Source organism: Mesorhizobium sp. CA4 (assembly GCF_020165075.1).
In the GTDB taxonomy this organism is placed as follows: Bacteria; Pseudomonadota; Alphaproteobacteria; order Rhizobiales; family Rhizobiaceae; genus Mesorhizobium.
Genome location: NZ_JAIUHK010000006.1, coordinates 56,089 through 113,357, shown reverse-complemented (window position 1 = coordinate 113,357; position 57,269 = coordinate 56,089). Strand labels below are relative to the sequence as shown.

The 57,269-nt window shown below is 64.7% G+C and carries 49 protein-coding genes and 1 pseudogene (1 of these 50 running past the window's edge); 19 read left to right on the top strand and 31 right to left on the bottom strand.

All coding sequences use genetic code 11. The features are described 5' to 3' along the window. Positions 1–39 precede the first annotated feature (39 nt). From LB528_RS07235 to LB528_RS07225, 3 genes are read left to right on the top strand one after another with little or no spacing between them, the layout of a single operon-like run. Positions 40–570, top strand: coding sequence for an SspB family protein (locus tag LB528_RS07235; protein ID WP_224714349.1), 531 nt, complete (start codon positions 40–42; stop codon positions 568–570). 8 nt (positions 571–578) lie between these two features. Beyond that, the gene (locus tag LB528_RS07230) at positions 579–776 is read left to right on the top strand and encodes a DUF4169 family protein (protein ID WP_224714348.1); all 198 of its coding nucleotides are present in this window, start codon (positions 579–581) and stop codon (positions 774–776) included. An 8-nt stretch (positions 777–784) separates the two neighbouring features. Beyond that, complete coding sequence (locus LB528_RS07225; RefSeq protein WP_095764762.1) at positions 785–1,012, top strand: ribbon-helix-helix domain-containing protein; 228 nt, start codon at positions 785–787, stop codon at positions 1,010–1,012. On the opposite strand, the gene LB528_RS07220 is transcribed toward LB528_RS07225, so the two are convergent. Further along, complete coding sequence (locus LB528_RS07220; RefSeq protein WP_224714347.1) at positions 1,009–2,814, bottom strand: chloride channel protein; 1,806 nt, start codon at positions 2,812–2,814, stop codon at positions 1,009–1,011. The genes LB528_RS07225 and LB528_RS07220 overlap by 4 nt on opposite strands. Positions 2,815–2,984: 170 nt before the next feature. Here LB528_RS07220 and LB528_RS07215 point away from each other — a divergent pair, with 170 nt between their 5' ends. Continuing rightward, entirely contained in the window at positions 2,985–3,413 is a 429-nt protein-coding gene (locus LB528_RS07215; RefSeq protein ID WP_224516360.1) for a MarR family winged helix-turn-helix transcriptional regulator, read from the top strand. Between the two features lie 36 nt (positions 3,414–3,449). On the opposite strand, the gene LB528_RS07210 is transcribed toward LB528_RS07215, so the two are convergent. Together LB528_RS07210 and LB528_RS07205 are read right to left on the bottom strand one after the other, a co-directional pair. Then, a complete protein-coding gene (locus LB528_RS07210; RefSeq protein WP_224714346.1) occupies positions 3,450–7,367 on the bottom strand; it encodes an AsmA family protein in 3,918 nt (1,305 codons plus the stop codon). Between the two features lie 250 nt (positions 7,368–7,617). Further along, complete coding sequence (locus tag LB528_RS07205; protein ID WP_224714345.1) at positions 7,618–9,033, bottom strand: FAD-binding oxidoreductase; 1,416 nt, start codon at positions 9,031–9,033, stop codon at positions 7,618–7,620. A gap of 153 nt (positions 9,034–9,186) precedes the next feature. On the opposite strand from LB528_RS07205, the gene LB528_RS07200 reads away from it, so the two are divergent. Together LB528_RS07200 and LB528_RS07195 are read left to right on the top strand one after the other, a co-directional pair. Next, positions 9,187–9,672, top strand: a complete 486-nt coding sequence (locus LB528_RS07200) for a thioesterase family protein (RefSeq protein WP_224714344.1) — start codon at positions 9,187–9,189, stop codon at positions 9,670–9,672. Positions 9,673–9,815: 143 nt separating this feature from the next. Further along, positions 9,816–10,013, top strand: coding sequence for a hypothetical protein (locus LB528_RS07195; RefSeq protein ID WP_224516364.1), 198 nt, complete (start codon positions 9,816–9,818; stop codon positions 10,011–10,013). 5 nt (positions 10,014–10,018) lie between these two features. Here LB528_RS07195 and LB528_RS07190 read toward each other — a convergent pair whose 3' ends face one another. Further along, positions 10,019–10,495 carry an Lrp/AsnC family transcriptional regulator gene (locus LB528_RS07190; RefSeq protein WP_224714343.1) on the bottom strand — a complete coding sequence of 159 codons (477 nt, stop codon included), beginning with the start codon at positions 10,493–10,495 and terminating at the stop codon, positions 10,019–10,021. Between the two features lie 88 nt (positions 10,496–10,583). On the opposite strand from LB528_RS07190, the gene LB528_RS07185 reads away from it, so the two are divergent. Continuing rightward, a complete protein-coding gene (locus LB528_RS07185; RefSeq protein WP_224714342.1) occupies positions 10,584–11,513 on the top strand; it encodes an EamA family transporter in 930 nt (309 codons plus the stop codon). 61 nt (positions 11,514–11,574) lie between these two features. Here the strand turns inward: LB528_RS07185 and LB528_RS07180 are convergent, their stop codons facing one another. Further along, complete coding sequence (locus tag LB528_RS07180) at positions 11,575–12,477, bottom strand: dienelactone hydrolase family protein (RefSeq protein WP_224714341.1); 903 nt, start codon at positions 12,475–12,477, stop codon at positions 11,575–11,577. A gap of 335 nt (positions 12,478–12,812) precedes the next feature. Here LB528_RS07180 and LB528_RS07175 point away from each other — a divergent pair, with 335 nt between their 5' ends. Continuing rightward, a complete protein-coding gene (locus LB528_RS07175; RefSeq protein WP_224714340.1) occupies positions 12,813–13,247 on the top strand; it encodes a hypothetical protein in 435 nt (144 codons plus the stop codon). A gap of 19 nt (positions 13,248–13,266) precedes the next feature. Here the strand turns inward: LB528_RS07175 and LB528_RS07170 are convergent, their stop codons facing one another. Then, positions 13,267–15,579 (bottom strand): glucose/quinate/shikimate family membrane-bound PQQ-dependent dehydrogenase, encoded by a 2,313-nt coding sequence (locus LB528_RS07170; protein WP_224714339.1) that lies wholly within the window; start codon positions 15,577–15,579, stop codon positions 13,267–13,269. Between LB528_RS07170 and LB528_RS07165 the strand changes: the two genes are divergently transcribed. The 3 genes from LB528_RS07165 (at position 15,566) to LB528_RS07155 (ending at position 21,661) form a co-directional block, all read left to right on the top strand. Continuing rightward, positions 15,566–17,458, top strand: coding sequence for a helix-turn-helix transcriptional regulator (locus LB528_RS07165; RefSeq protein ID WP_224714338.1), 1,893 nt, complete (start codon positions 15,566–15,568; stop codon positions 17,456–17,458). The two genes, LB528_RS07170 and LB528_RS07165, sit on opposite strands and share 14 nt — an antisense overlap. 140 nt (positions 17,459–17,598) lie before the next feature. After that, the gene (locus LB528_RS07160; RefSeq protein WP_224714337.1) at positions 17,599–18,966 is read left to right on the top strand and encodes a flavin-containing monooxygenase; all 1,368 of its coding nucleotides are present in this window, start codon (positions 17,599–17,601) and stop codon (positions 18,964–18,966) included. A 55-nt stretch (positions 18,967–19,021) separates the two neighbouring features. After that, a complete protein-coding gene (locus LB528_RS07155) occupies positions 19,022–21,661 on the top strand; it encodes an ATP-dependent helicase (RefSeq protein ID WP_224714336.1) in 2,640 nt (879 codons plus the stop codon). 5 nt (positions 21,662–21,666) lie between these two features. On the opposite strand, the gene LB528_RS07150 is transcribed toward LB528_RS07155, so the two are convergent. The 5 genes from LB528_RS07150 to LB528_RS07130 form a co-directional block, all read right to left on the bottom strand. Then, the gene (locus LB528_RS07150) at positions 21,667–22,725 is read right to left on the bottom strand and encodes an ABC transporter permease (protein WP_224516474.1); all 1,059 of its coding nucleotides are present in this window, start codon (positions 22,723–22,725) and stop codon (positions 21,667–21,669) included. Continuing rightward, entirely contained in the window at positions 22,722–23,513 is a 792-nt protein-coding gene (locus LB528_RS07145) for an ATP-binding cassette domain-containing protein (RefSeq protein WP_224714335.1), read from the bottom strand. The genes LB528_RS07150 and LB528_RS07145 overlap by 4 nt, the downstream gene beginning before the upstream one ends. A gap of 76 nt (positions 23,514–23,589) precedes the next feature. After that, entirely contained in the window at positions 23,590–24,603 is a 1,014-nt protein-coding gene (locus LB528_RS07140; RefSeq protein WP_224714334.1) for a substrate-binding domain-containing protein, read from the bottom strand. A gap of 104 nt (positions 24,604–24,707) precedes the next feature. After that, entirely contained in the window at positions 24,708–25,616 is a 909-nt protein-coding gene (locus tag LB528_RS07135) for a sugar phosphate isomerase/epimerase family protein (RefSeq protein ID WP_224714333.1), read from the bottom strand. A gap of 8 nt (positions 25,617–25,624) precedes the next feature. After that, positions 25,625–26,644: a Gfo/Idh/MocA family protein gene (locus LB528_RS07130; RefSeq protein ID WP_224714332.1), complete on the bottom strand. Its 1,020-nt coding sequence runs from the start codon at positions 26,642–26,644 to the stop codon at positions 25,625–25,627. A gap of 196 nt (positions 26,645–26,840) precedes the next feature. On the opposite strand from LB528_RS07130, the gene LB528_RS07125 reads away from it, so the two are divergent. The 3 genes and pseudogenes from LB528_RS07125 to LB528_RS07115 all read left to right on the top strand — a co-directional run bounded on the left by LB528_RS07125 (position 26,841) and on the right by LB528_RS07115 (position 31,213). Continuing rightward, positions 26,841–27,866: a LacI family DNA-binding transcriptional regulator gene (locus LB528_RS07125; RefSeq protein ID WP_224516469.1), complete on the top strand. Its 1,026-nt coding sequence runs from the start codon at positions 26,841–26,843 to the stop codon at positions 27,864–27,866. Positions 27,867–28,197: 331 nt separating this feature from the next. Beyond that, positions 28,198–29,621, top strand: a pseudogene (locus tag LB528_RS07120) (esterase-like activity of phytase family protein). A 119-nt stretch (positions 29,622–29,740) separates the two neighbouring features. After that, on the top strand, positions 29,741–31,213 hold the full coding sequence (locus LB528_RS07115) for an MATE family efflux transporter (RefSeq protein WP_224714331.1): 1,473 nt from the start codon (positions 29,741–29,743) through the stop codon (positions 31,211–31,213). 17 nt (positions 31,214–31,230) lie between these two features. On the opposite strand, the gene LB528_RS07110 is transcribed toward LB528_RS07115, so the two are convergent. Beyond that, on the bottom strand, positions 31,231–32,439 hold the full coding sequence (locus tag LB528_RS07110; protein ID WP_224714330.1) for an MFS transporter: 1,209 nt from the start codon (positions 32,437–32,439) through the stop codon (positions 31,231–31,233). Positions 32,440–32,574: 135 nt separating this feature from the next. Between LB528_RS07110 and LB528_RS07105 the strand changes: the two genes are divergently transcribed. Further along, entirely contained in the window at positions 32,575–33,150 is a 576-nt protein-coding gene (locus tag LB528_RS07105) for a TMEM175 family protein (RefSeq protein ID WP_224516466.1), read from the top strand. Positions 33,151–33,153: 3 nt separating this feature from the next. Here the strand turns inward: LB528_RS07105 and LB528_RS07100 are convergent, their stop codons facing one another. Further along, positions 33,154–33,435 carry a hypothetical protein gene (locus tag LB528_RS07100; RefSeq protein ID WP_224516465.1) on the bottom strand — a complete coding sequence of 94 codons (282 nt, stop codon included), beginning with the start codon at positions 33,433–33,435 and terminating at the stop codon, positions 33,154–33,156. A gap of 165 nt (positions 33,436–33,600) precedes the next feature. Between LB528_RS07100 and LB528_RS07095 the strand changes: the two genes are divergently transcribed. Next, positions 33,601–34,467, top strand: coding sequence for an SDR family NAD(P)-dependent oxidoreductase (locus tag LB528_RS07095; RefSeq protein WP_224714329.1), 867 nt, complete (start codon positions 33,601–33,603; stop codon positions 34,465–34,467). Positions 34,468–34,475: 8 nt separating this feature from the next. Here the strand turns inward: LB528_RS07095 and LB528_RS07090 are convergent, their stop codons facing one another. From LB528_RS07090 to LB528_RS07080, 3 genes are all read right to left on the bottom strand, one after another. Further along, positions 34,476–34,970: a low affinity iron permease family protein gene (locus LB528_RS07090; RefSeq protein WP_224714328.1), complete on the bottom strand. Its 495-nt coding sequence runs from the start codon at positions 34,968–34,970 to the stop codon at positions 34,476–34,478. A 298-nt stretch (positions 34,971–35,268) separates the two neighbouring features. Further along, positions 35,269–35,937: a DapH/DapD/GlmU-related protein gene (locus LB528_RS07085; protein WP_224516462.1), complete on the bottom strand. Its 669-nt coding sequence runs from the start codon at positions 35,935–35,937 to the stop codon at positions 35,269–35,271. A gap of 67 nt (positions 35,938–36,004) precedes the next feature. After that, positions 36,005–36,490 (bottom strand): CreA family protein, encoded by a 486-nt coding sequence (locus LB528_RS07080; RefSeq protein ID WP_224516461.1) that lies wholly within the window; start codon positions 36,488–36,490, stop codon positions 36,005–36,007. A gap of 179 nt (positions 36,491–36,669) precedes the next feature. Here LB528_RS07080 and LB528_RS07075 point away from each other — a divergent pair, with 179 nt between their 5' ends. From LB528_RS07075 to LB528_RS07065, 3 genes are all read left to right on the top strand, one after another. Next, complete coding sequence (locus tag LB528_RS07075; protein WP_318012279.1) at positions 36,670–37,254, top strand: SCO family protein; 585 nt, start codon at positions 36,670–36,672, stop codon at positions 37,252–37,254. A gap of 79 nt (positions 37,255–37,333) precedes the next feature. After that, complete coding sequence (locus tag LB528_RS07070) at positions 37,334–38,206, top strand: 50S ribosomal protein L11 methyltransferase (RefSeq protein WP_224714327.1); 873 nt, start codon at positions 37,334–37,336, stop codon at positions 38,204–38,206. Positions 38,207–38,306: 100 nt separating this feature from the next. Then, complete coding sequence (locus LB528_RS07065) at positions 38,307–40,151, top strand: aminopeptidase P family protein (RefSeq protein WP_224714326.1); 1,845 nt, start codon at positions 38,307–38,309, stop codon at positions 40,149–40,151. A gap of 69 nt (positions 40,152–40,220) precedes the next feature. Here the strand turns inward: LB528_RS07065 and LB528_RS07060 are convergent, their stop codons facing one another. The 15 genes from LB528_RS07060 to ftsW form a co-directional block, all read right to left on the bottom strand. Next, positions 40,221–40,517, bottom strand: coding sequence for an AzlD family protein (locus LB528_RS07060; protein ID WP_224714325.1), 297 nt, complete (start codon positions 40,515–40,517; stop codon positions 40,221–40,223). Then, positions 40,514–41,242 (bottom strand): AzlC family ABC transporter permease, encoded by a 729-nt coding sequence (locus LB528_RS07055; RefSeq protein ID WP_224714418.1) that lies wholly within the window; start codon positions 41,240–41,242, stop codon positions 40,514–40,516. Before LB528_RS07055 ends, LB528_RS07060 begins: the two co-directional genes overlap by 4 nt. A 95-nt stretch (positions 41,243–41,337) precedes the next feature. Further along, positions 41,338–42,030, bottom strand: coding sequence for a DUF2461 domain-containing protein (locus LB528_RS07050; protein ID WP_224714324.1), 693 nt, complete (start codon positions 42,028–42,030; stop codon positions 41,338–41,340). Next, a complete protein-coding gene (gene ligA, locus LB528_RS07045) occupies positions 42,030–44,237 on the bottom strand; it encodes an NAD-dependent DNA ligase LigA (protein WP_224516455.1) in 2,208 nt (735 codons plus the stop codon). The genes LB528_RS07050 and ligA overlap by 1 nt, the downstream gene beginning before the upstream one ends. 134 nt (positions 44,238–44,371) lie before the next feature. Beyond that, positions 44,372–46,045, bottom strand: coding sequence for a DNA repair protein RecN (gene recN / locus LB528_RS07040; protein ID WP_224714323.1), 1,674 nt, complete (start codon positions 46,043–46,045; stop codon positions 44,372–44,374). An 8-nt stretch (positions 46,046–46,053) separates the two neighbouring features. Further along, a complete protein-coding gene (locus LB528_RS07035) occupies positions 46,054–46,923 on the bottom strand; it encodes an outer membrane protein assembly factor BamD (RefSeq protein ID WP_224516453.1) in 870 nt (289 codons plus the stop codon). A 201-nt stretch (positions 46,924–47,124) separates the two neighbouring features. After that, positions 47,125–48,072: a UDP-3-O-acyl-N-acetylglucosamine deacetylase gene (gene lpxC, locus LB528_RS07030; RefSeq protein ID WP_224516452.1), complete on the bottom strand. Its 948-nt coding sequence runs from the start codon at positions 48,070–48,072 to the stop codon at positions 47,125–47,127. Between the two features lie 355 nt (positions 48,073–48,427). Beyond that, on the bottom strand, positions 48,428–50,086 hold the full coding sequence (gene ftsZ / locus LB528_RS07025) for a cell division protein FtsZ (protein ID WP_224714322.1): 1,659 nt from the start codon (positions 50,084–50,086) through the stop codon (positions 48,428–48,430). Between the two features lie 67 nt (positions 50,087–50,153). Then, complete coding sequence (gene ftsA / locus LB528_RS07020) at positions 50,154–51,461, bottom strand: cell division protein FtsA (RefSeq protein ID WP_224516450.1); 1,308 nt, start codon at positions 51,459–51,461, stop codon at positions 50,154–50,156. After that, positions 51,458–52,402 carry a cell division protein FtsQ/DivIB gene (locus LB528_RS07015; RefSeq protein ID WP_224714321.1) on the bottom strand — a complete coding sequence of 315 codons (945 nt, stop codon included), beginning with the start codon at positions 52,400–52,402 and terminating at the stop codon, positions 51,458–51,460. Before LB528_RS07015 ends, ftsA begins: the two co-directional genes overlap by 4 nt. Further along, positions 52,390–53,316 carry a D-alanine--D-alanine ligase gene (locus LB528_RS07010; RefSeq protein ID WP_224714320.1) on the bottom strand — a complete coding sequence of 309 codons (927 nt, stop codon included), beginning with the start codon at positions 53,314–53,316 and terminating at the stop codon, positions 52,390–52,392. Before LB528_RS07010 ends, LB528_RS07015 begins: the two co-directional genes overlap by 13 nt. A 312-nt stretch (positions 53,317–53,628) precedes the next feature. Beyond that, positions 53,629–54,594: a UDP-N-acetylmuramate dehydrogenase gene (gene murB, locus LB528_RS07005; protein WP_224714319.1), complete on the bottom strand. Its 966-nt coding sequence runs from the start codon at positions 54,592–54,594 to the stop codon at positions 53,629–53,631. Then, the gene (murC, locus tag LB528_RS07000) at positions 54,591–55,997 is read right to left on the bottom strand and encodes a UDP-N-acetylmuramate--L-alanine ligase (protein WP_224714318.1); all 1,407 of its coding nucleotides are present in this window, start codon (positions 55,995–55,997) and stop codon (positions 54,591–54,593) included. The genes murB and murC overlap by 4 nt, the downstream gene beginning before the upstream one ends. Then, positions 55,994–57,118 carry an undecaprenyldiphospho-muramoylpentapeptide beta-N-acetylglucosaminyltransferase gene (gene murG, locus LB528_RS06995; RefSeq protein WP_224714317.1) on the bottom strand — a complete coding sequence of 375 codons (1,125 nt, stop codon included), beginning with the start codon at positions 57,116–57,118 and terminating at the stop codon, positions 55,994–55,996. Before murG ends, murC begins: the two co-directional genes overlap by 4 nt. Positions 57,119–57,124: 6 nt before the next feature. Continuing rightward, positions 57,125–57,269, bottom strand: partial view of a putative lipid II flippase FtsW gene (ftsW, locus tag LB528_RS06990; protein WP_224581480.1) — the 3' portion only. 1,007 nt of this gene lie beyond the right edge of the window; only the last 145 of its 1,152 coding nucleotides appear in the window; its start codon lies beyond the right edge, outside the window; the stop codon is at positions 57,125–57,127.

Below are 57,269 nucleotides of genomic sequence, written 5' to 3'. Positions count from 1 at the left end.
TACAGCTATGCGGACGATTCAACGGAACCCGACCATCACATGGCCGACGACCACATCCGCTACGACATTCTGGCCCAGGAGGCTCTGCGCGGCGTCATGCGCAAGGTCCTGGCCGAAGTCGCGCGCACCGGCCTTCCGGGCAATCATCATTTCTTCATCACCTTCCTGACCGGCGCGCCGGGCGTGCGCATCTCGTCGAGGCTGCGCGAGCGCTATCCGGAGCAGATGACCATCGTCATCCAGTTCCAGTATTGGGACCTCAAGGTGACGGATGCCGGCTTCGAGGTCGGGCTTTCCTTCTCCGACGTGCCGGAAAAGCTCGAAATCCCCTTCTCGGCCGTGCGCGGCTTCTATGATCCGTCAGTGAATTTCGAGCTCGAATTCGACGTCAAGACGGAGGGCGCCGAAGACGAGGCCGCCGCTCCGGCGCCCGAACCGGTCGCCGTCGTTCCGGAGAAGAAGGCGGAAACGAAGAAGAAGGCCGCCGAGGCCGAAAAGAAGCCGGCGGTCGCCGAGACCGGCGGCAAGGGCGCCGACGTTGTTTCGCTCGACGCCTTCCGCAAGAAGTAGCCAGCGCCATGGGCGAGGTCGTCAATCTCCGCCAGGCCCGCAAGCAGAAAGCGCGCACCGAGAAGGAACGCCAGGCAAGCGAGAACCGGACCCTGTACGGCCGCTCGAAGCCAGAGCGCGAGCGTGACCGGCTGACGTCGGAGAAGGCCGAGAAATTCGTGGCCGGCCATCGCCGGGAAAAACCCGACGACCCTGGCAAGCGCTGAGTCCTGCAATGGCCGCGGTCGAAAAACGTTCGGTAACGATCCGCGGTCACCGCACCAGCTTTTCCTTGGAGCAGCCCTTCTACGAAGACCTCATCGCCATCGCCGCGCAGCGTTCGCTGTCGCTCGCGGCTCTGGTCGCTGAGATCGACGAGACGCGCACGCGGGACGCCAACCTGTCATCCGCGCTGAGGCTCTATGTGCTGGCCTGGGCAAAACGCGGCGGCGCCGCGACCTAGGCCGCGCTATCGCTGACGTTTTGTTGCGCCTTGCGCTTCGCGCCGAAGCTCAGCAATGCAGAGCGGTCGCGCTCCTCCGCCTGCTTTTTCGACCTTACCCGCATCATGTCTTTCCAGCCGATATAGCCGATGAGCCGTTCATCCTCGCGTGAGACGACCGGCAGATGCGAGACGTTGGCGGTGAGCAGCTTGTCGGAAAGCGCCTCCAGATATTCGTCCGGATAGGCCAGTGTGATTTTGCTGCCGGCAAGCAGCTCGCCGAGCGTCGCCTTGCGGTGCTTGCCGTTACGGCGCCAGCGCAGGATCGCCGGCGGATCGATGACGCCGAGCACATGCCCCGCTTCATCGATCACCGGGAAGCTCGGATGCCGCGTGTCCGGAGCGGTCAGGAAGGTTGCCGCGCCATGCAGCGTCGTCGTCGCCGGCACGCTCTCGACCTTGGTCGTCATTACTTCCTTGACCCTGGTCAGGGCGAAAGGATCGACGCGGTATTCGCGCACGAGATGGTGCCCGCGCCGCGCCACTTTCTCGGTCAGGATCGAGCGCTTCATCAACAGCACGGTGACCGCATGCGCGGTGGCGCAAGCCGCGATAAGCGGCACCAGCACATGCGTGTTGCCGGTGAGTTCGGTGGCAAAGAAGGTCGCGGTCAGCGGCGCGCGCATGGTGCCGCCCATCGTCGCCGCCATCGCCAGCAGCGGCCAGAAGCCGGGGCTTGCCTCGGGCAGGATACCCGAGAGCACCGCTCCCATCGCGCCGCCCATGATGAGCAGTGGCGCCAGCACGCCGCCCGAGGTTCCGGAACCCAGCGCCACCGACCAGATGACGGCCTTCACCACCAGAAGCAGCAGCGCGGCGGTGGCGACCGTGCGGCCGTCGAGCATGTTGGCGATGTTGTCGTAGCCGACGCCGAGCGCGTGCGGCTCGATCAAGCCGCCGATACCGACCACCAGGCCGCCGATCATCGGCCACCACATCCAGTGTATCGGCAGCTTCAGGAAGGCGTCCTCGCAGGCATAGACCAATTGCGTCAGCAGCCCCGAAAGCAGCCCGGCGGCGATGCCGACCAGCACCCATCCGCCCAGCCCGGCGACCGATGCCTCCATGGTTCCGGAGAACGGGAAGATCGGGCCCGGCAGGTGCAGCAGAGTGCGCTCGACTTCCGCGACGATCGCGGCGACGGCGACCGGGATGAAGCTGCGCGGCGTCCATTCGAACAGGAGCAGCTCGACGGCAAGCATGATGGCGGCGATCGGCGTGCCGAACACCGTCGTCATGCCGGCCGCGGCACCCGCCACCAGCAACGTTTTGCGCTCATTGTCGCTGACCGGCAGCATCTGCGCGATCAGCGAGCCGATGGCGCCCCCGGTCATGATGATCGGGCCTTCGGCGCCGAACGGTCCGCCCGAGCCGATCGAAATCGCCGACGACAGCGGCTTCAGCACCGCGACCTTGGCATCGAGCCGCGAGCGCCCGAGCAGGATCGCCTCGATGGCCTCGGGAATGCCGTGGCCGCGGATCTTCTCGCTGCCGAAGCGCGCCATCAGTCCGATGATCAACGCGCCGATCACCGGCACGAGCACCGCGGCAAGCCCAAGCGGCGTATCCTCGAGCTTGAGGTCGGCCAGCGAGAACTGGCCGAAATAGGCGATGTTGGTGGCAAGACGGATGAGCTGCAGGAGCACGATGCCGGCGAAGAGCCCGGCGGTCGCCACCACCACGGCGATGGCCGCGATGAGCAGCACGCGCGGATCGGTCGTGAAGTCGCGAAGATGGCCGTTGCCGGCGTGAGCGGATTTCATTTTGGGAGCCTGAACTTTCTGGCGGCGCGAAGACCGTCCGGTTTCAGGCGGCCACATATCGTAACACGATATAAATCTTCAAGTGGTTTTCGATTCCTGCTCCGCGTCATTTTGGACAAGGAACGTGGCGGCCTGTTGAGCTTTTACGGGAAAGGACCATAAGTCGGAGAATGACGCCGCCGAAACCACGTCCCGCAATCAGCCAGGCCGACTACCAACGGCTGTCGCAGTTCCGCTATCTGATCCGCCGCTTTCTCGAATTCAGCCAGGTCCAGGCCAATGAGGCGGGCCTAACGCCGCGCCAGCACCAGGCGCTGCTGGCGATCAAGGGGTTTCCAGGCGGCGGACCGGTGGCGGTGGGCGATCTTGCCGAGCGGCTGCGCATCCGCCATCACAGCGCCGTGGAACTGGTGAACCGCCTTGCCGAGGCAGGCCTAGTGATACGCGATCAGGACAAGAGCGATCACCGCCGCGTCTTGCTGCAGCTCACCCCTTTGGCCGACGATCGCCTTGCCGACTTGTCGGCCACGCATCTCGACGAGCTTTCGCGCATCGAGCCGATGCTGCGGCGTCTGCTCTCGCGCCAGGAAGAGTCCTAGGCGCAGTGGCTGATTTCGCTACGTGTGACGTGAAGCTCAACCGCCGTCGAGCGACTTCAACAGATTGTCGATCGTGAACGGGTTGGCCTTTGGCTTCGCCGGCACCGGCGCCGGACCGTCATTGACGCCGGGCAGCGACCGATCGGCCTTCGGCGTTTGCTCGGCCGCCTTACGTGCTGCTTCCAGCTTCGCCTGCTCCGCCTTCTTGCGATCGGCCTCGGCCTGCGCCTTGGCCGCCTCGTCCGCGGCCCGCTGCTCGGCCTCGGCCTTCGCCGCATCGGCCTGCGCCTTGGCGTCGGCTTCCGCTTTCGCCCTCGCCTCTTCGTCGGCCCTGGCTTTTGCCTCGGCTTCCGCCTGTGCCTGCGCTTCAGCCTCGGCTTTTGCCTTGGCTTCCGCCTCTGCCTTCTGCCGCGCCTCTTCCTCTTGCCGGCGCAGCTCCTCGGCCGCCTTGTCGCGCTCCGTCTGAAGCGCCGCATAATAGCGCGCCTCGCGCCGCAGCCGCTGCTTTTCGAGCAGCGCCGCCTGCATCGCCTCGACCCGCTGCTGTTCCTTCTCCAGCGCGCGCTGTGTCAGGAATTGCGCCAGCGGACCACTGTCGAATTGGGGCGCGGTCGCCCCGAGCGGGCCGGCCAGGCTGAAATTGACGGCCGGTTCGGAACCGACCAGCGCCTCGTCACCGGGGCGGTAGGTCAACGTCCCCTTTGCCGTGACGGTGCTCGTGTTGAGATCGGCCGTCAGGTCGGCGGATAAGGTCGCTCGTGGATTGTCGAGACTGATCGGCGGCGCCCGCAACGTGCCGTTGGCGACGGTGAAGGCCACATCCGTGTCACCGGCGGCAAAGCTGCCGTCGCTTGCGATCTGCGGCGCGAACTCCGCCGTCTTGGCCGTGTCGATATCGCGTCCGATCGCGTCGGCCTTGGCGAGGATAGCGGCAAAGCCGTCCGGATTGATGCCGTCCACCTTCAATCCCTTCAGCGCCGCGGTGCCGGATCCGGAGAGGGCCGCAATCATGGCATCGACCGATTTGCCGCTGGTCGACAATGCCGCTGAAAGGTCGCCGCTGCCGCCGATGCCGGCGCCGGGCAGGACCGCGGAAAGATCGCTACCGGCGAGCCTCATCTGGCCGGAGAACAGGCCGGTGCCCTCCGTGTTCTTCAGGTCGAACAGGCCGGTCAAATCGCCGCCGTAAAGCTTCGCCTTGAGGTCCCAGACGTGGATGCCTTCGCGATCGAGCTTCAGCGAGAAGGAAGCGTCATGCGCCGTGGCGAAGGACCCGACGGCGAGCGCCGATGTGTTGAGGTCGAGATCTGCGTTGAACGGCAAGGTCGACTTCTGGCTGAACGGCGTCGTCGGCCATCCGCCCTTGGCGGGCGCGAAGGACTGGTCGCCGAACAGCGAGACCGCCAGCGGATCGAGGTCGAGCTCGTCGAGCGCCAGCGCTCCCGCAAGATGCGGCAGCCCGTCCTTGGCGTCGATGTTGATGTCGCCGGACACCGCCGCCTTGTTGATCGAACCGGTGAGGCCGCTCAGCACCAGCAGCCCATTGGCGAAATCGGCATCGGCCGCCAGCGACGTCGATGTCCCCGTTCCCATGCCGGGCAAGCCTACCCCCGTCGTCATCAGCCACGGCTCGATATCGGCGGCACTAAGATTGACCTTGCCCTTGGCGGTGGCGCTTTGCGCCGTCTCGGCGACGGTTCCGTCGAAGCTTGCCCTGAAATCGTCGGCCGTCAGGTTGAAGCTGGTCGCGAGACCGCCGGCGACCGAGCCCTTCGCCGAGACCTCGGTGTTGGCGTGGCCGAGCATCCCGAGGGGAAGCGCCGGCAGGCCGTAAAGCGCAAGCAGCGTGGCGGCATTGTCGTTGCGGGCGTTGAAGGTGATCGATACCGGCGCCTCGGAGAGCTTGTCCGCGGTTCCCTTGCCGGAAAGCGAGGCCGAGAAGGCCGAGCCGCCGGTCTTGCCCTGGGCTGAGAGCGCCAGGCCGGTGGTGCCGTCGCCATTGTCGGCGGCGCTGGTCAAGAGATCGATGCGCGCGTCCTGGAACAGTTCGGGATAGGCCGCCGCACGGCTGGCCAGGCCTTTGAGCACGCCATTGCCGGGATAGTGCTGGGCTGCGACATCGATCAGCGGCTTGAGGTCCACCGCCACCACGGAAGCGTTGAGCTTGCCTGTCGGACTCTGCGGAAAATCCTTGATCCGACCCGTGGCGCTGATCGAGGCGCCGGCCAGGCCGCCGATCGAAAGCCGGTCGATCTCGAGCAGGCCCTCGCGCAGCCGCAGCGCCGTATCGACACTATCGGCGCTGAACCCGCCGGCGCTGACCGGACCCGCCTTGATCTGGAAATCGAGATCGCGATCCGAAAAGCGATTGGCGCCCTTGTCGCTGATGAAGATCGAGGCGAAGGCCGCGAGCCCGTCCAGGTCCATCTCGCCGCCCGCCAGCCGCATCAGCACCGATGGCCTGGCGCCGTCCGGCTGGCTGGACTCGATGCTGCCCGCAAATTTCGCCTTGCCGAGGATGAGTTCGAGATCGCTGAAGGACTGCCGGTTCTCGCTGAGATCGACCTTGGCCTTGAAGCCTGCCGCGGGCAGCCTGCGAATGGCCTCGTCGACATCCTTCGACAGCCAGGCGGCAAAGCCGGAAGGCTGTCCGACGGCCAGCAGCAACGAGCCGGTGAAGCCGAAATGGTCTTCGACGCTCAACATACCGTCGGCTTCAAGCGTCGTGCGACCCGGCAGCGTCGCGGCAAGCGACTTGACCGACCAGCCGCCTTCGGCCGGCTCGGCCGATAGCCGCACGTCGCGCACCGTCGTGTCGCCCGCCACCACCGCCGGCAGCCTGACCTCGACCGTGCCCGGTATCGTCGGCTTCGGCATGTGTTGCAGCGTCTGTTCCAATGCCGCGATGCGCTGGTCAAGCGTAAAGCCTGAGCCGGTGGCTCCGCCGACAGCTTCGTCGAACTGCACCTGCGCCCCGCTGGCCTCGACCGAGAAATGCGGCTTCAGGCCGAGATCGACCGAGGCTTTGCCGTCGGCGGTATAGGGGTTGTCGAGCGGCCCGGTCTCGAAGCGGAACTCGTCGACATCGAGCTTCTGGTGATCGAGCGCGAACTTGCCGTTCAGCCGGAAACCCGGATCGGGTTTGCCGGTGCCGATCTTGACCGGCTCGCCATCTTTGCCGCGCAGCTCGACCGAATTCCTGTCGACGTCGTTTTTGTCCGCGCCCGAGATCTTGAACTGGCCGGAATAGACCGCGGCGCCCTTGACGATGCCGGCATTGCCGTCGGCCTCGATGATCAGCGGATACGCATCGGGATCGGCTTTCAGCCTGAGCCGCATCTGGCCGTCCGGTTCCACCTTGCCGGTTGAAGCCGAGACGTCGGTGCGCAGGCCGTCGACGCGCAGCGTTCCGTCCATGCGCCATGGACCGGTAAGCGCCTTAGCCGAAATGGTCGAGTTGATCTCCGAGATCAGGTGGCTGCGCCCGCCGGCGGCGTGGCGGAGTTCAATCTGCCCCTCGGTTACCGACAGCTTCTCGATGGCGATCTGGCCGGGGTTGAAGGGCGTCGATGGCCGGATCGCCCAGTCGACGGTGCCGTCGCCGGCGACATTGATGATGGCTTTCGGGTGTACCAGCCGCATGTCGAAGATCAGCACTTCGCCGCGCAGGAATGGCGCGAGCTCCGCATCCATGGAAAAGGTCTCGACCGTCATCGCCGGCTTGCCTTCCGGCCCGCCCGCGACCTCGACATTCGAGAAGGTCACCGACGGAAACGGCAGCAGCCGCGCGGTGGCATCGCCCTTCACCGTCACCTTGCGGCCGAGGACGGCGCTGGCCTCACGCTCGAAATCGCCCCGGTAACCGGTCCAGTCGATGAAATACGGCACCACCAGCGCCGCGCACAGCACCAGCACGAACAGGCCACCGAAGATCACGAACAGGCGGGCGAGCATCTGTTTCCCGGGTTGAAAGCCAGCCGCACTCTACCCGCATCCGCGTGTCGATAAAGAGGCAATTCAGCGCCTGGCGCCGCCAATCTCTCCGGTTGCGCGACCGATCGCGCTCGCGATATCTCTTTTGCGGATTCCCGCCCCTCCGGTCACGTCCTCCACCCCGCATACCGGCACGACCCTCTTCGCGCCGACACGGCCGATTCTGCAGAAGCTGGCGGAAGGCGTGGGAGGATAGCCCGCGGCCGGCGGATCAGCCCGCCGCCGGCAGGATCTTGCCGGGATTCATGATGTTGAGCGGATCGAGCGCCTGCTTGATCGTACGCATGACATCGACGCCATGGCCGAGTTCATGGCGCAGGAAGCCGACCTTGCCCTGGCCAATGCCGTGCTCGCCGGTGCAGGTGCCTTCCATGGCAATGGCGCGCATGTTGAGCCTGGAGACGAATTTCTCGGCAAGCGCGATCTCTTGCGGGTTGTCGACATCCATCAGCACCAGCACATGGAAATTGCCGTCGCCGGCATGGCCGACGATCGGCGCGACAAGCCCCATCTCGGTAATGTCGGCCTCGGTCTCCGTGACACATTCGGCAAGCCGCGAAATCGGCACGCAGACGTCCGTCGACAGCCCCTTGGCGCCGGGGCGCAACGTCAGTGACGACCAATAGGCGTCGTGCCGCGCCTTCCAGAGTTTTGTCCGCTCCTCCGCGACGCTGGTCCACAGGAATGGCCCGCCGCCCTGCTCCTCGGCGATCATCCCGAACGTCTCGGCCTGCTCGGCCACGCCCGCGTCGCTGCCGTGGAACTCGACGAACAGGCAAGGGCTCTCCGGATAGTCGAGCTTGGAATAGTTCTTCATCGCCCGCATCTGCAGCGCGTTGACCAGCTCGATGCGCGCCACCGGTATGCCCATCTGGATGGTCGCGATCACCGTGTTGCAGGCAGCCTCAAGGCTCGGAAACGGGCAGACGCCGCCAGAGATCGCTTGCGGTATGCCCTGGAGCCTCAGCGTCAGCGAGGTGATGACGCCGAGCGTGCCTTCCGACCCGACCAGAAGCCGCGTCAGGTCGTAGCCGGCCGAGCTTTTCTTCGCCCGCTTGCCGGTCGTCACCGTTTCGCCATCGGCCATGACGGCGGTCAGCGACAGCACGTTTTCGCGCATCGTGCCGTAGCGCACCGCGTTGGTGCCGGACGCCCTGGTCGCCGCCATGCCGCCCAGCGACGCATTGGCGCCAGGATCGATCGGAAAGAACAGGCCGGTGTCGCGCAGGTGCCGGTTGAGGTCCTCGCGCGTCACGCCGGGCTCGACTGTGCAGTCGAGGTCCTGCGGATTGACGGCCAAGATCCGGTTCATGCGCGACATGTCGATGGAAATGCCGCCGCCCGGCGCATTGGTGTGGCCCTCGAGCGAGGAGCCGACGCCGAAGGCGATCACCGGCACGCGGTGTGCGGCGCAGGCGCGCACGATCTCCTGCACGTCCGCGCTCGTCTCGACGAACGCGACGCCGTCCGGCGCCTGGGTCGGAATATAGGTGGTGGTGTGCGCGTGCTGAGCACGTATCGCGTCGCCGGTCTGGAAGCGCTCGCCGAAGCGCTGCTTGAGAATGCCGAGCACCGCGGCGATGCCTTCCTCATTACGTTCGACGGGGTTGAGGTCGCTCAATGCCATGAATTCCTCCGCGAATGGACCAGCGGCCGCGCTTGTAGTGCAGCTATGAATGATGCCTAAAGCAATCCTAGGAAAAGTGCCAAGCGATTAGGCTCGGCGACTTCACCGTAGCCTTCCGTCCGCCCTGTCCAGCGACCATCGAGGAAAACCAAAATGACGATCCCCGCACCGATCATTTCCGGCCCAATGGCGATCGAGAAGGAATGGATCGACTATAACGGCCATCTCAACATGGCCTACTATAATGTGCTGTTCGACCGCTGCTCGGACCAGACGTTCGAGCTGATGGGCATGGGGCCGAACTACGCCAAGGAGCGGCGCCTCACCATCTACACGGCCGAAGTTCATGTCTGCTACGTGCAGGAGTTGCACCTCGACCACAAGGTGAACGTCTCGTTCCAGCTGATCGACCATGACGAGAAGCGCCTGCGCGCCTACCAGGAAATCCGTCATGTTGACGGCTGGCTGGCGGCGACGTCCGAATCGCTATCGCTGCATGTCGACATGGAGGGACCGAAGGTCGCTCCCTTCCCCGCCGACGTGATGGCCCAGGTCGAGGCCATGCGCGCCGCCCATGCTGGACTGCCCATGCCGGAGCGTGCTGGTCGCTCGATCGGCATCAGGCGCAAGAGCGCTTGATGCATCCGGATGCCCGCGTTAACCTTACCAAGGTTTTAACGTGAACAAGTCGGTTGAGTCCGTTGAACGACTCACTGGCGCGTTCGAAAACCGCCGTACGGGGTTTGCGCGCGGGCTGGCGGAATGCGGTGCGAGGACAGTGCATGAAAACCGACATCAAGGTCGAAGTGGAGCGCTTGGCGGCCGATCCACGCATTACCGACTATGATTTCTGGCGATCGCTGAAGAACGTCAACAACGAGATTTTCCACATCGCCAACAACAACGAACCTATCCCGTTTGACATGATCCGCTGGCGCGCGATTCTGAAGCAGGCGCGCGTGAAGCGCGGCCACGCCTGAGCCCGTCACTTCTGCCTGAACCCGCCCAGCGGCGAGCGCGGCTCGACGGGTGACGACTGGATGATGGCGGTATTTGTCATCGCATAGGGAATGATCCGGTCGATCGCACGCTCGAGCTCGCTCATAGAGCCGACATGAGCGAGTGCGATGAAGCAATCCTCGCCGGTCACCCGGTCGCATTGCGCGATTTCAGGCAGCTCGCGAATGATGTCCGCCACCACGGAAAGCTGTCCCGGCACCGGCCTGATCCTGAGCCATGCCGACAGCTTCATGCCGAGAGCAACCGGATTGATCCTGACCGTATAGGCCTCGATCACGCCGTTCTCCTGCAGCTTGCGAATGCGCTCCGCCACGCTCGGCGCCGACAGCCCGACCGCGCGCGCCAGTTCCGCCGTGCTGATGCGCGCGTCCTTTTCTAGGAGCCGCAGGAGCTTCAGATCGATCGCGTCCAGATCGACATTTTCACTTCGAAGGTTTTTCAATTCAGACTTCTTCCATCACAAAGCAAATGGACGAATTCGCCGTTCGTTGCACATATAGTTAGCATATTTCGCCTGCGATAATGCTCGCATGAAAACGCAAACGCAAATTCCAACTGCAAACCGGGCCACCGGTGATGCCGATGCGCGCTCCGCCCTCGCCGGCACCGCCACACTTGCCAGAGCGGCCAACGCGTTGCCGCCGCATGTCTGGTTTTGCGTCAGCGCCGTGTTCCATTATCTCGGGCCGGCCTTCGCCGTGCTGCTTTTCGCTCAGGTCGGCGTGCTCGGCATGGCTTGGCTACGCATCGCCACCGCGGCCCTCGTCTTTGCCCCTCTGATCAAGCCCTGGCGCGTTTTCGCCCGCGCAGATCGCGCTCAGCGGCTCCTGTTGCTGACCTTCGGCGCCTGCCTGGCTGTGATGAACTGCTCGTTCTATCTGGCGCTCGACCGGCTGCCGATCTCGCTGGTGGCGGCGATCGAATTCGTCGGCACGATTGCGGTCGCGCTGGTCGGCCTGCGCAGCCGGCGCAACTTTGCCGCGCTCGCTGTTGCCGTTGTCGGCACGTTGCTTCTCATCGACGTGAAATGGTCGAGCGATCCCGCCGGCCTGTTCTGGGCCTTTTTGAATGGCGCCCTCTTCGTCGGCTACATCGTGATCGGACACCGCGTCGCCCAGGCCGGCATCGGCATTGCGGGCCTCGGCACCGCCATGGCGGTCGCGTTCCTCGTCGTGTTGCCCATAGGCTTTCGCGAGGCGCTGCCCGCCTTCTCGTCGCCGCAACTGCTCGTCGCTGCGATCGGTGTCGGCGTCTGCTCCTCGGTCATCCCCTATATCTGCGACCAGCTCGCCATGGCGAGATTGCCGCGCGCGAGCTTCGCGCTGATGCTCTCGCTCCTGCCGCTCACGGCAACGCTGATCGGCGTCATCGTGCTGCGCCAGATACCCAGCGTCACCGACTGCATCGGCGTTGCGCTGGTCATCGCCGGGGTGGCCTTCCACAAACCGGCGCAGGAATGATCTGCCGACGGCTGTGGAGGCGCCGTTCGCAGGGCGGGCTCAACCTGAAAATCAACGTGCCTCAAGCCAGCTTCTCCTTCAGGAAAGCAATCGTCCGGCCCCAAGCAAGGTCGGCGGCCTTCTTGTCATAGCGCGCGGCCGAGGTGTCGTTGTTGAAGGCGTGGTTGGCGCCGTCATAGACATAGACCTTGTATTCGACATGCGCGGCGTCGAGCGCCTTCTTGTAGGCGTCGATGCCGGCGTTGGTGCGTTGGTCCAACCCGGCGTAGTGGAGCAGCAGCGGCGCCTTGATCTTCGCGGCGTCCTCGGCCTTGGGCTGCATGCCGTAATAGGCTACGCCGGCGCTGAGGTCGGGCGCATGGACGGCAAGCTGGTTCACCGCCCCGCCGCCCCAGCAGAAACCGACCGCGCCGACCTTGCCGTTGCCGTCCTTGAGGCCCTTGAGATAGGCGATCGTCGCCACGCCATCGGCGGCGACCCGGGTCGTGTCGAGCTTTGTGAACATGTCGCGCGCTTTGTCCTCGTCGGAAGGCGTTCCGCCAAGCGGCGACAGGAAGTCCGGTGCGAGCGCCACGAACCCTTCCAGCGCCACGCGCCGGGCGACATCACGGATATGCGGGTTCAGCCCCCGGTTCTCGTGGATGACGATGACGGCGCCGAGCTTGCCCTGCTGATCGGCCGGCTTGACCAGATAGCCCTTCATGTCGCCACTTGAGCCAGGATAGGTGATGTCCTCGCCCTTAACGCGGCTGTCATCCTCGGCGACGATCGCCGCCTGGGCGGAATTGGCCGCCAGCATCGGCGCGATCGCGGCCGCCGCGGCGCCCGAGCCCGCCAGCTTCGTCAATTGCTCCACGAAGCGGCGGCGGTCGAGCGTCAGATGCGTGTATTCGTCATAGGCATCGATCATCGCCTGCGTGATGATTGGCTGCGTGACAACGGGCTTTGCAACGGGGCCGGTCATGATTGTCCTCGACGTCTGGTGCATGTCGCCCAAAAGTGCGCAGCGGCTTTGGGACAACGACATGCATCAAGCAACAATCTAAAGCGCGACACGGTCCGACGTGGCGCGCTCTAGGCGGGTGATCCGCAAGATAGGGTCGAGTATCGCACGGTCCAGTCACGCCCCGATGACGACCCGGCGGGGGAGCCCTGGTGGAACCAGCCCGCCGTCGCGCCGGCAAGCCAGCTCGATTCATCACATTTTGGTCATTTCCGAAAGGCTTGATGGTGCTGTCACATCAGGGTGCGAAGTTGCCTCAGCCGCCTACCGATACGAATGACGAAAAGGGGAATGCCATGAACATCCAGGATATCATCAACGCCGTTTCCTCGAAGGCCGGCCTCGACGAGCCGACCACCGAGAAGGTTGTCGGCACCATCTTTTCCGTGCTCGAGCACGAGGCGGAAGGCACCAGCGTTTCGTCTTTCTTCGCCCAGATTCCCGGCGCCGACGCCCTGGCCCAGAAATATGACGTGATGGCCGCCGGCGCGGCCAATTCGGGCGGCGGCCTTCTGTCGTCGCTGCAGGGCGCGCTGGGCGGCGTGCTCGGCGAAAAGGCCGGCGCGCTGATCAACGGCGTTGCTGCCCTCAAGGCGTCCGGCCTCGACATGGCACAGATCCGTCAGGCCGGCGAGACCTTGATCAAGCAGGCGGAGGCGGCCGCGGGCCCTGATCTGACCAACCAGGTGCTGGACCAGGTGCCCAGCTTGCGGGGTCATCTCGGACTTTGAAGCCCGACGCCGCCCTGTCTTATTTCGGCAGCGTGTAGGCCATCACATAATCACCCGGCTTGGTGCCGACCGAGCCGTGGCCGCCGGCGACGATGACGACGAACTGGCGGCCGTCGGCCACCGTGTAGGTCATCGGCGTCGACTGGCCGCCCGCCGGAAGCCTCGCCTGCCAGAGCTGCCTGCCGGTGGTGAGATCATAGGCGCGCAGATAGTCGTCGACCGCAGCGCCCAGGAACGCGACGCCGCCCGCCGTGATCATCGGACCGCCTATGCCTGGAACGCCGACCTTGAAGGGCAAGGGCAGCGGCGTCATGTCGTAAACCGTGCCGTTACGGTGCTTGTAGGCGATGTTTCCAGTCTTGAGGTCGACGCCGGCGACATAGCCCCAGGGCGGCGCCTGGCAGGGAATGCCGAGCGGCGACAGGAACGGTCCCATCACCACCGCGTAAGGCGCTCCTTCGTTGCGGTTCAGCCCCTGCTCGCTGCCCTTGGTATCGCCCGGCGGCGGCACGTCCGCGCGCGGGATGAGCTTGGAGGTGAAGGCGAGATAGGTCGGCATGCCGAACATCACCTGCCGCACCGGATCGACCGCGACGCCGCCCCAGTTGAAGACGCCGAAATTGCCGGGATAGACCAGCGAGCCCTGCAGCGAGGGCGGCGTGTAGCGGCCCTCATAACGCAGCTTCTTCAATTCGATCCGGCACGCCAGCTGGTCGAACATGGTGATGCCCCACATGTCGGCACCGGTCAGCGGCTTCGGATTGAAGGACAGGTCGGAGGCCGGTTGCGTCGGCGAAGCGTGATCGCCCTGGAGCGCGCCGCCTGGTGCCGGCACTTCCTTGATCGGAATGATCGGTTCGCCCGTGCGCCGGTCGAGCACGTAGAGATCGCCTTGCTTGGTCGGCCCGACCAGCGCCGGCACCACGCCGTTCGCCGTGGTGATGTCGACGAGCGACGGTTGCGCCGGCACGTCCATGTCCCACAGATCGTGATGCACAGTCTGCCGCACCCAGTGCAATTGCCCGGTGTTGAGGTCGAGCGCGGTGATCGATGACGAGAACTTCTCGACATTGGCGCTGCGGCCCATGCCGAGCTGGTCCGGCGTCTGGTTGCCGAGCGGCACGTAGACGAGCCCGAGCTTCTCGTCGGCGCTCGCGGTAGACCACATGTTAGGCGAGTTGTGGGTGTAGGTCTGCCCGGCGGGCAGCGGCGTCGTCACATCCGGATTGCCGGAATCCCAGTTCCACAACAGCGCGCCGGTGTCGACGTCGAAGGCGCGGATGACGCCGGAGGGCTCCTCGGTCGAGTAATTGTCGTTGACCGCGCCGCCGACGATGATCTTGCCGCCGACGATCAGCGGCGCCGATGTCGAATAATAGTAGCCCGACTTCGGATAGGGCATGTTGGCCATAAGGTTCAGCGTGCCGCCCTCGGCGAAGGACGGACACACCTGCCCGTTCGCGGCATCGAGCGCGATCAGCCGGGCGTCCGACGTCGGCAGGTAGATGCGCGCGGCGCAAGGCTGGCCGGCGGCGATCTTGGCGTCGGCATGATAGGACACGCCCCGGCAGGTCTGGTGCTGGCGGTTGCGGTCGAGCTTGATCTTCGGGTCGTAGCGCCACTTCTCCTTGCCGCTCGCGGCATCGATGGCGATGGCGAAATTATGCGGCGTGCAGATGAACAGGGTGTCGCCGATCTTCAGCGGCGTCACCTGATAGGTCGTCTCGCCGATATCGTCGGGGCCCTTCACGTCGCCGGTGCGGTAGGTCCAGGCCGGCTGCAGCTTGGCGACGTTGTCAGGCGTGATCTGGTCGAGCGGCGAATAGCGCTGGCCGAAAGGCGTGCGGCCGTAGAAATGCCACTCGCCGGCCGGCATGTCGCCGCCAAGATTGGCCGCCGCTGCCACCTTTTCGGTGCCGAGCGTGCCGCCGATGTCGTAAGGATCGGCCGTCATCGAATAGCCGGCGACCGCAAGCGAGGCGAGCACGGCCAGGATCAGCAGCGCGCGTCCGTCCGGCCCCCGCAGCCCTCGCCTTGCCCATGGCGTCAAAAGCCACAAGGCGACGAGCACGATGACGCCGCCACGCGGGCCGAGTTGCCACCAGTCGAAGCCGATTTCCCACACCGCCCAGCATAGCGTGGCGAGCACGAACAGCGCGTAGAGCCAGAGCGAGGTCGACCTGCGCCTGAAAAGCAGCCAGGCGGTGATCAGGAAGACCAGGCCGGCAATCAGGTAATACCAACTGCCGCCCAGCGCGATGAGCCAGATGCCGCCGCCGCCGAGAATGAGACCGATGAGGAAGAGGACAAGGGAGGTGATGGTGGTGGCCACGAAATACTCCCGCAGTTATGCGCAGAAGAAAAATCCCCGCTACGAACCCGGAACCAGTTTGCTTCCGATTCTGTTCCAGCCGCAGCGGCAGTTTCGGTTGGCCCGTGCGCCGTGTCAATTCATGGCGCCGGTCCTCCTACTGCGCCATCGGCGTTTCGATCCCGCTGGCCGGTGCGTGAGCGGGTGCGCATGCTGGACGGTCTTTCGGAAATCTGTCGGCCGGTGCTATGTCTTGTCGATGGACAGCGTTGCCATAATGCTCCGACGCGCCCGCGACGCCTATGAGAGGCGGGCTTGGGCGGATGCGCTGCAGTTGCTGCGGGCCGCGGACGAAGTCACCGCTTTGGGAACAGACGATCTGGAGCGCATGTTCTGGTCGGCTGGAATGCTTGATCGCGATCCCGATATCGTTGCCGCAGCCGAACGCCTGGTCAAAGCGCACAGCGATGCGGGCCGTGACGACAGAGCGGCATATTGGGCCTGCTTCCATGGCTCCCGGCTTCTGGCATTGGGCGAGCATGGCCGCGCAACCGCATGGCTGCAGCGGGCGCAGCGCCTTGTGGAGAGCTTTGGTCGCGAATGCTCGACACAAGGCTATCTGGCCTTGTTGGCGGCACAGAAAGATCTCAGGGCAGGCAGTGATGAAACATCCGCTGCGCATGCAAGACAGGCACTTGCGATAGGCGAGCGCTGTCGCGATATCGACCTGGTCGCTTTCGCCCGGTGCGTTCTCGGTCGCGCCCTGGTACGGCAGGGGCGCGTCGAGGAAGGCATCGCCTCTCTGGATGAAGCCATGTTGCCCGTCATCGGCGGCGAGCTCTCGCCGGTAATCACCGGTCTGGTCTATTGCAATCTCATCGCCGAGTGCCGCCAGGTCTATGCGCTCGATCGCTCCCGCGAATGGACGGATGCGCTGTCGGCCTGGTGCGGAGCGCAGCCGCAACTGGTTCAATTCAACGGTGCCTGCATGCTGCACCGGGCAGAGATCATGGAAATGAACGGCAATTGGCCGGGGGCGATCGCGGAATCGCGCCGTGCGGCATCTTCTCCTGTTGCCAAGGCGGCTCGCGACAACACGATCGGGGGCGCCGCCTATCAAGAAGCCGAAATCCACCGCCTGCGCGGCGAATTCGCCGCCGCCGAGGAGATGTACCGGAATGCCAGCCGGCTAGGACTCGAGCCGCAGCCGGGCATGGCCTTGCTGCGCCTGATGCAAGGTCGCACGGAGCAGGCGGCAGCCACCCTGCGCCGTGTGCTCGCCACCACCGAAGCACCGCTCAGCCGTGCCCGCCTGCTTCCGGCGATGATCGAATTGCAAATCGCCGCCGGGGCGATCGAGGAGGCCCGCAACGCCTGCCGTGAGCTGGAAGCGACCGCCAGCCGGTTCGCGACCGAGTTACTGGGTGCGATCGCATCTCAGGCAAGAGGCGAAATCGAGATGCACGACGGCAACGCCGCGGCTGCGCTCGGTCACTTCCGCGCGGCGCTCGCGATCTGGCAACGTGCCGGCGCTCCCTATCTGGAGGCGCGGCTGCGCGTGCTGGCCGGCCAAGCCTGCCGTATGCTCGCGGACGAGGATGGCGCGGGACTCGAATTCGACGCCGCACGTTCGGTTTTTGTGGAGCTCGGCGCCGCGCCCGATCTCGATCGGCTCAACGCATTGGCCAGGCCCATCACGCCATCGGCGCACGGCCTGACGCGGCGCGAGATAGAGGTGCTGACCCATATCACCACCGGCAAGACAAACAGGACGATAGCAGTCGAACTTGGCCTCAGTGAAAAGACTGTCGACCGTCACGTTTCCAACATCTTCGACAAGCTCGCGGTCAACTCGCGCGCCGCAGCGACCGCCTACGCCTTCCAGCACGGCCTGCTCTAACACATATCGTCCGAATTGCGCAGTATTTGAGCCAACGACAGGTGTCGAAACAAAGACATGGAGCGTCGCCTGAATCCATTCGTCGCGGCGCGCTTTAGGCACTGCTAGCCCCCATGGGGAGAAATCCCCATCACTTTCCTTTGCCGCATGGGGTCTATCCCCGAAGCGCGTCGACGGGCTGGTTCGCTACTCTTCTCCCATGGCTCAAGAAGCCGATGGAGACAGAGATGAACGGACGAACGGAAGCGATTTCAATTCACCAGGCAAAGCCGCAAGGCACGGGCGCAATCGGCATAGCGCAGACGAAGGCGCGTGCCGGTGCGCTGCTCGAACTCGGGACAGCCTTCATGAAACTACAGGCTGACACCGCGCAGACGCAGCCGGGCGACGCGAACATCGACAGCGAGGAGCGTCCCGCGCCGCGAGAGGAGCATTTCGACGTCGTCGTCGTCGGCGCTGGCCAGAGCGGCCTTTCCGTCGGTTACTATCTGGCCCGCAAGGGGATAAAGTTCGTCATCCTGGAAGGCCGCCAGCGCGTCGGGGATGTTTGGCGCGCGCGATGGGATTCGCTGCGTCTTTTCACGCCAGCGCGCTTCGACGGACTGGCGGGCATGCGTTTCCCGGCCCCCGCTCATTCCTTTCCGACCAGGGATGAAATGGCCGATTATCTGGAAGCCTATGCCGAGAAATTCGCCTTGCCGGTACGCACGGGCACCAAGGTTGACGAGGTTAGTCGCCACGGCGAGCGTTATGTCATCACCGCGGGCGCGAGCCGTTTCACCGCCGATCATGTCGTCATTGCCGCCGCGAGCTACCAGAAGCCGAAGCTTCCGGATTTCGCCGCGCTGCTTGATCCGGCGATACGGCAATTCCACTCGTCCGCCTACCAAAACCCGTCGCAGCTCAGGCCGGGCGGGGTACTTCTGGTCGGGGCCGGCAATTCAGGTGCGGAGATTGCCATGGACCTGTCTGGCACGCACCGCGTCTGGCTGGCCGGCCGGCATCCAGGCCACATTCCCGTGGCCTACAACGGCACCATCGCTCTCCGTGTGGTGATACCGTTCGTCTTCCGCGTCCTTCTGCACCGTCTGTTTTCGGTGGATACGCCGATCGGGCGCAGGGCAAGGCCAGCACATCTCGTCCATGGCCTGCCCCTGATCCGGGTAAAGCCGCAACACATGGACGCGGCCGGGATAAACCGGGTTGCGCGCGTCGCCGCTGTCAAGGACGGCAAGCCGGTGCTCGAAACCGGCGAGGCTCTCGAGGTCGAGAACGTAATCTGGTGCACCGGCTTCCGGCCCGGACTGGATTGGATCAAACTGCCGGTTTTTGATGAAAGCGGCCGGCCGGGGCAATATCGCGGGGCCGTTACCGGCGAACCTGGGCTCTATGTCTGCGGCCTGCCATTCCAGCACTCCCCCTCCTCGACAATGATCCACGGTGCGGAAAGGGACGCCGGTTACGTGGCGGATGCGATAAGCGAGCGGATGCGGATCGCCAAAAGCTAGAACAAAACGTAGACAGTTCTGGTCTTTCGCTCCCGAATCACTACATTCGGGGGCGATGTCGGGCTTTTCCGAAGACATGCCTTTTTTCGATGAACCGAATGCGCGGCCCGCTGCGGCCCCATCCGGCATAGCCGCGCGCGCCATGGCGGCGCGCAGCGGGCAGAACGGCGTGCCCGATTATCTCAAGGGCCTGAACCCGGAGCAGCGGCTCGCGGTCGAGACGACCGAAGGCCCGGTTCTGGTGCTCGCCGGCGCAGGCACCGGCAAGACGCGGGTGCTCACCACGCGCATCGCCCACATCCTTGCCACCGGCAGGGCCTTCCCCTCGCAGATCCTGGCCGTCACCTTCACCAACAAGGCCGCGCGCGAAATGAAGCAGCGCATCGGCATCCTGATCGGTGAAGGCAATGTCGAGGGCATGCCCTGGCTCGGCACCTTCCACTCGATCGGCGTGAAGCTGCTTCGCAGACACGCCGAGTTGGCCGGGCTGAAATCGGATTTCACCATCCTCGACACCGACGACGTTGTGCGGCTGATCAAGCAGCTGATCCAGGCCGAAGGGCTGGACGACAAGCGCTGGCCGGCCAAGACCTTCGCCCAGATGCTCGACAACTGGAAGAACAAGGGTCTCGGACCCGACGAGATCGCGGAAGGCGATGCGCGCAGTTTCGGCAACGGCAAGGGCCGCCAGCTCTACAAGGCCTACCAGGAACGGCTGCAGACGCTGAATTCCTGCGACTTCGGCGACCTGCTCTACCATCCGATCCGCATCTTCCGCGCCTATCCGGACGTGCTGAAGGAATACCACCGCAAGTTCAAATACATACTGGTCGACGAGTACCAGGACACCAACACCGCGCAATACATGTGGCTGCGGCTGCTGGCGCAACGCCCCAATTCTGGGCGCGGCCCATCGGCCGAAGGCCGCAAGCCCGACCGGGCGTCGGCCGGTCAGGCCGCCCCCGCGGAGGCCAGCGAGCGGAGCGAGCGCGCGGCCGTGAGCGAGAACAAAGTCAACATCTGCTGCGTCGGCGACGACGACCAGTCGATCTATGGCTGGCGCGGCGCCGAAGTCGACAACATCCTGCGCTTCGACAAGGACTTCCCGGGCGCCACCATCATCCGGCTGGAGCGCAACTACCGGTCCACCGCGCATATTCTGGGCGCGGCCGCGCATCTCATCGCCCACAATGAGGGCCGCTTCGGCAAGACGCTGTTCACCGACCGCGACGACCCCGAGGACGACAAGGTGCATGTCCACGCCGCCTGGGACTCGGAGGAAGAGGCCCGGGCCATTGGCGACGCGATCGAGGCCTATCAGCGGCAGAAGCATAACCTCAACGATATGGCGATCCTGGTGCGCGCCTCCTTCCAGATGCGCGCCTTCGAAGACCGCTTCATCACGCTGGGCTTGAACTACCGCGTCATCGGCGGCCCGCGCTTTTATGAGCGCCTGGAAATCCGCGACGCGCTTGCCTTCTTCCGCGTCGTCGCCAATGGCGGCGACGACCTCGCCTTCGAGCGTATCGTAAACGTGCCGAAGCGCGGGCTCGGCGAAGCCACCATCCGTCAGATCCACGACACGGCGCGCGCCATGCGCATTCCGATGTTGGAAGCGGCCGCGACGCTTGCCGAAAGCGACGAGCTGAAGCCGAAGCCGCGCGCCGCATTGCGTGAAGTCGCGGCCAATTTCGAGCGCTGGCAGAAGGCGCTGGAAACCACCCCGCACACCGAGCTTGCCGAGACCATTCTGGAGGAGAGCGGCTACACCGACATGTGGAAGAACGACCGTTCGGCGGAGGCGCCCGGGCGGCTGGAAAACCTCAAGGAGCTGATCCGCTCCATGGAGGAGTATGAATCGCTCCGTTCCTTCCTCGAGCATGTCGCGCTGGTGATGGAGGCCGAGCAGGGCGAGTCGCAAGATGCGGTCTCGATCATGACGCTGCATTCGGCCAAGGGTCTCGAATTCGAGACCGTCTTCCTGCCCGGCTGGGAGGAAGGCCTTTTTCCGCATCAGCGCGCGCTGGACGAAGGCGGCCGCTCCGGCCTGGAGGAAGAGCGCCGGCTCGCCTATGTCGGCCTGACGCGCGCCAAGAAGAACCTGCACATCTGGTTCGTCTCTAACCGCCAGATTCACGGCCTGTGGCAATCGACGATCCCGTCGCGCTTCGTCGACGAATTGCCCGAAACCCATATCGATATCGCCGACAGCGGCAACAGCTACGGCGGCTACGGCAATCCCTATGGCGGCGGCTCATTCGCCTCAGGCCGCGGCGGCGGTCGGCAGAACCCCTACGGCGCTTCGCGCTTCGACAATATCGGCGCCAAGGACCAGGACAGCTTCTCCAACACCTATGCCACGCCCGGCTGGCAGCGGGCGCAGGCGAACCGCACCGAGGCGACCGACCGCAACTGGGGCACGCGTTCGGGCCACCAGGTCGAGCGTATCGGCTACGGCGAAACTGATAGCGGCTACGGCGCCGGCCGCACCAGCGTGAAGGGCCGCACCATCGAGGGCGAGCTGGTCGCCAAATCCGTTGCCGACACGCCGTCCGCCTTCAATGTCGGCGACCGCGTCTTCCACCAGAAATTCGGCAACGGCAATATCGCGGCCATCGACGGCAACAAGCTCACCATCGACTTCGACAAGGCCGGCCAGAAGCGCGTGCTGGACGGGTTTGTCGCGCCGGTGTGACCGGCTTACCTGTATCGCGCCTGGTTCCACTTATGACCGAGCAGCGACAGGATGATGATCAGCCCGTTGAAGAACTGGACGTAGAAGCCGCTCAGGCCCGCCGCGACAACCCCGGTCTGGATGAACGACACGGTGACCGCGCCGATCGCGCCGCCAACCACCGTGCCGATGCCGCCCCAGGTCGGCGTGCCGCCGACGAACACCGAGGCCAGCACCGGCAACAGATAGCCGTCGCCCGCCGTCGGCCACCAGGTGAAATTGATCATCACCGAGAAGGTGCCGGCGATCGCAGCGCCAATCCCGACGAAGACGAACACTTTCACCCGAACCCATTTGACGTCGATGCCCATCTGCCTGGCGCTGTCAGGATTGTCGCCGACCACTTTCACCTGCGCGCCGAAGCGGTGGCGGTTGTAGAGCAGCGCCGAGAAAACGACGAAGGCGATAGCCCAGAAGATCTGCACGGGGATGCCCCAGACCTGGCTAGAGAAGATCTTGTAGGCCGAGCTGTCGGCAACGCCGGTCAGCGCCGTCGACTTGCCTTCGTTGATGATCTGGATCAAGCCGCGCAACAGGAAATTCATGCCGAGCGTGGCGATCAGTGACGACAGGCCGCCATAGACGACCAGCGAGCCGACCAGGAAGCCGAGCAGCGTGCCGGTAACGAGCGCCGCCGCAATGCCGAGGAACGGATCGTAGCCGGCCTGCACCACCAGCGCGAAGACCCAGGAAGCGAAGCCCATCGTCGCCGGGAATGACAGGTCGATTTCCCCGCAGGTGACGACGAAGACCAGCGGCACCACCACGAACAGCGCGACGGGAAGCGTGGTCAGCACAGAACTGTAGAGATACCAGGTGGTGAAGACGGTCGGGTTGGCGATGATGAACACCGCCATCATGACGATGAACACGGCAAGTGTGCCAAGCGCTGCGCGGTTGTCGATGACGAAGCCGCGCAGCCAGTGGTTGGACGGATGGCTCCATTCCTTGGCTGGCTTCTTGGCTACCTGGCCGCTTGCCCTTCCCAGAGGAGTTTGCAGATCGGGTTCCATCGCCTTGCTCATTGCGCTCCCTGCTCCGCGTCCTCATGCAGTCCCGGCAACCCGCCGGGATGCGCCACGTCTTCCATGAAATTGATGAGGTCCTCGGCCGACTTGATTTCGGTGCGGCCGGCCGTCAGCGCCACCTTGCCGCGGTCGAGCACGACGAAGCGGTCGGCGATGTCGAAGACATGGTGGATGTTGTGGCCGATGAACAGGATCGAGCGGCCGCTCGCCCGCACCTGGCGCACGAAGTGAAAGACCTTGGCGGTCTCGGTCAGCGACAGCGCCGTCGTCGGCTCGTCGAGGATGATCAGTTCCGCCTGCTTGTAGATGGCGCGCGCGATCGCCACGCCCTGGCGCTCGCCGCCCGAAAGCTGGCCGACGATCGAATGCGGCGTGAACACTTTCGAGGTGAAGCCGATCTCGCGCATCAGTCGGCTCGCCTCCTCGATCTCCTTATTGACCTTCAGCCAGCCCATGAAGCTGGTGAGCTCGCGGCCCATGAAGATGTTGCGCACGATCGTCTGCTGTACGGCCAGCGCCCGGTCCTGGAACACCGTCTCTATGCCGGCGTCGCGCAAGCGCGCCGCGCTCCATCCGCTAACCGGCTTGCCGCGCACCAGGATATCGCCGCTGGTCGGCTTGACTACCCCGGACAGGATCTTGATCAGCGTCGACTTGCCGGCGCCGTTGTCGCCGATCAGGCCTACCACCTCGCCGCGATCGACGCTGAGATCGACGCCGCCGAGCGCATAGACCTGGCCATAGGATTTCTTGATGTCGCGCAGTTCGATGATGCGTTCGCTCATGCGATCCTCGCTGGAATTGTCTGTCTGCCGGTCATCTCGCCGGCCGGGCAATAATCCCGGCCGGCGGCTTGGGAGGTCAACGCAATGCCTGCTTGGCCAGCTCGGAGACGATCTCGTAGTTCTGCGGCGTCACGAAGCCGGCGCCGGTGTCGACATTCATCGGCGCCAACCCCAGCACCACTTGCTGGCAGAGGCTGAGGATCGGCAGGTAACCCTGCAGGAACGGCTGTTGGTCGGCCGTCAGCTGCACCCAGCCGCCCTTGAAGCCTTCGACGATCTGCGGACTGGTGTCGAAGCCGAAATTGAAGATCTCGCCCGGCTTCCTGCCCGCCGCCTGCATATAGGTCGCGACATTGCCGAGCATCTGGCCGCCGGGATAGCCGACCGCCTTGACGTCGGGGTGGTTGAGCAGTGCCGCCGTGATCACCGGAATGGCGAGGTTCGGATCGGACGCCCATTCGCCGCTGGGCGGGGAGGACAACTGGATCACCTCGACGCCGGCTTCTTTCAGGGCCGCGACAGTACCGCGCTCGCGCGCGCCGCGGTTCTCGTTCTCGAACGGGCCGATCATGATCGCCTTGTCGCCCGCCTTGAGCTTGCCGAGCTTGAACGCCTCGGCGCCGAGCGCGCGGCCCTGCTGCTCCTGCTGCGCGCCGACATAGCCGCCGCCGAACGCCGCCATCACCTTCGGCACCGGCACGTTCTGGTACATCATCTTGATGCCGTCCTTATGCGCCTGTTCGGCCAGCGGCATGATCGCGGCATCGCCCGGATGGCCCATCATGGCGATGCCCTGCGGCTTGACCGCGACCGCCTCGCGCAATTGCTGCACCATCTTCTCGACGTCCCATTGCGAGAAGATGTAGTCGACTTTCGGCCCGAGATCGGCAGCCGCCTGCTTGGCGCCATTATAGACGATGGTGCCGAAGGCATCGCCCTCGGCGCCGCCGACGAAGAAGCGGATGTGCACGTCCTTGCACCATTGCGCGTCCAGCGCGTGCGCCGGCAAGGTGGAGATCGAGGCGCAGAGCGCCGTGGCGGCCGCCACGACGGTCGAGCGCAGAACAGTCCTTCTGGTCGTCATGCTCATGGAGGTTCCTCCCTTTTGATCCCTCGCATCGGAGGGTTTTCGACAATGGCTCGGCGCGGCGCGCCGCAGTGCTGGCCGGCTCCTCCCGCCGGCCAATCCTCACCTCAAGCCGGATTTGGCAGGTAGCTGGACCCTCCCCGGCATTGCTTCAGATAGTCGAGCGCGCGCGCCTGTCCGGTGATTTCGAGGTCGCCGCGATAGACCGGGTCATGCCAGCCCTCGATGTCGATGGCGCCCTTGTAGCCGGCGAGCCGCAACTCGCTGATCACCCGCGTCCAGTCGCTGTCGCCGAAGCCCGGCGTGCGCATCTGCACGAAAGGCAGGCGCCCGAACACGCCATGCTCGCGGATGACGTCCCAGCGCACCGTCGCGTCCTTGCCGTGGACGTGGAAGATGCGCGGCGCCCATTTGCGGATCTGCGGTATCGGGTCGATGAGATAAACCAGCTGGTGGCAAGGTTCCCATTCGAGGCCGAGATTGTCGTCCGGCAACTCGTTGAACATCAGCTCCCAGGCGTCCGGGTTATGCGCGATATTCCAGTCGCCGCTCGCCCAGTTGCCGTCCATGGCGCAGTTCTCGAAGGCGATGCGCACGCCCTTATCGGCGGCGCGTTTCGCCAACGGCCCCCAGACCTCGCGGAAGCGTGGGAGGCTGTCGGTCAGCTTCTTGCCGCGGATGCGGCCGGTGAAGCCGCTGACAATGGACGTCCCGAACAAATGCGCATTGTCGATCACCGTCTCCCAGGCCGCGAGCACGCCGCGATCGACCTCGCCGCCTTCCAGCGGATTGCCGAACACGCCGATCGACGACACGGTGACGTCGGCATCGCCGATCGCTTCGCGGATTTCGCCGGCCAGGCGCTGCAGGTCCTTGCCGCCCAATGTCTGCCAGAAGAAGGGCTGGATGCTCTCGAATCCGAGCGGCAGGATCTGCCTGACATAGGCGGCCGGGTCGTCGAGATTGGCCCGCACCATGGTGCCGATCCTGATGTCGAGAAGCGGGTTTGCCATCATTGTGCTTCCTAGGCGATTGCCACGCGCCGCCCGCTCTCCGCGCTCTCGATCGCGCCGAAGACCATGGCCAGGCTTTTGACGTTGTCGGCGCCGCGCGTCTCCGGCTCGGTGCCGGTCTCGATCGCGTGCATGAAATCCTGGATGATGCCAAAATGGCCGTCGACGCGGTCGGCGGGATCGAGCGGCGGCACTTCGATCGGCATAGTCTTGTCGATGATACCGTCGCGGCCGGACGCAACCACCTCCGCCTTGAGCCCGTCATGGCCGTCCCACAGCACGCTGCCGCGCTCGGCGACGATGCGCCAGCTGCCTTCCCAGCTGGTGCGAAACCCGTCCGCGCACCAGGAGCCGGCATAGGTGAACACCTTGCCGCCGCCGAGATCGAAGACGGCGCTCGCCGATGAGCCCTGGCGGTACCAGGAATTGGCCGGCTCCCATTCCTGGCAGTAGACGCTGGCCGGTTCACCGGCGACCATGTAGCGCGCGGCGTCGAACGTGTGGATCGCCATGTCGAGCAGCAGCACGTGGCGCATCTCCTCGCGAAAGCCGCCGAAATGCGGCGCGATGAAGAAATCGGCATGGATGCTGGTGGGCTTGCCGATGGCGCCGGAATCCAGGAAACGCCTGATGCGCCTGACATTGGCGACGTAGCGCCGGTTCTGGACGACTGCGTGGACCCGACCGGCGCGACGCGCTGCCTCGACGATGGCGCGCGCATTATCGGGGCTGTCGGCCAGCGGCTTTTCGGTGAGCAAATGGCAATGATGGGCGAAGGCCGAAAGCGCGACCTCGCGTCGGGCCGCCGGGACCACGACATCGAATACGGCGTCGGGCTTCGTCTCATCGAGAACGGCGTCTAGGCTGGTGCCGATCACTGCATGGGAGAGCCCGTACTCGCGCGCCCTCGCTTGCGCCCGGTCGGCATCGAGATCGACAAGGCCGGCAATGGCAAGCCCGTCGATCCGCCTTGCGGCATCGAGCCAGTGCTTGCTCATGGCTCCGCACCCGACCAGGACGACCTTCATCACCCAGCGCTCCTCCTCGGCTCGGCCCCTCCAGGCCGAGTGTCACGGCGTCCACGGCATTGCCGTGAACGTATTCCGTAAACGTTTACGAGAACACACCCGATGGCATAGAATGTCAATCGGCTGCTTGTCGAAAATTGTCCCGAAGCCTTGGCCTGAGCGGCAGCCGGTGCTAGCCAAGGCAGGGGGAGAATCGTCCTTGGCGTCCAGCATCCACGACCTTGCGCGTCACCTGAACATCTCGATCGGCACCGTATCGCGGGCGCTGAACGGCCGCGCCGACGTCAATGCCGACACACGCCAGCGCGTGCTGGAAGCAGCAAGGGAGCTGAATTATTCGCCAAACCAGTCCGGCCGAAGCCTCCGGCAAGGCGCCACCCGCTCCATCGCCTTCATGCTGCAGCCGCATCCGGGCGACCAGGAATATGGCGAGCCCTTCTTCATCCCGTTCCTGACCGGCTTGCAGGCGCGGCTCGCCGAAAGCGGGCTCGACCTGATCGTGGTGATGGGCGCGCCTGGAGACTACCAGCAGGAGCGCCTGCGCCGCGTTGTCGAGACCCGCCGCGCCGACGCGGTGGTGCTGGCCTGGACGCGCCGCGAGGACGAACGCATCGACTACCTGACCGAGCGAGGCTTTCCCTTCGCCACGCTCGGCCGCAGCCGCTCGGGCGGCAGCTCCTACCCTTCCCTCGATCTCGATTTCGAGAAGGCGGGCAGCGATGCGGTCGACCGGCTGCTGGCGCGCGGCCACCGCCGCATCGCCGCCATCCGCCCGGCGCTCGATCTCAATTTCGGTTATCTCTTCCTCGACGGCTATCGCAAGGCGCTGAAGCGGCACGGCATCGAGGTTGACCCCGGCCTGATCGCCGACGGCTTCATCAACGAGGCCGGCGGCTACCAGGTGACGCCGCGCGTAATGCTGGCGAAGGACAGGCCGACCGCCATCATCTTCAACAATGACGCCATGGCGCTCGGCGGCTGCAAGGCGCTGGCCGAGATGGGCATCCGGCCCGGCCACGACATCGCCGTGACCGTCATCGTCGACACGCCGCTCTGCCGCTATTTCTCGCCGGCGCTGACAGCCTTCCGTCCCTCGCTGGAGCCGATGGGCCGGAGGCTGGCCGAGATGCTGCTCGCCTCCCTTCCCGCCTTCGCCGGTCCCGAAGGCACACGCATCATCCACGAGGTTTGGCCGCTGGAGCTGATTGCAAGAGAGAGCGATTGAGCGGCTTCTCCTTCTCCCCTTGTGGGAGAAGGTGTCGCCGAAGGCGGCGGATGAGAGGTGTTCCAGATGGCACCAGCGTCTCACTCCGCTGGAGCACGCCTCATCCGTCTCGGCGCTACGCGCCGATCCACCTTCTCCCACGAGGGGAGAAGGAAGCTGTCATGCAACCATCACGTTCACGTCCTAGACCGCTCGACGGCTAGGGCTGGCCGCATCGTCGATGCCGTGCCCTTTTGAGCCAATAGCCGCTCTGCTCGTCAAGAAGGGGATATCGATGAAACACCTCAACCGAACCGTCGTGCTCGGCGCGGCGCTTGCCCTGTTCACCGCCATGACGCCGGCGCTCGCCGACGGCGTCGCCTATGTCAACAAGGGGCTCGTCGGCGTCGGCCGCATTCCGGCCAGCCAGAGGGACAAGTTCGGCGAGACTTTCGGTTCGGGGTCCGGCATGGCGATCGACACCAAAAGTTGGGTACGCGACGGCGCGGGCTACAAGGGCTCGCTCTGGCTGCTGCCGGATCGCGGCTATAATGTCGTCGGCACCGCCGACTATCGCCCGCGTATCAACACCATCTCGATCGAGCTGGCCCCGACCGCGCCCGGGGCGGCGCCCGCCGCCGGACAGGAACAGACCGGCGTCAGGCGACGCTCGCCGACACCATGCTCTTGACCGACGACAAGGGCGCCGATGCCACCGGCCTCGATCCGCTGAACGGCGTGCGCGAGGCCGCCGGCGATATGCCGATCCTGCCGCAGGCCGAAAACGGCAAGCTGGCGCTGGACGACGAGGCGATCGTGCGTCTGCCCGATGGCACGATGTTCATCTCCGACGAATATGGTCCCAACATCTACCGCTTCTCGGCCGAAGGCCGTCTGATGTCGGCGACCCAGCCGCCCGCGGCGCTGGTGCCGATGCGCCACGGCAAGCCGAACTTCGCTTCCGACAACCCCGGCCCGGGCGCCGCCGAGCCCGATCCGAAGGATCCCGAGACCCGCCGCCAGAACAACCAGGGCCTCGAAGGCATGTCGATGACGCCGGACGGCAAGTTCTTGATTGCCGTGCTGCAGTCGGCGCCCCGCCAGGACGGCGGCGATTCCGGTTCGACCCGCCAGAACACCCGCGCGCTGATCTATGACGCCTCAGATCTCGCCCATCTCAAGCTGGCGCATGAATATGTCGTGCCGCTGCCGGTCTTCAAGGATGCCAAAGGCAAGACCAAGGTGGCCGCGCAGAGCGAGATCGTCGCGCTGTCCGACAAGAGCTTCCTGATGCTGGCGCGCGACTCTGGCAACGGCCAGGGCCTGAAGGGCGACGAGTCGGTCTACCGCAAAATCGAGATCGTCGATCTCTCCGCTGCCACCGACATCGCCAACGGCCCGTTCGACGCCGCCGACAAGCCAGTCGCGTCGAAGGGCGTGCTCGATGCGTCGGTGACGCCTGCCAAGCTGACGCCGTTCATCGACATCAACGACAAGGGCGAGCTAGGCCGCTTCGGTCTGCACAATGGCGCGCCGAACGACAAGGACAACCTGTCGGAGAAGTGGGAAGCGATGTCGCTGGTCTCCGTGCTCGATCCGAAGCTGCCCGACGACTATTTCCTGTTCGTCGCCAACGACAACGATTTCCTGACCCAGGACGGGCTCCAGGTCGGCGCTTCGTACAAGGCCGAGGGCGGCGCCGATGTCGACACCACTTTCCTGGTCTATCAGGTCACCCTGCCCGGACTGTCTGGGAACAGCCTCGCCGCGAACTAGTTCTGCCCTAACTAGTTCTGCTCTGGGCGGATGCCTCAGGCATCTGGTCCACGCGGAAGAGATGCATGAGCATCAGGCCTGCGATAGCATCGCGGGCCTGATTCATGTTCGGTGCTGCCATGGATGACGAAAAGCTCGCCCGCCGGCGGACTCACGACCTGACCAGCGGCCCTATTCCGCGCACGCTGCTTTTGTTCGCCCTGCCCGTGCTGGGCTCCAACGTGCTGCAGTCGCTCAACGGCTCGATCAACGCGGTCTGGGTCGGCCGCTTCCTCGGCGAGGCGGCGCTGACGGCGACCTCCAACGCCAATCTGGTGCTGTTCCTCATCCTCGGGACCGTCTTCGGCATCGGCATGGCGGCGACCATCCTGGTGGCGCAATCGGTCGGCGCCCGCGACCTGCCCGAGGCGAAGCGCATCGTCGGCACCAGCGCCACCTTCTTCTTCCTCGTCTCGGTGGTGTTCGCCGTCTGCGGCTGGATCTGGGTCGACGCCATCCTGACCGGGCTCGGCACGCCGGCCGATGCCTTGCCTTTGGCGCGCGCCTATTTGCGCATCATCTTCGTTGCTGTGCCGATGATGAACCTTTTATCCTTCGTCATGACCGTGCTGCGCGGCGCCGGCGACTCGCGAACCCCGTTCGTCTTCATGGCGCTGGCGGTCGTGCTCGACGCCGTGCTCAATCCACTGCTGATCCGCGGCATCGGCCCCTTCCCCGAGCTCGGCATCGCCGGCTCGGCGACATCGACGCTGATAGGCCAGACCGTGAGCGTCATCGCCATCCTGATCGTGCTTTATGTGCGCAAACACCCGCTGCGGCTGGCGGGCAGCGACCTCGCCTTGCTTCGGCCCGATCCGGCGCTGCTGCGCATCGTCGTCTTCAAGGGCATCCCGATGGGCCTGCAGATGATCGTCATCTCGGCCGCCGCGCTCACCGTGATGGGCATCGTCAACTCCTATGGATCGCAGGTTGCCGCCGCTTACGGCATCGCCGCGCAGCTCTGGACCTATATCCAGATGCCGGCTCTCGCGATCGGCGCCGCCGTCTCCTCGATGGCCGCCCAGAATGTCGGCGCCGGGCGCTGGGACCGCATCGGCAAGGTCGCGGCCTCAGGCGTCGGCTTCAACCTGGTGCTGACCGGCGCGCTGGTGGCGCTGCTTTTCGTCTTCGACCGCGCTGTGCTCAGCCTTTTCCTCAGCAACGACAGCACCGCGATCGATATTGCCGCCCATATCAACAGGGTGGCCTCCTGGTCGTTCATCCTGTTCGGCATCACGATCGTGCTCTTCGCCACGGTGCGCGCCACCGGCGCCGTCATGCCGCCGCTCATCATCCTGATCATCTCGGTGTTGATCATTCGTACCGGCTTTGCCTATTCCATGCGCAGCGTCATCGGCCAGGAGGCGCTGTGGTGGAGCTTTCCGGCGGGCTCGATCGCCTCGCTGGTGCTCGCCGCCGCTTATTATCGTTTCGGCCGCTGGCGCACGATGCATATGATCGAGGACCGGCCGGCGGCCGGCGAGCCGCCCGACACCGGCCTCGGCGTGCCCCGCCAGCGCGCGCAACTCCTGCCGGAGACGCCGAACGGCTGAATAACGGTGAAAATACGCTACCGCCCGTATTTGGCGCCGAAGCCAAGCGCCACCAGCGAGAAGACGATGATCATGCCGGCAAAGGCCATGCTTGCCACAGTGGCGTTGGCCAGGCTCGACAGGACGCCGATGCCGATCACCGGCAGCGCGTTGCCGCAGAAGCAGCAGATGAAGAAGGCCGAGACCACCTCGGCGCGGCGGTCGGCCGGCGCGATCTGATTCACCACCTGCAGACCGCCGCGATAGCCGAGCGCCGCCGCGACGCCGCAGACCGCCGTCGCGGCGATCATCAGCGCCATCGAAGCATAGACCTGCGCGGCGACGACCAGCGCCACGGCCGGGATCATCAGCGCCAGCGCCGCGAGCATGGTGGAGCGGGCGGACAGCCATGCGGTGCCGACAATGGTCACTGCTGCCACAATCGACAGTTCGAAGAACAAGCCACCGGCCTCGGCGTGATTGGCGATATGCAGTTGCTGCGCCAGTATGCTTGGCGCCAGCGCCGCGTAGAAACCGACCAGCGCCATCGCGCCGAAGCCGGTCACCGCCGGCGCCACGAATTGTGCGCGGATATTGTCGGGCACCGAAAGCCTTGGCCGCAGCGAGACATCCGAGAAGCGTCCGGGATTGGAAACCGTTTCCTGCGTGCGCCAGATCAGCACGGTTACCAGCGCAAGCAGCACCAGATAGATCGCAAATGTCAGCCTGAGCGGCCAGGGCGCATATTGGGCGAGCAGCCCCGCCATGAGCGCACCGGCCCCGAGACCGATGAAGTTGGTGCTGGTGGCGATAACGGCGGCGTGCGACTTGTCCTTGCCTTCGATCAGCTCGGCAAGCCAGGCGGTGCCGGCCCCCGCGCCGACGCCGATGCCGAGGCCGCTCAGAATGCGGGCAATGTCGAGCCAGGCGAGGTTTTCGGCGAACAGGAAGAAGAGCGCGCTGACCACGGCAACACCCATCGCGGCGAGCGCGGCAGGACGGCGGCCGACGACGTCCGAGACCCGGCCGAAAAACAGCAGCGCCGCCAGATTGCCGACGACGTAGACGGCATAGACCAGCGTCAGCGTGACCTGCGAGAAGCCGAAGGCTTGCTTGTAGATCACATAAAGCGGGGTCAGCGCGGTGCTGCCGGCAAAAAGTGCTGCGATCATGGCGGCGACGGCGGTCATCGCGGCGCCCCCGCCAAGCTCATGGTCACGCGTCATCGTTTGAACGTAGCTGGTCATGGCGATCTCCGAGGTTGCAAGCCCAACGCCTATGTAATGGCGCTGTTCCAGCCACCGGACGCCCTCCTGACAATCCTGACAGGATGGTCTTGTGCGAAATCCTCGCGTAGCTTCGTCAGCCGACGAGGAGGAACCATGGGCAAGGGACGGGTCGAGGCATTCACCGATGGCGTCGTCGCCATCATCATCACCATCATGGTGCTGGAGCTAAAAGTGCCGCACGGCGAGGACTTCTCGGCGCTTGTGCCGCTGTGGCCTGTCTTCTTCTGCTATGTGCTGTCCTTCATCAATGTCGGCATCTACTGGAACAATCTGCACAACATGTTCCACACCGTGCAGCGCGTCGATGGACGCGTGCTGTGGGCCAACCTGAATCTCTTGTTCTGGCTATCGCTGATGCCGGTAACCACGGCGTTCATGGGAGAGAACCATTTCGCGCCTGCGCCGGTCGCCGTGTATGGCGCGGACCTCGCCCTCTGCGCCGTCGCCTACACCATCCTGGTCTTCAAGCTGCGCCATCTGCACGGCGCCGACACGACCTTTGCCAAAGCTATCGGGCAGGACAGGAAGGGCAAGATCTCGCTGGCGCTCTACATCGCCGCAGTCCTGCTCAGCTTCATCAACCAGTGGATCAGCGTCGCGATTTACGTGCTTGTAGCGACCATCTGGTTTGCACCCGACAAGCGCTTCGAGAGACTGATCGAAAAATAGAATTTACTTCCGCATCGCCTTCAGCTTTTCCGCCACTGAGGCGGCAAGGTCGGCATAGCGTTCCTCCAGGCGCTCGGCGGCTTTGATGATTGGGAAGTCGTGGCCGAACTTCTCCAGCGCGAGCCGCAGCTTCTCGGCGAAATCCGCCTGCTTCTCCAGTGCTGCAAACAGTGTTTTCACCTGCGCCTCGCTGATATCCGGGTTGGCAAGCATCTCCGGCACCTCGCGACTCATCTGATCGCCGTCGGCGGTCTGCTCCTTCAGAATTTCGATCCAGTCGCTCAAATGCCGAACTCCTTTTCAGGACAACATGCGCGGCAGGCACCGCCATGGTCAACCCGTTGCGGCTATCGCCGTCACATTACAGCTGTCGCGGTCGCCTGACGAACCAGCCTTGCCTCGGCCGCGCCCGGCGTTAAGTTCGACCCGACCGAACAAGGATGGTAAACCATGACCAGCGACACCGAAATCCAGACCGCACTGCCCGCTTTCGCCGCTGGCAATGTCGCCGTCATCACCGGCGGCGCCAGCGGCATCGGCCTTGCCGCCGCGAAACGGTACGCGGCGATGGGCATGAAGGTGGTGCTTGCCGACATCGGCGGCATGCGCCTCGACCAGGCGAAGCAGGCCGTTGCCGCGATCGCCGGCGAGGACGCCGTCCTCCCAATCCCGACCGATGTTTCCAAGGCGGAAGAAGTCGACCGGCTGGCCGACCTCGCTTACGGCGCCTTCGGTGCGGTGTCGGTGCTGATGAACAATGCCGGCGTCGGCAACAATCCGGGCAAGCCCTGGGAGAACCGCGACGCTTGGAAGCGGCTGCTGGACATCAATTTCTGGGGTGTCGTGCACGGCGTCGAGGCCTTCGCGCCGCGCATGCTCGCCGCCGGAAAGCCGGGTCTCATCATCAACACAGGCTCCAAGCAGGGCATCACGACGCCGCCCGGCAATCTCGCATACAACGTCTCCAAGGCCGGTGTGAAGACTTTTACCGAAGGGCTGGCGCATGCGCTGCGCAACGAGCCTGGCGCGAAAGTGTCGGCGCATCTGCTGATCCCCGGCTTCACCTATACCGGTCTGACCGAAGGTGCGACGGAAAAGCCCGCCGGCGCCTGGACCGGCGAGCAGGTGATCGACTTCATGCTGACATCGCTGATGAACGACGACTTCTATATACTGTGCCCGGACAACGAAGTGACGCGGCCGATCGACGAAAAGCGGATGGCCTGGGCGATGGGAGACATCATCGAAAACCGCCCTGCCCTGTCGCGCTGGCATCCCGATCACAAGGATGCCTTCGCGGCCTTCATGAACCGCTGACGGCCCTCTCAAGCCGCGGCTTTCTTCTTGGAGGCGTTCTTCCCGGCCGTGGTCTTCTTTGTGGCCGCGCCGGTGGTCTTCGGCGCATGCTTGGTACCGTTCTTTCCGGCGACCGCCTTCTTGGCCGCCTTTTCGGCGATCTCGCTGTCATGCCGTTTTGCCGCCGCCTCGCATTTCGAGCGGATCTCCTCGACCTCGGATTCCGTCAGGTGTTCGATGCCGATGAAATGATTGTGGGCGCGGCTGACCCTGATCAGTTCGTCCAGCTTGGCCTGGATCGCCGCGCCGTCGCGATTCTGCGTGTTCTGGATCAGGAACACCATCAGAAAGGTGATGATGGTGGTGCCGGTGTTGATGACCAATTGCCAGGTATCCGAGAATCCGAAGAACGGTCCACTCAACGCCCATACAACCACGATCGCCATACAGATGGCGAAGGTGGCCGGCAGGCCCGCCAGATGTGCCACCTGGTTGGCTATGCGCGTAAAAACTTTCTCGATCATGCAAGTCCCTCGAACCGTGGATGCGCAGGCATTTGCGAAGAAACAGGCTGCCGCCCGCTCCGGTTCCGCGGGATCGAATTTTCGTCCCGACACGCGGCCACAATCGACTACACGCAGAAAGCGCAGCTTCGCGAAAAAACATCTTATCCGTTTGTTTGCAATAGTGCCGGTGTAGGCCGAAAGCCTGTTCCTTCCGCTTCACGGCGGTTTACCTCCAGCCCCTTCCGCTGCGCCACCCCCGCATGGCGGAAGGGGCATTTATTTCCGAGCGTGGAGGGCACCGGTCAGTCAGTGCCGGTCAAGTGCTCGACGGCGTTCTGCCCGTGTCAGCGAGCGTTTCTTCCCAGCGATCGAGAAAGGCTTCGATCGGCATAGCCTGCATGTCGGGAATTGCGCTCGCCAGTTTCTCGGGCGTCCAGTCCCACCAGGCGAGGGCTTCGATGCGCGCCGCGACTGCGGCGGAGAATCGCCGGCGCAGCGGCTTTGCCGGGACTCCGGCGACGATCGTATAGGGCGCGACGTCATGCGTCACAACGGCATTGGCGCCGATGACGGCGCCGTTGCCGATCGCGACGCCCGGCATGATGACCGCGCCATGGCCGATCCAGACATCGTGGCCGACACTGACCGATTTTGCCTGCCGGCGCGCACGAAATTCGGTGTCGACGCCCAGCCAGCGGAAATACTCGTTCGGCCGGTAGCTGACCTTGTGCTGCGTCAGCCGCTCGATCGGATGCTCGAGCGCATTGATGCGGCTGTTGGCGGCGATCGAGCAGAATTTGCCGATCGTCGTGTAGATCGCCTCGCAATGGCGTTCGAAATAGGAAAAATCGCCGACGCTCACCTCGCGCAGGATCACCCGCTCGCCGATCGAGGCATAGCGGCCCAGCTTGCATGCCTTCAGCTCCGCGGTCGGATGGATGCGCGGCTCGGGGTCCTTGAGGATGAGGTTTTCAGGACGATCCATGAAGCGGCTTTACGCCGGCGGGGGACTGCCCGCAAGCGTGACCTGCCCCCGGCAAGCCTGTCGGAGCCTATTGCGGCTTGCCTTTGGTCCACACCACGTTCTGGCCGTAAAGCGGCACGGTCGTGACCGACATCTTCGCCGAGCCGTTCTGCACCTGGCGCGAATGCGACAGATAGATCAGCGTCTCGTTCTTCTTATCGTAGATGCGGTTCACCACCTGCTTTTTCCAGATCAGGCTGAGGCCCTGTTTGAACACCTCCTCGCCACCCTCGCCCATGTCGATATCGCCGATGGTGATCGGCCCGGTCTGGCGGCAGGAGATCGACGAATCGGAAGGATCCTCGAACCAGTTGCCCTTGTGCAGCCGGTCGATGATGCTGCGGTCGAAATAGGCGACATGGCAGGTGACGCCGTCGACCTTCGGATCCTTGATCGCGTCGACCATGATGTCGTTGCCGACCCAGTCGACACCCACTTTACCCACTTCGTCAGCCGTGGCCGCGCCGGCGCTCAGGGCAAGACAGGCGGCGAACAAGCCGATCAGTTTTCGCAAGGAAGCCTCCTCGGTTCACGTTTGCCGATGTCAAGTGGGACAGGATCGTGGCGTTTGCAAGCCGATCGGCCTGCATGGCCGCTTGCGGCAACGCGACATCTTTGCGTGCCCGGCGCCGACCCGTTAAGACTGTCGCCAAACTGGCTTCGGGCCAAAGCAATGGCAACGGACATTCACTGATGATGCGTTCAATCCTGATCGGCATTCTCGTTCTGATGGCGGCGGGCATCGGCTGGCTGACATTCGACTGGTATCGGGGCCACTATGGCGGCGAGCCCTTCGGCGCGCCCTTCACGCTGGTCGACCAGAAAGGCGCGCCGATCACCGAAGCCGCCTTCAGGGGCCACCCGAGCGTCGTATTCTTCGGCTTCACCCATTGTCCGGAAGTCTGCCCGACGACCTTGTTCGAGCTGGCCGGCTGGCTGAAGACGATGGGCGATACCGGCAAGAACCTCAACGCCTATTTCGTCACCGTCGATCCGGAGCGCGACACGCCGGAGACGATGAACACCTATGTCAGCAACTTCTCCGACCGCATCACCGGCATCACCGGCGATCCGGACAAGGTGCACGCCATGGCCAAGGCCTTCGGTATCTATTGGAAGAAGGTCGACACCGGCGACGGCGACTACACGATGGACCACACGGCCTCGGTGCTGCTGCTCAACGCCAAGGGCGATTTCGCCGGCACCATCGCCTACGGCGAGAGCGCCGACACGGCGATAGCCAAGCTGAAGCGGCTGGCTGCCGGCGGGCAAACATGATCCCGAACCGAAGGTCAGCGAACGCAAAAAGTGGGAACCCGTTTTCGGAAAAGATCATGTTCAAACAAGCATCCTTCTGATGGGGCAAACCAGACTCCATCTTACCGCCAACAAGATTGAAGCCGACCGCATCTTCGCGGCGCTGGACGCGGCGTTCGAGGATGACGGCCTGCCGATCGCTGTGTTGGAGCTCGACGAGGAAAAGGATATCCACGAAGTGTCGCTCTATGCCGATGGCGACGTCGAGCCCGTCGAGGCGCGGGTCCGGGATATCCTCGCCGGTCTCGGCCTGCCGAACGCGATCGAGCGCGAGGTCCTTCCCGACGTCGACTGGGTGTCGCGCTCGCTGGAAGGGTTGAAGCCGGTCCGCGCCGGCCGCTTCCTCGTCCATGGTTCGCATGACCGCGCCAAGCGCCGCAGCGGCGACCTCGCCATCGAGATCGAGGCGGGCCTTGCCTTCGGCACTGGCCATCACGGCACCACTGCCGGCTGCCTCGAAATGCTGGAGCAGGTGGTGCTGCGCGAACGGCCGCGCAACGCGCTCGACCTCGGCACCGGCAGCGCCGTGCTTGCGATTGCGCTGGCCAAGCTCGCGCATGTCCCTGTGCTGGCGACCGACATCGATCCGGTCGCCGTCCGCGTCGCCGCCGCCAATGCCCGCCTCAACCACGTCAAGGCGCTGGTCGAGACGGTGACGGCGCCCGGCTTCCATCATCCGATCTTCGCCCGGCGCGCGCCTTTCGACCTCATCATCGCCAACATCCTGGCCCGGCCGCTGATGCGGCTCGCGCCCGAAATGGCCAAGCACATCAGGCTCGGCGGCTCACTGGTGCTTTCCGGCATCCTCGACCGGCAGCGCGACGCGGTGATCTCGGCCTATGTCGGCCAAGCCTTCCGCCACGTGCGCACCTTGCATCGCGAGGGTTGGGCGACCATCCATCTCAAGCGCTGAGGCCGGATTGCATCCGGCCGATCTGGCCCTGCCGAAATCGATTCCGGTTTTCAAGATCATGCGCTACGGTCGCCACAAGCCATTCGAGGGAGCCAGAAAAATGTTCCAGACCTTTGATTCCGCTGGTGATCCGGCCGTCGGCAAGCCGCGCGTTGCGCTGCTGCGGCAATGGCTGGCTGAGAATGGCCTGGATGGCTTCGTGGTGCCGCGCGCGGACGAGCACCAAGGCGAATATGTCGCCGACCGCTCGGCGCGGCTGAAGTGGCTGAGCGGCTTTTCCGGTTCGGCCGGCGTCGCCATCATCCTGCGCGACCGCGCCTTCATCTTCGTCGACGGCCGCTACACGCTGCAGGTGCGAGGTGAGGTCGATCTTTCGATCTTCACCGTCGAAAACCTCATCGACAATCCGCCCCCCAATTGGATCAAGGACAACCTCGGCAAGGGCGCAAGGCTCGGCTTCGACCCCTGGCTGCATACGATCGGCGAGATCAAGGCGCTGAAGGCATCGGCCGAACAGTGCGGCGCGGCTTTGGTGCCGCTTGATAGGAATCCCATCGACATCATCTGGACGGACCAGCCGGAACCGCCGCGTGCGCCCGTCGAGATCCATCCGCAAAACCTTGCCGGTGAGCTTGCGAAGGACAAGCTGGCGCGGCTGGCCGGCGCTATCGAAAAGGATGGCGCCACCCACGCCGTGCTGACCGATCCGTCCTCGATCGCCTGGGCCTTCAACATCCGTGGCGGCGACGTGCCGCATACGCCGCTGGCGCTCGGCTTTGCCATCCTCGCCGCCGACGGCAAGCATCAGCTGTTCATGGACCAGCGCAAATTCCCGCGCCAGGTCGCTGCCTACCTCACCCAGCTTGCCGATCCGCATGATCCAGGTGAATTCGAAGCCGCGATCGTTGAACTCGCCAAGGGTGGTGCGAAAATCGCGCTGGATCCGGTGCTGGCTGCGGAGAAGCTCCGCATGCTGGTCGAGGACAATGGCGGCAAGGTCGTTCTGGCGGCTGACCCGGCGCGTATTCCGCGCGCGACCAAGAACCAGGCCGAGATCGCCGGCAGCCGAGCGGCGCATCGCCGCGATGGTGCCGCGGTCGCCAAGCTGCTGTGCTGGCTCGATCGCCAGAAGCCCGGCACGCTCGATGAAATCGCCGTCGTCACCAAGCTCGAGGAAGTGCGCCGCCAGACCGGCGAGGAATCGCAGATGCCGCTGCGCGACGTTTCCTTCGACACCATTTCGGGCGCGGGCCCGAACGGCGCGATCATGCACTATCGCGTCTCGCGCGCCACCAGCCGCAAGCTTGAGAGCGGCGAGTTGTTCCTGCTCGATTCCGGCGGCCAGTATCAGGACGGCACCACCGACATCACCCGCACCGTGCCGATCGGCCAGCCGACCGAGGAGATGCGCGAGCGCTTCACCCTTGTGCTGAAGGGCATGATCGCCATCTCGACGTTGCGTTTCCCCGCCGGCACGCGCGGTTCGGAGATCGACGCTGTTGCCCGCGTGGCGCTGTGGAAGCATGGCTGCGACTTCGCCCACGGAACCGGCCACGGCGTCGGCTCCTATCTCGCCGTGCATGAAGGGCCGCAGCGCATCGCCCGCACCGGCACCGAAAAACTGCTGGCCGGCATGATGCTGTCCAACGAGCCGGGCTACTATAAGGAGGGCGCCTACGGCATCCGCATCGAAAACCTGATCCTGGTCACGCCGGCGGAGCAGATCCAAGGCGGCGACATCGCCATGCATGGCTTCGAGACGCTGACGCTGGCGCCGATCGACAAGCGGCTCATCCGCACCGATCTGCTGCACCGGGACGAGTTGCAGTGGCTCGACCGCTATCATGCCCGGGTGCTGGCCGAGATCGGCCCGATGGTCGACGGCGAAACGCTGGCTTGGCTGGAAAAGGCTACAGCGCCGCTGCCGCACGACGCAAAAATCTGAGGTGAGCGTCTTGCTGCCTGTTTACGGGCAGGGCAATGAGGGGCAGCGCCGGCCATTGAAGATGGAAAGCTAACCCATAAACTGGCGCGCGACGATCAGCACCGCCGCGCCGGCCAAGAACATCGCCATCAGGCCGCCGCGCAGCGATACCAGCACAGTCACGATCAGCGCCGCCCATTCGGCCGGTCCGGCATGCAGCAGCTCCGGCGCGACGAGCGTCGTCAGCACCGCGGCCGGCACGGCGTTGAGGCCGGCCTCGACGCGCGGATGGATCGTCTCGAAGCGAGAGATGACGAGGTGGCCGCCGATTCGGGTCAGATAGGTGGCGACGGCGCCGGCCAGGATGATCCAGAAGGTCGCGCTCATGGCCGCTTGCCCACGCCGCTGTGATGCGGCGGCAGGATCACCGCCAGGAGAACGCCGGCAAGCGCGCCGATCGAGACATGCCAGGGCGAGCCGACGGTTCGATAGGCGATGATCGAGGCGACGGCGCTGGCGGCGACGACCGGCGCCCAAAGCGGCCGCTTGCGGAAGCCGAGCACAAGGCCGAGGAAATAGATCGGCAAAAGGAAATCGATGCCCAGCGCATGCGTGTGCGGGATCATCTTGCCGAACACAGCTCCTAGCCCGCTTTCGATCACCCAGAACACATAGACCGGCAGGCCGAGCCCCAGATACCAGACGAAGCCGACGGGACGGCCGGACTCGGCCCTCGCCTCAGCGATGGCGAATTGCGGGTCGGTCAGGATGAAATAGCCGGCGGCCTGCTGCAGCAGCGGCCAATGCGCAATGCGCCTTCCGATGCCGGCCGAATAGAGCACGTGGCGAAAGTTCACCGCAAAGATCGACAGCACGATCAGCCACGGCGCGACATGCTGGCCGAACAGTTCGATGCCGACCATTTGGCTCGCGCCGCCATAGATCATCGCGCTCATCAGGAACGCCTCGAGTACCGAGAAACCATTGTCGACGGCGATCGCGCCGAACAGGATAGCGAATGGCGCCGAGGCGACGACGACCGGCATAGAAAGCCGCACGCCGTCCCAGAAATCGCTGCCCGTTCTGCCCTCAGAGATTGCTTCCGCCGCCATGCGCCGCTCCTTGAGCGGCTTCATTTAGGGAGCGTCGCCTTCAATGTCACACCAATTCGCTTGACTCAGCGATCAGCGGAACTGATCGCCGGGGGTTAGGCCTTGACAACCGTCCCCTGGATCGCCCTGCCCCAGTCGAGCAGCGGCTTGGCGCCAAACGTGAACTCGACGAGATCGTCGACCAGCGCCGGCGAATGGATCGTCGCCGGATCGATGTCGTGCCGCACCACGAAATGCCGGTTGCGCACCGCTTGGGCGAGATCCTCGTCGTCGACATCCTCGAAACCACGCGGCGCCCGCTTCAGGCGGTCTTCCGCATCGAGCTCCAGGCCGGCCTTCTTGAGCGATGCGACCATGGCGCGGAACGCGGCCGGCTTGGTCACAATCGCTTTGCGCATCGCTTGCAGCAATTCAGGCGCCGGCTGCCACCAGGCGACGCCGGCAAAGCAGCGATCGAGCCCGATATGCACATAGAAGACGCCCTGCTCCATCTTGGTGCCGTCGGGCGACAGGATCGCCGAGAGATGCCGGTTGTAGGGCCGCTTGTCTTTTGAGAAGCGCACGTCGCGATTGATGCGGAAAAGCGACCTCTTGCGGTCGCCGCGCAAGCCGAGCTTGGCCGCTTCGAAACGCTCACTGAGCGTCTCGACCAGATCGCAGAACGGCCCGTGCAGCTCGCTATCGAAGAGGTCGCGGTTCTCCTGGAACCACTCGCGGCTCTGGTGGAAGTCGAGCGCCTTCAGGAACGGAATGGCTTTCTGCCCAAACCCCTTGAACGCGCCTGCCATCAGCCGCCCCTGCCGATGCGCTGCAGCCAGGTGTCCTCGTCGATCACCTCGATGCCGAGGTCGCTCGCAACTTTCAGCTTCGAGCCGGCGCCCGGACCCGCCACCACAAGGTCGGTCTTGGCCGAAACCGAGCCCGCCACCTTGGCCCCGAGCCGCTCCGCCATCGCCTTGGCTTCCGAACGCGTCATCTTTTCCAGCGAGCCGGTGAACACCACCGTCTTGCCGGAGACTTCGCTGCCGGCTGAGATTTCCACGACATAGGGTTTCGGATGAACCTGCGCGAGCAAGGCGTCGAGCACGTCGTCATTGCGCTCATTGCCGAAGAAATCGCGCAGCGCGTTGATCACCGTGTCGCCGATGCCGTTGATCGATGGGAACACGCTGTGCGGATTCTCCGCCTTTGCCATCTCCTTGCCGACACGGATCAGTTCCTCGATGGTCGAGAACTGCCGGGCAAGCACCGCCGCCGTCGTCTCGCCGATATGTCGGATGCCGAGCGCGAAGATGAAGCGGTCGAGCTCCGGCTCGCGGCGCGCGTCGATGGCGGCGAACAATTTGTCGAGGCCCTCATAATTGCGCTCCTCGACGCTGCGCACGTTCTTGCGGGTCTTGCCCGAGGCTTCCTCGCGCAGCTTCGCCTGCTCCTCGCGCCGCTCCGCCAGCGCCCTCATGACCGCCGGGCGGCGATCCTTCAGCGTGAAGATATCGGCCGCGGTCTTCACCAGCCCCGAATTGAAGAACAGGTCGATATTCTCCGCGCCGAGGCCCTCGATATCGAGCGCGCCGCGCGACACGAAGTGGCGCAGCCTTTCGACCGCCTGGGCGGCGCAGATCATCTCGCCGGTGCAGCGGCGGCGGGAATCCTCCTTGCCTGTCTTCTCGTTGATCTCGCGCGTCGCTGGCGAGCCGCAGACCGGACAGGTATGCGGGAATTCGTAAGGCACGGCATTGGCCGGCCGCTTGTCGATGACGACGCTGACGATCTGCGGGATCACGTCCCCTGCCCGCTGGATCACCACCGTGTCGCCGATGCGCACGTCGATGCCGTCGCGGATCGGCTGGCCGTTGCTGTCGAAGCCTTTGATATAGTCTTCATTGTGCAGCGTGACGTTCTCGACCACCACGCCGCCGACCGTGACCGGCGCCAGCCGCGCCACCGGCGCCAGCGTGCCGGTGCGGCCGACCTGGATGTCGATTCTCTCGACCGTGGTCATCGCCTGTTCGGCCGGGAATTTGTGAGCGATTGCCCAGCGCGGCTCGCCGGTGACGAAGCCCCAGCGGCGCTGCAACTCGAGCTGGTCGACCTTGTAGACGACGCCGTCTATGTCGTAGCCCAGCGAGGAGCGCTGCTCCTCGATCCGGTGGTAGTGCGCGATGAGTTCGTCGATCGACTTCGCCCGCACCATCAGCGGGCTGACCTTGAAGCCCCATTCCTTGAACTTCTGCACTGAATCATACTGCGTCGGAGCGGGGTCCGCTGTCGTGTAGCCCCAGGCGTAGGCAAAGAATTTGAGGTTCCGGCTGGCGGTGACTGAAGGATCCTTCTGGCGCAGCGATCCGGCCGCCGTATTGCGCGGATTGACATAATCTTGGCCGCCGACAGCCGCCGAGCGCTGTTTCAGCGCTTCGAATTCGGCATAAGTCATGTAGACCTCGCCGCGGATCTCGATGATTTCCGGCCAGCCCGAACCTTGCAACTTCTTCGGGATATCGGCGATGGTTTTCAGATTGGCGGTGATGTCCTCGCCGACGGTGCCGTCGCCGCGCGTCGCGCCCTGCACGAAGACGCCGTTCTCATAGCGCAGCGAGGCTGACAGCCCGTCGATCTTCGGCTCGGCCGTGAAGGCGATGTCGAGGTCCTTGTCGCGGTCGAAGAAACGCCTTCCGCGTTCGATGAAATCGGCGACGTCCTGGTCGGTATAGGCCTTGGCGAGGCTGAGCATCGGCACCGCGTGCCGCACCTTGGCAAAGCCTTCTGCCGGCGGCGCCCCGACCCGGCGCGACGGCGAATCCTCGCGCACGAGATCGGGAAAGCGCTCTTCGATGGCGAGGTTGCGTCTTGCCAGCGCATCGTATTCGGCGTCCGAGATCGTCGGCGCGTCCTCGGTGTGATAGCGCCGGTCGTGCTCGGCGATCTCCGCCGCGAGCCGCTTCAGCTCCTCCGCGGCCTCGCCTTCGCTCAACGATTCGACTGGTTTTTCCGACATGAAACGCGGTCCTCGAATTATGGCGGGCCACTATAAATCAGGATTCGCTGCGAGGGAGTCGGATTGCGAAGAAATCATTGCTGAACAGCGGGATGCAGCCATCTGCTGACTCGGCCTGCCAGCGTCCGAAAATCTTAAGCTGCGGCAGTGTTCTCGCGCAGCAACCTCTCGGCAGCGGCGCGCGCCTCGTCGGTGATGACGGCGCCGGCCAGCATGCGCGCGATTTCCTCCTGGCGCGCGGCGCGGTCCATTTCGGCGATGCCGGTGGCGACGCGGTCCTTGCCGCCGGATTTGGAGATCAGGAAATGCGTTGCGGCGCGCGCCGCAACCTGCGGCGCATGCGTAACCGAAAGCACCTGCACCCGCTTTGACAGCCGCGCCAGCCGCTGGCCGATGGCGTCGGCCACCGCGCCGCCGACGCCGGTGTCGATTTCGTCGAACACCAGGGTCGGCGCCGAGCCGCGATCGGCCAACGCCACCTTCAGCGCCAGAAGGAAGCGCGAGAGCTCGCCGCCGGAGGCGACCTTCATCATCGGGCCCGGCCTGGTGCCCGGATTGGTCCGCACCCAGAATTCGACCTGGTCGATGCCCTCTTCCATGCGGTTTTCGGCATCGCTTTTCATCTCGACGATGAACTCGGCCCGTTCGAGCTTGAGCGCCGGCAGTTCCGCCATCACCGCCTTGGTCAGCCCCGCCGCTGCGGCGTGGCGCAGCGATGACAGCTGCGCGGCGGAAATATCGTAGGCTTCGCGTCCGGCGGCGGCCTGCTTTTCCAGCGCATGCAGCCGCTCCTCGCAGGCATCGAGATCGGCAAGATCGGCCACCATCGTGTCGCGCAGCTGCGCCAGGTCGTCGACCGCGACATTGTGCTTGCGCGAAGCGGCGCGCAGCGCGAACAATCGCTCCTCCGCCTTCTCCAGCCGCTGCGGATCATATTCGGTGGCGCGAAGCGCGGCGTCCACGCCCGATTGCGCCGCATCGAGCGAGATCATCGCCTCGTCCAGCGATTTCACCACATCGTCGAGCAGGCCGGGCGCTTCGCTGGACTTGCGCTGCAGCCGGCGTAGCAGGCTGGCAAGCTGTGGCAGCGGCGAGGACGGTCCCGACAGCACGTCCTGCGCGTCATGGATCTCGGCGGCGATCTTTTCCACGCGCATCATCGTCGCGCGCAGTTCCGCAAGCTCAGTCTCCTCGCCCGGCTGCGGATCGAGTTTCGCAAGCTCGGTGACGGAAGCGCGCAGATAATCGGCCTCGCGCGCCGCCGCCTCGACCCTGGCGCGATGCCGGGAAAGCTCCTGCTCGCAGTTTCGCCAGTAGCGCCAAGCCTCGCCCGCGCCTCGCACGGCGCCCAGATGGCCGCCGAAACTGTCGAGCAACTCGCGATGCGCGCCGGGATCGACCAGGGCGCGCTCGTCATGCTGGCCGTGGATCTCGACCAGCGCGCGGCCGACATCGCGCATCAGCGTGACGCTGGAGGGCTGGTCGTTGACGAAGACGCGCGTGCGGCCGTCGGCCGTCTGCACGCGGCGCAGGATGATGTCGCCATCGTCCTCGATGTCATTGTCGGCGAGCAGCGCACGCGCCGGATGGTTGCGCGGCACGTCGAACACGGCAATGACCTGGCCTTGCGCGGCGCCGTGGCGGACGAGCGATGCATCGCCGCGCGCGCCGAGCGCCAGCGACAATGCGTCGAGCAGGATGGATTTGCCGGCGCCGGTTTCGCCCGTCAGCACCGAAAGTCCAGGCAGGAAGTCGATGTCCAGCTTCTCGATCAGGACGATATCGCGGATCGACAGTCTGGACAGCATCGCAAGCTTCAGGCGCCGGTGATCAGCTTCCCGGCCTTGGAGATCCACGATCCGGCATTTTCGCGCGGCTCAAGCCCGTTGCTCTGCAGGAGCTTGTAGGAGTCCTTGTACCACGGGCTGTCCGGATAATTGTGACCAAGCACCGCCGCGGCCGTCTGCGCTTCCGAGGTCAGGCCCATCGCATAATAGGACTCGGTCAGGCGCGCGAGCGCCTCCTCGACATGGCGGGTGTTGGAATAGTTTTCGACCACGGCGCGGAACCGCTTTACGGCGGCGATGTATTCGCGGCGCTCCAGGTAGTAGCGGCCGATCTGCATCTCCTTGCCGGCAAGCTGGTCGTTGGCGAAGCGGATCTTGTCCTTGGCGTCCGGGACATATTCGGAGTTCGGCCAGCGCGTCACCAGATCCTGCATGGTCTGAATGGTCTGGCGCGCCTCCTTCTGATCCTGGGTGACGTCCTTGATCTGCCGGTAGTAGCTCAAGCCGATGATGTATTGCGCGTAGGCGGCGTCGTCGGTCGACGGATAAAGCGTCAAATAGCGCTTCGCGGTTCCGATCGCCTCGTCGTAATTGCCGGCGCGATAATCGGCGAAAGCGCCCATCACCATCGATTTGCGCGCGAATTCCGAATAGGGATGCTGGCGATCGACGGCGTCGAACTTCTTGCTGGCCTCATCGAGGCGGCCGGCATTCATATTGGCCAGGCCCTGATTGTAGAGAACGTCGGCCGGTTCGGTCTGGTCGACATAGGTCGCCAGGTTGACATCCTTCTCGGAGGACATGCAGGCCGACAGCACGAGCGCGGGAGCAACCACCGACAGCGCCAGCAAAACACCCCGACGCGGCGCTACCGATTGACCAACTCGCGAAAAAAACATGTTTGGATTCCGCCCCTTCGGCGTCGTTTCGGTCCGGGCCGAAGCCATAAACCATTATCCCCTTGCCCGGCAACGCTATGTCCGGCCAATCGCACATTTTTGTGGCCGGCTGACGCTACGCCGGAGATTGTCCAATTTCAGCTATTCGTGATGCAATCATGCAACACAAGCCGACCTATAAAACCAGAAAACGGTTAAAAATCAGATCACCCAAGGTGCGTAGACCGGCCGGCTGACGGCGATCATCTCGGCGACGCGGCCGCGCTCGCGGCGCCTCGTCTCGACGATCTCGAAAGCCGTGTGGTCGGAAAGCAGCCGGCGCAACGCAGACGCATTCATCCGGTGGCCGCCGCGATAGGAACGGAAACAGCCGATGAAGCGCGCGCCGGCCAGTGCGAGGTCGCCCATCGCATCGAGCGTCTTGTGGCGGGCGAATTCATTGGGGTAGCGCAGCCCGCCGACATTGATGACGCGGTTGTCGTCGCCGATGACCAGCGAGTTTTCCAGCGACGAGCCGAGCGCGTAGCCGGCGGCCCAGAGCCGTTCGACATCCTTCATGAAGCCGAAAGTGCGGGCCCGCGCGATGTCGCGGCGGAAGATGTCGGGATTGATGTCGGAGGCGAATTGCTGGCGGCCGATCGCCGGGCTTTCGAAATCGATCTCGACCTCGAATCGCGTGCCGTCATAGGGGCGGAATTCCGCCCAGGATGCGCCGGCTTCCACGCGCACCGGCTTGACGATGCGGATATAGCGGCGCTTCACCGCCAGCGTCTCGATGCCGGCCTGGTCGATGGCTTCGACGAAAGCCGTGGCGCTGCCGTCCAGTATCGGGACTTCCGGACCATCGATCTCGATGATGAGATTGTCGATGCCGAGGCCGAACACCGTCGCCATCAGATGCTCGACGGTGCCGATATGCTCGCCCGCCGGATCGCCGAGCATGGTGCAAAGATCGGTGGCGCCGACTTCCGCGACCAGGGCACGGAACTCGCGGGGCTGGCCACCATTCGAAAGATGGAAGACGATGCCCGTGTCAGCATCGGCCGGCAGGAAATGAACGGTGACGGTTTTGCCGCTATGGACGCCAATGCCAGCCAGCGTCGCGCGCGATTTCACTGTCGTCTGATAGTCGTGCAAGAGTAACCCCATAGCCCCAAATGCCTGCGTCCGCTCTATCGGCCTTGGGTATCTTGCAGCCAGGTGATGGCCTGGCGCTCGCATTGGATGCGGCAAAATAAGCAAGAGCGTGCGGCTCTGTGTGATCGGCAGGCAGGGCTACTCCCCGAATCCCGGCAAACCGACTTTAGTCCGTGGCGAAGATAATGGCCCGCCTTGGAGACTCCAAATCACGGTTTCTTACCCTGTGTAACTGCGGGACAGTGTCAAAAGCGACTCATAAGCCACTGTTTTTCAACAGTTTTATAAAAGCAACAGGCAGACGATTTCTCGCCTGCCTGTTAACAACCGTTATATATCGTTAACGATCGGCGTTACGCCGTATCGATCAGTTGGCCTGGCGCCGCAGGAAGGCCGGAATTTCCAGCTGGTCGTCTTCCTGGACCGTGCGGGCCTGCGGTGTCAGCCGGCCCTGGTCGTCGAGCTGGCCGCGGCGCGGCGCGTAGAGCTGCGGGTCCTGGCTGGCGAGACGGCGCATCTCGGGCGCGGCCTGGCGCAGCTTCGGCTCGCGCGGCTGCGCCGGCTGAAGCCGGGCCGGCTCTTCCTCGCGGCGGGTAAGACCGTTGGTCAGCCGCTTGATCAGCCCCATCGGACCGCTGTTCTCATGGTCCGCGGGCCGGCTCTTGGCTTCGACCTCGGCCCTTACCACCGGCGGAAAATCTTCCACGCGCGGCATGCGCTGCGGGGCAGCGGCCAACGGCTGCGGCATCTCGCGCTGCGGCGCGGGCTGCTGCATCACCTGCTGCGGCACCACCGGTTGCGGCTGCGGCTGGGCGGGCGGGGCCTGGAAGATCTTGCTCTGCGGCCGGAAGTCGTCGACCGGCGCGGGGCGCGGCTGCGCCATGGCGGCGTTGGCCTCGGCAAGCTGGATCGCTTCCGCGACCGGATCGACCGCGCGCGGCTCATAGGCCTGCGGCTGAACCGGAGCGGGGCGAATTTCGGCAACCGGAGCCACCGCCGGACGGGCGGCCGGCTTCTGCGGCGCGCGGATCGAGATCGGCGCAGCCGCGATTTCGGCCGCCGACTTGTCGATGCCGGTGGCGACGACCGACACGCGGATCACGCCTTCCAGTTCCTCGTCGAAGGTAGCGCCCAGGATGATGTTGGCGTCCTGGTCGACCTCCTCGCGGATGCGGGTGGCTGCCTCATCCACCTCGAACAGGGTCAGGTCGCGGCCGCCGGTGATCGAGATCAGCAGGCCCTTGGCGCCCTTCATCGACGTTTCGTCGAGCAGCGGGTTGGCGATGGCGGCTTCAGCGGCGGCCATCGCGCGGCCCTCGCCCGAAGCCTCGCCCGTGCCCATCATCGCCTTGCCCATCTCGCGCATGACCGAGCGGACGTCGGCGAAGTCGAGGTTGATCAGGCCTTCCTTCACCATCAGGTCGGTGATGCAGGCAACGCCCGAGTAGAGCACCTGGTCGGCCATGGCGAAGGCATCGGCGAAGGTGGTCTTGTCATTGGCCAGCCGGAACAGGTTCTGGTTGGGGATAACGATCAGCGTGTCGACGCATTTCTGCAGTTCCTCGATGCCCATGTCGGCCGTCTTCATGCGGCGCTGGCCCTCGAAATGGAACGGCTTGGTGACGACGCCGACGGTGAGGATGCCCTTCTCGCGCGCCGCGCGGGCAACGACCGGAGCAGCGCCCGTGCCAGTGCCGCCGCCCATGCCGGCGGTGACGAAGCACATATGGGTGTTGGAGAGGTGATCGATGATCTCGTCGATGCACTCTTCCGCCGCCGCGCGGCCGACTTCCGGCTGCGAGCCGGCGCCGAGGCCTTCGGTGACATGCGCGCCGAGCTGGATCAGCCGCTCGGCCTTCGACATCGTCAGCGCCTGCGCGTCGGTGTTGGCCACCACGAACTCGACGCCGCGCAGGCCGGCTGTGATCATGTTGTTCACGGCATTGCCGCCGCCGCCGCCGACACCGAACACGGTGATGCGGGGCTTGAGCTCGGTGATGTCCGGCTTCTGCAGATTGATGGTCATTGTCTCCGTCCTTTGCCTTTCCCGCCGCCTCGCCGCTGCGGCCGCCTATGGGGCTGTCCCCGTCAAATTAAAAACTGTCTCTCAACCACTGACTCATGCGATGCAGTTTTCCGCCTGTTCCGGTCATCCTGAAACCGGAAAGTCCTTTCGCCGAATGGCTCTCGAAGCTCGCCATCTGCGGATAGATCATCAGTCCGACCGAGGTCGAGAACGCCGGGCCCTTGGCCGCTTCCGGCAGGCCTGCGACGCCCAGTGGCCGGCCGATGCGCACATTGCGCCCGAGAATGCGGCGCGCCGCTTCCGGCAGGCCGGCAAGCTGGCTGGCGCCGCCGGTGAGCACGACGCGCTTGCCGACGGCATTGCCGTAGCCGGACTTGTTCAGCCGGTCGCGCAGAAGCTCCAGCGTCTCGTCGATGCGAGCGCGGATGATGCGCGTCATCATCGAGCGCGGGATCTGCAACGGTACATCGCCCTCCTCGCCGATCGGCTGGATCGAGACGAGGTCGCGGTCGTCGGCGCTGCCGGGCAGCGCCGAGCCATGCATCACCTTCAGCCGCTCCGCGGCATCGAGCGAGGTCGACAAGCCCTTGGCCATATCGAGCGTCACGTGGTTGCCGCCGATGGCGATGGCGTCGCCATGCACGAACTTGCCTTCCGAGAAGACCGAGATGGTCGTCGTGCCGCCGCCCATGTCGATACAGGCGGCGCCCATCTCGAGCTCGTCATCGACGAGCGAGGCAAGCCCGCTGGCATAGGGTGTCGCCACCATGCGCTCGACCGACAGATGCGAGCGGTTGATGCAAAGCTCGAGGTTGCGCATCGGCGCTGCGTCGCCCGTCAGCACATGCATGTCGACGCCAAGCGCATCGCCCACCATGCCGCGCGGATCGCGCATGCCGCGCTCGGCGTCGAGCGAGAAACCGACCGGCAGCGAATGGACCACCTCGCGCTCGGCCCGCAGCGCCTGCTTGGCGCCGGCGGCGAGCACACGCTTGATGTCGACTTCCTCGACCTGATGACCGCCGAGATTGATCGTCGCCGAGAAGGCTTCGCTCTTCAGCCGGCCCGCCGTCATGTTGACGATGAGGGAATCGACCGTAAGCCCTGCCATGCGCTCGGCCGCATCGACGGCAAGCCGGATGGCATGCTCGGCGCGATCGAGATCCACCACCACACCCGACTTCACGCCTTGCGATTTCTGGTGGCCGATGCCGATCACCTGGATGCGATGCGAACGCCCGCGCAGAAGCTTGCCGTCCTCGTTCGGCTTGAGCTTCGCCACAACGCAGCAAACCTTGCTGGAGCCGACATCGAGCACCGTGAGCGTGCCCGACCGGCGCGAAGAAGCATCACCGCTGCCGCCAAGCCAGCTCATATCTTCGTCTCCGCCTTGCGCTTGGCCAGGTTCTTCGGCTTGTCGCTGAGCGCGGCTTCGCGCTGCGTCGCCGCTTCCGGCGAAAGCTCCACGACCAGCCGGTCGGAGAGCCGCATGTCGACGGCGGCGATGTCGCGCGCCAAAAGCCCGTTGTCATGATCGATCTTGACGAGTTCGGCGATCGCCTGATCTTCGTCATCTTCCGGCAGCTTGACCGTGATGCCGTTCTCAAGCCTCAGGTCCCAGCGGCGCTCGCCGACACGGATGTAGCCTTTTACCCGCGCCGCGAGATCGGGATAGCGCTTGATCTTGTCGAGAAAGGCCGGCGCCATCGCCGGCGCGCCCGCGCCGATGATCAGCGGGAGCAGCGCCTGCTTGCCGCCCGAGAACGGCGCGATCACCTCGCCCGACCGCTCAATGACCGAAACTGAAGTGCCCTGCTGCCACAGCGCGAAGGGCTCGCGCTCCTCGATGCGCACTTCCAGCGTATGCGGGTAGATCTTGCGGACCGCCGCGCCCTCAACCCAGGGCAGCGTCGCGATGCGCTCGCGCGCGGCCTCGGCATCGAAGCCGATCAGCGAGGTCCAGCCGTCGAGACCGAGCCGGTCCAGCACATCGATCTCGGAGGTCTGGCGGTTGCCGACGACCTTGATCTGGTCGACGGCAAAGCCGGTGCGGGCCGTGATGCCTTGCACGATGCTGTCGCCGTAGCCGCCGAGATAGGCGCCATAGGCGCTGCTCGACGCGATCAGCGCGACGGAAAGGATCGCCGCCGAAAAGCGCGGTGCCTCATACTCGCCGCCGCACAGGCGCGCCAGCACGCGCATCGGCCGGCGGAGCTGACGCGGCAACACGAAACGGTCGAATGACAGCGACATGCCGAACAGCGCGAGACCAGTCGCACCGCCGCCATTACCCTGTCCCCACCTCAACGCAGACACGAAGCGTCCTCCACCATCCAACTCAACAAATCGCCGAACGAGTGTCCCGCTTGCGCGGCGATTTCAGGCACCAGAGACGTCGGCGTCATGCCCGGCTGAGTGTTGACCTCGAGCCAGACAACCTCGCCGTTTTCGGAGTGACGGTCGTCGTAACGGAAGTCCGATCGGGAAACGCCCCGGCAACCAATGGCAAGATGAGCCTTGAGGGCCAGTGTCTGTATTTTTTGGTAAATATTCGGTGAAATTTTAGCAGGGATTTCGTGTTTTGATCCGCCCGGAACGTATTTTGAATCGTAATCGTAGAAGGAATGCCCGGTCGGGATGATCTCGCAGACGCCAAGCGCCACATCGCCCATCACCGCACAGGTCAATTCGCGCCCATGGATGTAGCGCTCGACCATGACGATCTCGCCATATTGCCATTCGGTCGAGCCGATCACCTGCGGCGGATGCGACTGCCCCTCATGCACGATGACCACGCCGAAGCTCGACCCCTCATTGACCGGCTTGACCACATAAGGCGGCTTCATCGGATGCTTGTTCTGGATGGCGAAGCGGTTGACCACCTTCGATTCCGCGACCGGAATGCCGGACGCCTTGGCAATTTTCTTGGCCTGCTCCTTGTTCATGGCCAGCGCCGAAGCGAGCACACCCGAATGGGTGTAGGGAATTGCGAGATATTCGAGAATCCCCTGGATGGTGCCGTCCTCGCCGAACGGACCATGCAGCGCGTTGAAGGCGACATCGGGCTTGAGATCGGCAAGCACAGCCCCGACATCGCGCGAAACATCGACACGGGTGACCTGATAGCCTTCACTCTCGAGCGCATCCGCACACGCCTTTCCCGAGGACAGAGACACGGGCCGCTCCGAGGAGAATCCACCCAGGAGGACAGCCACATGCTTCTTCTTCATTCCCGTCATCCCCTCTCACGCCGGGCCTGCAACCGATATTCCCGCACCGCATTTCCGCGCATTGAGTCCGAGTCTTCCGGCAGGTTGCCCCCCAGACGGAAAACGCGGCTGAACGCGTCGAACGACTCAAATCAGGAAACGCTTTAGGGCAGAGAATCAGAGAGTTGATTCGCTGGCAAGTACCTAAGATTCCGAGAGATTCACTTTCCGCGAAAACGGCCGCAAAAAGTGATTTGTGAGTCTTTAAGGCAACGGTTTTGCGGCCGTTTCAGACCGCTGGAAGTTCAAGCATCACATGAACTTAAGCCTAAACTAAAGAAGCTGGCCAAGAAACTCCTGCACCGCATGGTCAGGCCTGAAATTGCCGAGGCGCTTGATCTCCCAGTGCAACCGGATGCCGGAATTTTCGAGCACGCGCGCCCGCACCGTCTCGCCGAGATATTCGAGATCGTAGCCGGTCGCCGTGCCGGTGTTGATCATGAAGTTGCAATGCATCGGCGACATCTGCGCGCCGCCGATCATCAGCCCGCGGCAGCCGGCCTTGTCGATCTCCTTCCAGGCCGAGGTGCCTTCCGGATTCTTGAAGGTCGAGCCGCCGGTCTTCTCTCTGATCGGCTGCACCGTCTCGCGATGGTTCTGCACCGCATCCATCGCCGCCTTGATCGCCGCCTTGTCCTCCGCAAACCCTTCGAAAATGGCCGAGGTGAAGATCAGGCCGGCGGGCGCCGACGAATGGCGATAGGCATAGCCCATATCGGCATTGCTCAGCGTATGGAGATTGCCCTTACGGTCCAGCGCCCTCACCTCGACGACCCGCTCGCGGGTCTCGACGCCGTTGGCGCCGGCGTTCATCCTGAGCGCGCCGCCAACGGCGCCGGGGATGCCGTGATAGAAATGAAAGCCGCCGATGCCGGCCTCATAGGCCACCGCTGCGAGGCGCTTGTCCGGCGTTGCCGCTCCTGCCTTGATCGTGGTTGGCCCGGTGGCCTCGGCCTCGCCAAAACCTTTGGCCGAGAGCCTGACGACGAAACCAAGAATGCCGCCGTCGCGCACCAGAAGGTTGGAGCCGACACCGACCACAGTGACCGGTATCTCTTCCGGCACGGCGCGCAGGAAGGCGGCGAGGTCTTCCTCGTCGGCCGGCTGGAACAGCGCCTCCGCCAGGCCGCCGGCCCGGAACCAGGTGATCTTGTCCATCTCGGCGTTCGGCGTGACGCGGCCGCGCAGGCCGGAAAGCTTGTCGCCGAGTTTATCGATCAGGTCCTGGCCGCGCATCATGACGGCGTCCCACCAAGTTCCTTGGGCAGCGCATAGGCCCATTGCGTGATGTTGCCGGCGCCGAGGAAGACGACGAAATCGGCGGGCTTGGCAAGCTCGCGAATGGCGGGCGCGATTGCCGCCTGACCCTCGATATAGCGCGCGTCTCGGTGCCCGCCGGAGCGGATGCGCGACACCAATGCGTCGGAAGTCACGCCTTCGATGGGTTCCTCGCCGGCCGCGTAGACCGGCGCCACCATGACCGTGTCGGCGTCGTTGAAGCAGACCGAGAATTCCTCGAAGAGGTCGTGCAGCCGGGTGAAACGATGCGGCTGCGCAATGGCGATCACCCGCCCCTTGGTCGCGCTGCGGGCGGCCTTCAGCACCGCCGCGATCTCGACCGGGTGGTGGCCGTAGTCGTCGAACACCTCCACGCCGTTCCACGAGCCCGTACGGGTGAAGCGCCGCTTGACGCCGGCGAAGGACGAAAGGCCCTTCTTGATCGCCTCGGCCGAGAGGCCGAGCTCATGCGCCACCGCGATCGCCGCCGTCGCGTTGGAAACATTGTGCCGGCCGGGCATCGGCAGGCGCAGGTCGTTTATCGACGTCGTGCCCCGTCCCTTGCGGTCGCGGATGACGACATCGAATTCGGAGATCGCGCCCTGCATGCGATGGTTGGTGAAGCGCACGTCGGCCTGCGCGTTCTCGCCATAGGTGATGACGCGCCGGTCCTCGATGCGGCCGACCAGCGCCTGCACTTCCGGATGGTCGGTGCACATCACGCCGAAGCCGTAGAACGGTACGTTCTCGACGAACTGACGGAACGCTTCGCGCACCTTGTCGAAGCTGCCATAGTGGTCGAGATGCTCGGGATCGATGTTGGTGACGACGGCGATATCGGCCGGTAGTTTCAGGAAGGTGCCGTCGCTCTCGTCGGCTTCGACCACCATCCACTCGCCATCGCCCATGCGGGCATTGGTGCCGTAAGCGTTGATGATGCCGCCATTGATGACGGTCGGGTCGAGCCCGCCGGCCTCGAGCAGCGTCGCCACCATCGAGGTGGTCGTGGTCTTGCCATGCGTGCCGCCGATGGCGACTGCCTGGCGGAAACGCATCAGTTCGGCCAGCATCTCGGCCCGGCGCACGATCGGCAAAAGCTTCTCGCGCGCAGCCTTGAGCTCAGGGTTGGATTTCTTGATCGCGGTCGAAACGACCACGACTTCGGCGTCGCCGACATTCTCGGCCTTGTGGCCGACGAAGCATTCTATGCCCTTTTCGCGCAGCCGCTGCACATTGGCGCCGTCGGCCTGGTCGGACCCCTGCACCTTGTAGCCCAGATTGTGCAGCACCTCGGCGATACCGCTCATGCCGATGCCGCCGATGCCGATGAAATGCACAAGGCCGATCGTCTGCGGCATCTTCATGGGCGCGTCCTCCTGTAGTCCGAAACCGTTTTGCCGGACGCAATAGCCTCTGTCAGATCGGCGAGCAACCGCGCCGCGTTCGGTTTCCCGGCCGAGCGGGCGGCGGCGGCCATGGTCGTTAGCCGGTTCGGGTCCTTGACCAGTCCGCCGACCAGCTCGGCGATGCGTGCCGCCGACAGCGTCGACTGCGGATGAAGCTCGGCGCCGCCGGCGGCGGCAAGGGCTGCGGCATTCGCCGCCTGGTCGTGATCGAGCGCGTGCGGGTAAGGTACCAGCAGCGCCGGCCGGCCGATGACGGCGATTTCCGAAACCGTCGAGGCGCCGGAACGCGACATCACCAGATGCGCCGCCCCGATGCGCGCCGCCATGTCGGTGAAGAAGGGCGAAACCTGGGCGTCGACGCCGAGATCGGCATAGGCCGCCTTCACCCGCGCCACATCCTCGGCGCGCGCCTGCTGGGTGATGACCAGCCGCTTGCGCAGCTCTTGCGGCAGCAGCGCGATCGCCGCAGGCACGGCATCGGAAAAGAACTGCGCGCCCTGGCTGCCGCCAAACACCAGGAAGCGGAACGGCTCGCCCTCGTTGGACGCCTGATACGGCGTCTTCGCTGCTTCGAGGATCTGCGGCCTGACCGGATTGCCGGTGGTCACGGTTTTTGCGCCGACGGCGCTCGCTCCTTCCGGCAGGAAGCCGCCGGCTATCGCGTCGACGCGGCGGGCGAGCGCCTTGTTGGCGCGGCCCATGACGGCGTTCTGCTCATGGATCAGCGTCGGCACTCTTCGCCTTGTCGCCGCATAGAGCGGCGGCAGCGTCGGATAGCCGCCGAAGCCGACGACCGCCTCCGGCTTGATCCTGGCGATCACTCGGCTGGTCTCTCGCACGCCCTGCCAGATTTTCCAGAAGGCCGAGAGCATGGCGACCGGGTTCTTCGAACCCAGCGTGGCCGAAGGGATCGTGTGAATGTCGGCTGCCGGGAAATGGCGGGAATAGCGCTCGGCGCGATGGTCGGTGGCAAGATGCACCTTCCAGCCACGCTCGTTCAACTCATGCGCCAGCGCCTCGGCCGGAAACAGATGTCCGCCCGTTCCACCAGCCGCAAGCAGGATGATACCCTTCGCCATCCCGCCTCATTCCGCCGGCATTGCGCGCTGCGAGAGGACGAAGCCCATCTGCTTGCGCTTTTCCGGACGTTTGCGCGTCAATGCGAGCACCATGCCCATCGAGACGGCGATGGCGATCTGCGAGGAGCCGCCATAGGAGATGAAGGGCAGC

What these genes read in the sequence shown, in the direction of transcription:
- LB528_RS07215 (WP_224516360.1), top strand. Translation starts at nt 2,985, where the DNA reads ATGACGCCGCCGAAACCACGTCCCGCAATCAGCCAGGCCGACTACCAA.
- LB528_RS07035 (WP_224516453.1), bottom strand. Translation starts at nt 46,923, where the DNA reads ATGTTTTTTTCGCGAGTTGGTCAATCGGTAGCGCCGCGTCGGGGTGTT.
- LB528_RS07180 (WP_224714341.1), bottom strand. Translation starts at nt 12,477, where the DNA reads ATGACCGGCCCCGTTGCAAAGCCCGTTGTCACGCAGCCAATCATCACG.
- LB528_RS07055 (WP_224714418.1), bottom strand. Translation starts at nt 41,242, where the DNA reads ATGGCGGCGGAAGCAATCTCTGAGGGCAGAACGGGCAGCGATTTCTGG.
- LB528_RS07155 (WP_224714336.1), top strand. Translation starts at nt 19,022, where the DNA reads ATGTCGGGCTTTTCCGAAGACATGCCTTTTTTCGATGAACCGAATGCG.
- LB528_RS07070 (WP_224714327.1), top strand. Translation starts at nt 37,334, where the DNA reads ATGGGGCAAACCAGACTCCATCTTACCGCCAACAAGATTGAAGCCGAC.
- murB (WP_224714319.1), bottom strand. Translation starts at nt 54,594, where the DNA reads ATGATGCGCGGCCAGGACCTGATCGATAAACTCGGCGACAAGCTTTCC.
- LB528_RS07210 (WP_224714346.1), bottom strand. Translation starts at nt 7,367, where the DNA reads ATGCTCGCCCGCCTGTTCGTGATCTTCGGTGGCCTGTTCGTGCTGGTG.
- lpxC (WP_224516452.1), bottom strand. Translation starts at nt 48,072, where the DNA reads ATGGGGTTACTCTTGCACGACTATCAGACGACAGTGAAATCGCGCGCG.
- LB528_RS07010 (WP_224714320.1), bottom strand. Translation starts at nt 53,316, where the DNA reads ATGAAGAAGAAGCATGTGGCTGTCCTCCTGGGTGGATTCTCCTCGGAG.
- ligA (WP_224516455.1), bottom strand. Translation starts at nt 44,237, where the DNA reads ATGTCGGAAAAACCAGTCGAATCGTTGAGCGAAGGCGAGGCCGCGGAG.
- murC (WP_224714318.1), bottom strand. Translation starts at nt 55,997, where the DNA reads ATGAAGATGCCGCAGACGATCGGCCTTGTGCATTTCATCGGCATCGGC.
- LB528_RS07090 (WP_224714328.1), bottom strand. Translation starts at nt 34,970, where the DNA reads ATGATCGAGAAAGTTTTTACGCGCATAGCCAACCAGGTGGCACATCTG.
- LB528_RS07065 (WP_224714326.1), top strand. Translation starts at nt 38,307, where the DNA reads ATGTTCCAGACCTTTGATTCCGCTGGTGATCCGGCCGTCGGCAAGCCG.
- LB528_RS07230 (WP_224714348.1), top strand. Translation starts at nt 579, where the DNA reads ATGGGCGAGGTCGTCAATCTCCGCCAGGCCCGCAAGCAGAAAGCGCGC.
- ftsA (WP_224516450.1), bottom strand. Translation starts at nt 51,461, where the DNA reads ATGAGCTGGCTTGGCGGCAGCGGTGATGCTTCTTCGCGCCGGTCGGGC.
- LB528_RS07150 (WP_224516474.1), bottom strand. Translation starts at nt 22,725, where the DNA reads ATGAGCAAGGCGATGGAACCCGATCTGCAAACTCCTCTGGGAAGGGCA.
- recN (WP_224714323.1), bottom strand. Translation starts at nt 46,045, where the DNA reads ATGCTGTCCAGACTGTCGATCCGCGATATCGTCCTGATCGAGAAGCTG.
- murG (WP_224714317.1), bottom strand. Translation starts at nt 57,118, where the DNA reads ATGGCGAAGGGTATCATCCTGCTTGCGGCTGGTGGAACGGGCGGACAT.
- LB528_RS07205 (WP_224714345.1), bottom strand. Translation starts at nt 9,033, where the DNA reads ATGGCATTGAGCGACCTCAACCCCGTCGAACGTAATGAGGAAGGCATC.
- LB528_RS07135 (WP_224714333.1), bottom strand. Translation starts at nt 25,616, where the DNA reads ATGATGGCAAACCCGCTTCTCGACATCAGGATCGGCACCATGGTGCGG.
- LB528_RS07200 (WP_224714344.1), top strand. Translation starts at nt 9,187, where the DNA reads ATGACGATCCCCGCACCGATCATTTCCGGCCCAATGGCGATCGAGAAG.
- ftsZ (WP_224714322.1), bottom strand. Translation starts at nt 50,086, where the DNA reads ATGACCATCAATCTGCAGAAGCCGGACATCACCGAGCTCAAGCCCCGC.
- LB528_RS07235 (WP_224714349.1), top strand. Translation starts at nt 40, where the DNA reads ATGGCCGACGACCACATCCGCTACGACATTCTGGCCCAGGAGGCTCTG.
- LB528_RS07050 (WP_224714324.1), bottom strand. Translation starts at nt 42,030, where the DNA reads ATGGCAGGCGCGTTCAAGGGGTTTGGGCAGAAAGCCATTCCGTTCCTG.
- LB528_RS07220 (WP_224714347.1), bottom strand. Translation starts at nt 2,814, where the DNA reads ATGAAATCCGCTCACGCCGGCAACGGCCATCTTCGCGACTTCACGACC.
- LB528_RS07165 (WP_224714338.1), top strand. Translation starts at nt 15,566, where the DNA reads ATGGTGGTGGCCACGAAATACTCCCGCAGTTATGCGCAGAAGAAAAAT.
- LB528_RS07105 (WP_224516466.1), top strand. Translation starts at nt 32,575, where the DNA reads ATGGGCAAGGGACGGGTCGAGGCATTCACCGATGGCGTCGTCGCCATC.
- LB528_RS07225 (WP_095764762.1), top strand. Translation starts at nt 785, where the DNA reads ATGGCCGCGGTCGAAAAACGTTCGGTAACGATCCGCGGTCACCGCACC.
- LB528_RS07185 (WP_224714342.1), top strand. Translation starts at nt 10,584, where the DNA reads ATGAAAACGCAAACGCAAATTCCAACTGCAAACCGGGCCACCGGTGAT.
- LB528_RS07095 (WP_224714329.1), top strand. Translation starts at nt 33,601, where the DNA reads ATGACCAGCGACACCGAAATCCAGACCGCACTGCCCGCTTTCGCCGCT.
- LB528_RS07140 (WP_224714334.1), bottom strand. Translation starts at nt 24,603, where the DNA reads ATGAGCATGACGACCAGAAGGACTGTTCTGCGCTCGACCGTCGTGGCG.
- LB528_RS07110 (WP_224714330.1), bottom strand. Translation starts at nt 32,439, where the DNA reads ATGACCAGCTACGTTCAAACGATGACGCGTGACCATGAGCTTGGCGGG.
- LB528_RS07175 (WP_224714340.1), top strand. Translation starts at nt 12,813, where the DNA reads ATGAACATCCAGGATATCATCAACGCCGTTTCCTCGAAGGCCGGCCTC.
- LB528_RS07060 (WP_224714325.1), bottom strand. Translation starts at nt 40,517, where the DNA reads ATGAGCGCGACCTTCTGGATCATCCTGGCCGGCGCCGTCGCCACCTAT.
- LB528_RS07195 (WP_224516364.1), top strand. Translation starts at nt 9,816, where the DNA reads ATGAAAACCGACATCAAGGTCGAAGTGGAGCGCTTGGCGGCCGATCCA.
- LB528_RS07085 (WP_224516462.1), bottom strand. Translation starts at nt 35,937, where the DNA reads ATGGATCGTCCTGAAAACCTCATCCTCAAGGACCCCGAGCCGCGCATC.
- LB528_RS07145 (WP_224714335.1), bottom strand. Translation starts at nt 23,513, where the DNA reads ATGAGCGAACGCATCATCGAACTGCGCGACATCAAGAAATCCTATGGC.
- LB528_RS07075 (WP_318012279.1), top strand. Translation starts at nt 36,670, where the DNA reads ATGATGCGTTCAATCCTGATCGGCATTCTCGTTCTGATGGCGGCGGGC.
- LB528_RS07115 (WP_224714331.1), top strand. Translation starts at nt 29,741, where the DNA reads ATGGATGACGAAAAGCTCGCCCGCCGGCGGACTCACGACCTGACCAGC.